55 protein-coding genes and 6 tRNA genes (2 of these 61 cut by a window edge) are annotated in these 57671 nt (G+C 25.0%); 25 read left to right on the forward strand and 36 right to left on the reverse strand.

Features of this window, described 5'->3' with window-relative positions:
* Both BAKON_RS02755 and BAKON_RS02760 read right to left on the reverse strand, forming a co-directional pair.
* On the reverse strand, nt 1-1123 hold the 5' portion of the coding sequence (locus BAKON_RS02755) for a phosphopentomutase (RefSeq protein ID WP_014499671.1). It extends 101 nt beyond the left edge of the window; the window shows 1123 of its 1224 coding nt (coding positions 1-1123); it begins with the start codon at nt 1121-1123; its stop codon lies beyond the left edge, outside the window.
* 52 nt (nt 1124-1175) lie between these two features.
* Nucleotides 1176-2759 carry a peptide chain release factor 3 gene (locus BAKON_RS02760; protein WP_014499672.1) on the reverse strand — a complete coding sequence of 528 codons (1584 nt, stop codon included), beginning with the start codon at nt 2757-2759 and terminating at the stop codon, nt 1176-1178.
* Nucleotides 2760-3027: 268 nt separating this feature from the next.
* Here BAKON_RS02760 and ansA point away from each other — a divergent pair, with 268 nt between their 5' ends.
* A complete protein-coding gene (gene ansA, locus BAKON_RS02765; RefSeq protein ID WP_014499673.1) occupies nt 3028-4044 on the forward strand; it encodes an asparaginase in 1017 nt (338 codons plus the stop codon).
* Between the two features lie 23 nt (nt 4045-4067).
* Here the strand turns inward: ansA and BAKON_RS02770 are convergent, their stop codons facing one another.
* Entirely contained in the window at nt 4068-4646 is a 579-nt protein-coding gene (locus tag BAKON_RS02770) for an NfuA family Fe-S biogenesis protein (protein ID WP_014499674.1), read from the reverse strand.
* A gap of 897 nt (nt 4647-5543) precedes the next feature.
* The gene (locus BAKON_RS02775) at nt 5544-6059 is read right to left on the reverse strand and encodes a single-stranded DNA-binding protein (protein ID WP_014499675.1); all 516 of its coding nucleotides are present in this window, start codon (nt 6057-6059) and stop codon (nt 5544-5546) included.
* 562 nt (nt 6060-6621) lie between these two features.
* On the opposite strand from BAKON_RS02775, the gene dnaB reads away from it, so the two are divergent.
* The 5 genes from dnaB (at nt 6622) to hemW (ending at nt 11606) form a co-directional block, all read left to right on the forward strand.
* On the forward strand, nt 6622-8019 hold the full coding sequence (dnaB, locus tag BAKON_RS02780; RefSeq protein ID WP_014499676.1) for a replicative DNA helicase: 1398 nt from the start codon (nt 6622-6624) through the stop codon (nt 8017-8019).
* 307 nt (nt 8020-8326) lie between these two features.
* Nucleotides 8327-9286, forward strand: coding sequence for a glutathione synthase (gene gshB / locus BAKON_RS02785; protein ID WP_044005645.1), 960 nt, complete (start codon nt 8327-8329; stop codon nt 9284-9286).
* A 13-nt stretch (nt 9287-9299) separates the two neighbouring features.
* Nucleotides 9300-9710 carry a Holliday junction resolvase RuvX gene (gene ruvX / locus BAKON_RS02790; RefSeq protein ID WP_014499678.1) on the forward strand — a complete coding sequence of 137 codons (411 nt, stop codon included), beginning with the start codon at nt 9300-9302 and terminating at the stop codon, nt 9708-9710.
* A 67-nt stretch (nt 9711-9777) separates the two neighbouring features.
* Nucleotides 9778-10431: a YggS family pyridoxal phosphate-dependent enzyme gene (locus BAKON_RS02795; protein WP_014499679.1), complete on the forward strand. Its 654-nt coding sequence runs from the start codon at nt 9778-9780 to the stop codon at nt 10429-10431.
* 44 nt (nt 10432-10475) lie between these two features.
* A complete protein-coding gene (gene hemW, locus BAKON_RS02800) occupies nt 10476-11606 on the forward strand; it encodes a radical SAM family heme chaperone HemW (protein WP_014499680.1) in 1131 nt (376 codons plus the stop codon).
* 10 nt (nt 11607-11616) lie between these two features.
* Here the strand turns inward: hemW and trmB are convergent, their stop codons facing one another.
* Nucleotides 11617-12336 (reverse strand): tRNA (guanosine(46)-N7)-methyltransferase TrmB, encoded by a 720-nt coding sequence (gene trmB / locus BAKON_RS02805; protein WP_014499681.1) that lies wholly within the window; start codon nt 12334-12336, stop codon nt 11617-11619.
* A gap of 114 nt (nt 12337-12450) precedes the next feature.
* Between trmB and mutY the strand changes: the two genes are divergently transcribed.
* From mutY to murI, 3 genes are all read left to right on the forward strand, one after another.
* On the forward strand, nt 12451-13503 hold the full coding sequence (gene mutY, locus BAKON_RS02810) for an A/G-specific adenine glycosylase (protein ID WP_014499682.1): 1053 nt from the start codon (nt 12451-12453) through the stop codon (nt 13501-13503).
* Between the two features lie 19 nt (nt 13504-13522).
* Nucleotides 13523-13756, forward strand: coding sequence for an oxidative damage protection protein (locus tag BAKON_RS02815; RefSeq protein WP_014499683.1), 234 nt, complete (start codon nt 13523-13525; stop codon nt 13754-13756).
* Nucleotides 13757-13834: 78 nt separating this feature from the next.
* Nucleotides 13835-14623 carry a glutamate racemase gene (gene murI / locus BAKON_RS02820; protein ID WP_014499684.1) on the forward strand — a complete coding sequence of 263 codons (789 nt, stop codon included), beginning with the start codon at nt 13835-13837 and terminating at the stop codon, nt 14621-14623.
* Here murI and sbcB read toward each other — a convergent pair.
* Nucleotides 14610-16055: an exodeoxyribonuclease I gene (gene sbcB, locus BAKON_RS02825; protein WP_014499685.1), complete on the reverse strand. Its 1446-nt coding sequence runs from the start codon at nt 16053-16055 to the stop codon at nt 14610-14612. The genes murI and sbcB overlap by 14 nt on opposite strands.
* A gap of 81 nt (nt 16056-16136) precedes the next feature.
* On the opposite strand from sbcB, the gene BAKON_RS02830 reads away from it, so the two are divergent.
* The gene (locus BAKON_RS02830) at nt 16137-16445 is read left to right on the forward strand and encodes a DUF496 family protein (RefSeq protein WP_014499686.1); all 309 of its coding nucleotides are present in this window, start codon (nt 16137-16139) and stop codon (nt 16443-16445) included.
* A gap of 11 nt (nt 16446-16456) precedes the next feature.
* Here BAKON_RS02830 and BAKON_RS02835 read toward each other — a convergent pair.
* Nucleotides 16457-16529 (reverse strand) — tRNA-Asn (locus BAKON_RS02835).
* Between the two features lie 133 nt (nt 16530-16662).
* On the opposite strand from BAKON_RS02835, the gene BAKON_RS02840 reads away from it, so the two are divergent.
* Nucleotides 16663-16735, forward strand: a tRNA-Ile gene (locus BAKON_RS02840).
* Nucleotides 16736-16866: 131 nt separating this feature from the next.
* Nucleotides 16867-17508: an orotate phosphoribosyltransferase gene (pyrE, locus tag BAKON_RS02845; protein WP_014499687.1), complete on the forward strand. Its 642-nt coding sequence runs from the start codon at nt 16867-16869 to the stop codon at nt 17506-17508.
* A 9-nt stretch (nt 17509-17517) separates the two neighbouring features.
* Here pyrE and dut read toward each other — a convergent pair whose 3' ends face one another.
* The 14 genes from dut to pgi form a co-directional block, all read right to left on the reverse strand.
* Nucleotides 17518-17976 carry a dUTP diphosphatase gene (gene dut, locus BAKON_RS02850; RefSeq protein WP_226989533.1) on the reverse strand — a complete coding sequence of 153 codons (459 nt, stop codon included), beginning with the start codon at nt 17974-17976 and terminating at the stop codon, nt 17518-17520.
* Between the two features lie 43 nt (nt 17977-18019).
* Nucleotides 18020-18766, reverse strand: a complete 747-nt coding sequence (cysQ, locus tag BAKON_RS02855; RefSeq protein ID WP_014499689.1) for a 3'(2'),5'-bisphosphate nucleotidase CysQ — start codon at nt 18764-18766, stop codon at nt 18020-18022.
* Between the two features lie 44 nt (nt 18767-18810).
* Nucleotides 18811-19263, reverse strand: a complete 453-nt coding sequence (gene rplI / locus BAKON_RS02860; RefSeq protein WP_014499690.1) for a 50S ribosomal protein L9 — start codon at nt 19261-19263, stop codon at nt 18811-18813.
* Between the two features lie 42 nt (nt 19264-19305).
* Nucleotides 19306-19533, reverse strand: coding sequence for a 30S ribosomal protein S18 (rpsR, locus tag BAKON_RS02865; RefSeq protein WP_014499691.1), 228 nt, complete (start codon nt 19531-19533; stop codon nt 19306-19308).
* Between the two features lie 123 nt (nt 19534-19656).
* Complete coding sequence (rpsF, locus tag BAKON_RS02870; protein ID WP_014499692.1) at nt 19657-19998, reverse strand: 30S ribosomal protein S6; 342 nt, start codon at nt 19996-19998, stop codon at nt 19657-19659.
* Nucleotides 19999-20157: 159 nt separating this feature from the next.
* Entirely contained in the window at nt 20158-22356 is a 2199-nt protein-coding gene (rnr, locus tag BAKON_RS02875; RefSeq protein ID WP_014499693.1) for a ribonuclease R, read from the reverse strand.
* Between the two features lie 141 nt (nt 22357-22497).
* A complete protein-coding gene (locus tag BAKON_RS02880) occupies nt 22498-23793 on the reverse strand; it encodes an adenylosuccinate synthase (RefSeq protein WP_014499694.1) in 1296 nt (431 codons plus the stop codon).
* A gap of 50 nt (nt 23794-23843) precedes the next feature.
* The gene (hflC, locus tag BAKON_RS02885; protein ID WP_014499695.1) at nt 23844-24944 is read right to left on the reverse strand and encodes a protease modulator HflC; all 1101 of its coding nucleotides are present in this window, start codon (nt 24942-24944) and stop codon (nt 23844-23846) included.
* Nucleotides 24945-24946: 2 nt separating this feature from the next.
* The gene (gene hflK, locus BAKON_RS02890; RefSeq protein ID WP_014499696.1) at nt 24947-26167 is read right to left on the reverse strand and encodes an FtsH protease activity modulator HflK; all 1221 of its coding nucleotides are present in this window, start codon (nt 26165-26167) and stop codon (nt 24947-24949) included.
* A gap of 158 nt (nt 26168-26325) precedes the next feature.
* Nucleotides 26326-27234: a tRNA (adenosine(37)-N6)-dimethylallyltransferase MiaA gene (miaA, locus tag BAKON_RS02895; RefSeq protein WP_044005669.1), complete on the reverse strand. Its 909-nt coding sequence runs from the start codon at nt 27232-27234 to the stop codon at nt 26326-26328.
* Nucleotides 27235-27269: 35 nt separating this feature from the next.
* Nucleotides 27270-29021: a DNA mismatch repair endonuclease MutL gene (mutL, locus tag BAKON_RS02900; RefSeq protein WP_014499698.1), complete on the reverse strand. Its 1752-nt coding sequence runs from the start codon at nt 29019-29021 to the stop codon at nt 27270-27272.
* Nucleotides 29022-29057: 36 nt separating this feature from the next.
* Entirely contained in the window at nt 29058-30215 is a 1158-nt protein-coding gene (locus BAKON_RS02905; protein WP_014499699.1) for a mannitol-1-phosphate 5-dehydrogenase, read from the reverse strand.
* 44 nt (nt 30216-30259) lie between these two features.
* Nucleotides 30260-32158: a PTS mannitol transporter subunit IICBA gene (locus BAKON_RS02910; protein ID WP_014499700.1), complete on the reverse strand. Its 1899-nt coding sequence runs from the start codon at nt 32156-32158 to the stop codon at nt 30260-30262.
* Nucleotides 32159-32348: 190 nt separating this feature from the next.
* Nucleotides 32349-34001 (reverse strand): glucose-6-phosphate isomerase, encoded by a 1653-nt coding sequence (pgi, locus tag BAKON_RS02915; protein WP_014499701.1) that lies wholly within the window; start codon nt 33999-34001, stop codon nt 32349-32351.
* Nucleotides 34002-34214: 213 nt separating this feature from the next.
* Between pgi and orn the strand changes: the two genes are divergently transcribed.
* From orn to BAKON_RS02930, 3 genes are all read left to right on the forward strand, one after another.
* Nucleotides 34215-34763, forward strand: a complete 549-nt coding sequence (orn, locus tag BAKON_RS02920) for an oligoribonuclease (RefSeq protein ID WP_014499702.1) — start codon at nt 34215-34217, stop codon at nt 34761-34763.
* 98 nt (nt 34764-34861) lie between these two features.
* Nucleotides 34862-34934, forward strand: a tRNA-Gly gene (locus tag BAKON_RS02925).
* 305 nt (nt 34935-35239) lie between these two features.
* Nucleotides 35240-35914: an N-acetylmuramoyl-L-alanine amidase gene (locus BAKON_RS02930; RefSeq protein WP_226989534.1), complete on the forward strand. Its 675-nt coding sequence runs from the start codon at nt 35240-35242 to the stop codon at nt 35912-35914.
* 86 nt (nt 35915-36000) lie between these two features.
* Here BAKON_RS02930 and rpmE read toward each other — a convergent pair whose 3' ends face one another.
* Nucleotides 36001-36219, reverse strand: coding sequence for a 50S ribosomal protein L31 (gene rpmE / locus BAKON_RS02935; protein ID WP_014499704.1), 219 nt, complete (start codon nt 36217-36219; stop codon nt 36001-36003).
* Nucleotides 36220-36689: 470 nt separating this feature from the next.
* Between rpmE and hslV the strand changes: the two genes are divergently transcribed.
* The 4 genes from hslV (at nt 36690) to BAKON_RS02955 (ending at nt 40095) form a co-directional block, all read left to right on the forward strand.
* Complete coding sequence (gene hslV / locus BAKON_RS02940) at nt 36690-37220, forward strand: ATP-dependent protease subunit HslV (RefSeq protein ID WP_014499705.1); 531 nt, start codon at nt 36690-36692, stop codon at nt 37218-37220.
* A gap of 12 nt (nt 37221-37232) precedes the next feature.
* The gene (gene hslU, locus BAKON_RS02945; protein ID WP_014499706.1) at nt 37233-38564 is read left to right on the forward strand and encodes an HslU--HslV peptidase ATPase subunit; all 1332 of its coding nucleotides are present in this window, start codon (nt 37233-37235) and stop codon (nt 38562-38564) included.
* Nucleotides 38565-38776: 212 nt separating this feature from the next.
* Nucleotides 38777-39259: an Hsp20 family protein gene (locus BAKON_RS02950; protein WP_014499707.1), complete on the forward strand. Its 483-nt coding sequence runs from the start codon at nt 38777-38779 to the stop codon at nt 39257-39259.
* A gap of 77 nt (nt 39260-39336) precedes the next feature.
* Nucleotides 39337-40095 carry a ferredoxin--NADP(+) reductase gene (locus BAKON_RS02955; protein ID WP_014499708.1) on the forward strand — a complete coding sequence of 253 codons (759 nt, stop codon included), beginning with the start codon at nt 39337-39339 and terminating at the stop codon, nt 40093-40095.
* 19 nt (nt 40096-40114) lie between these two features.
* Here the strand turns inward: BAKON_RS02955 and epmA are convergent, their stop codons facing one another.
* The gene (epmA, locus tag BAKON_RS02960; protein ID WP_014499709.1) at nt 40115-41089 is read right to left on the reverse strand and encodes an elongation factor P--(R)-beta-lysine ligase; all 975 of its coding nucleotides are present in this window, start codon (nt 41087-41089) and stop codon (nt 40115-40117) included.
* A 70-nt stretch (nt 41090-41159) separates the two neighbouring features.
* Here epmA and coaD point away from each other — a divergent pair, with 70 nt between their 5' ends.
* Complete coding sequence (coaD, locus tag BAKON_RS02965; protein WP_014499710.1) at nt 41160-41657, forward strand: pantetheine-phosphate adenylyltransferase; 498 nt, start codon at nt 41160-41162, stop codon at nt 41655-41657.
* A gap of 85 nt (nt 41658-41742) precedes the next feature.
* Here coaD and BAKON_RS03325 read toward each other — a convergent pair whose 3' ends face one another.
* Together BAKON_RS03325 and BAKON_RS02975 are read right to left on the reverse strand one after the other, a co-directional pair.
* Complete coding sequence (locus tag BAKON_RS03325) at nt 41743-42846, reverse strand: hypothetical protein (RefSeq protein WP_014499711.1); 1104 nt, start codon at nt 42844-42846, stop codon at nt 41743-41745.
* The gene (locus BAKON_RS02975) at nt 42825-43202 is read right to left on the reverse strand and encodes a hypothetical protein (protein ID WP_014499712.1); all 378 of its coding nucleotides are present in this window, start codon (nt 43200-43202) and stop codon (nt 42825-42827) included. Before BAKON_RS02975 ends, BAKON_RS03325 begins: the two co-directional genes overlap by 22 nt.
* Before the next feature lie 158 nt (nt 43203-43360).
* Between BAKON_RS02975 and BAKON_RS02980 the strand changes: the two genes are divergently transcribed.
* Nucleotides 43361-44101 carry a class I SAM-dependent methyltransferase gene (locus BAKON_RS02980; RefSeq protein ID WP_014499713.1) on the forward strand — a complete coding sequence of 247 codons (741 nt, stop codon included), beginning with the start codon at nt 43361-43363 and terminating at the stop codon, nt 44099-44101.
* Nucleotides 44102-44179: 78 nt separating this feature from the next.
* On the opposite strand, the gene BAKON_RS02985 is transcribed toward BAKON_RS02980, so the two are convergent.
* The 3 genes from BAKON_RS02985 to dapF form a co-directional block, all read right to left on the reverse strand.
* A complete protein-coding gene (locus BAKON_RS02985) occupies nt 44180-45616 on the reverse strand; it encodes an inorganic phosphate transporter (protein WP_014499714.1) in 1437 nt (478 codons plus the stop codon).
* Nucleotides 45617-45778: 162 nt separating this feature from the next.
* A complete protein-coding gene (locus tag BAKON_RS02990; protein WP_014499715.1) occupies nt 45779-46996 on the reverse strand; it encodes an MFS transporter in 1218 nt (405 codons plus the stop codon).
* Between the two features lie 33 nt (nt 46997-47029).
* Nucleotides 47030-47884 carry a diaminopimelate epimerase gene (gene dapF, locus BAKON_RS02995; protein ID WP_014499716.1) on the reverse strand — a complete coding sequence of 285 codons (855 nt, stop codon included), beginning with the start codon at nt 47882-47884 and terminating at the stop codon, nt 47030-47032.
* Nucleotides 47885-48023: 139 nt separating this feature from the next.
* On the opposite strand from dapF, the gene cyaY reads away from it, so the two are divergent.
* The 4 genes from cyaY (at nt 48024) to BAKON_RS03015 (ending at nt 50210) form a co-directional block, all read left to right on the forward strand.
* Nucleotides 48024-48374, forward strand: a complete 351-nt coding sequence (cyaY, locus tag BAKON_RS03000; protein ID WP_014499717.1) for an iron donor protein CyaY — start codon at nt 48024-48026, stop codon at nt 48372-48374.
* A gap of 137 nt (nt 48375-48511) precedes the next feature.
* Entirely contained in the window at nt 48512-49456 is a 945-nt protein-coding gene (gene hemC, locus BAKON_RS03005; RefSeq protein ID WP_044005670.1) for a hydroxymethylbilane synthase, read from the forward strand.
* A complete protein-coding gene (locus BAKON_RS03010; RefSeq protein WP_044005646.1) occupies nt 49453-49800 on the forward strand; it encodes a uroporphyrinogen-III synthase in 348 nt (115 codons plus the stop codon). Before hemC ends, BAKON_RS03010 begins: the two co-directional genes overlap by 4 nt.
* Nucleotides 49794-50210 (forward strand): uroporphyrinogen-III synthase, encoded by a 417-nt coding sequence (locus BAKON_RS03015; protein WP_044005647.1) that lies wholly within the window; start codon nt 49794-49796, stop codon nt 50208-50210. The genes BAKON_RS03010 and BAKON_RS03015 overlap by 7 nt, the downstream gene beginning before the upstream one ends.
* 5 nt (nt 50211-50215) lie before the next feature.
* Here BAKON_RS03015 and BAKON_RS03020 read toward each other — a convergent pair.
* From BAKON_RS03020 to ilvD, 8 genes are all read right to left on the reverse strand, one after another.
* Nucleotides 50216-50292: transfer RNA gene (locus BAKON_RS03020), tRNA-Pro, on the reverse strand.
* A gap of 30 nt (nt 50293-50322) precedes the next feature.
* Nucleotides 50323-50398: transfer RNA gene (locus BAKON_RS03025), tRNA-His, on the reverse strand.
* 30 nt (nt 50399-50428) lie between these two features.
* Nucleotides 50429-50502, reverse strand: a tRNA-Arg gene (locus tag BAKON_RS03030).
* 169 nt (nt 50503-50671) lie between these two features.
* The gene (rho, locus tag BAKON_RS03035) at nt 50672-51931 is read right to left on the reverse strand and encodes a transcription termination factor Rho (RefSeq protein WP_014499719.1); all 1260 of its coding nucleotides are present in this window, start codon (nt 51929-51931) and stop codon (nt 50672-50674) included.
* A gap of 128 nt (nt 51932-52059) precedes the next feature.
* The gene (gene trxA, locus BAKON_RS03040) at nt 52060-52386 is read right to left on the reverse strand and encodes a thioredoxin TrxA (protein WP_014499720.1); all 327 of its coding nucleotides are present in this window, start codon (nt 52384-52386) and stop codon (nt 52060-52062) included.
* A gap of 111 nt (nt 52387-52497) precedes the next feature.
* Nucleotides 52498-54513 carry a DNA helicase Rep gene (gene rep / locus BAKON_RS03045; protein WP_014499721.1) on the reverse strand — a complete coding sequence of 672 codons (2016 nt, stop codon included), beginning with the start codon at nt 54511-54513 and terminating at the stop codon, nt 52498-52500.
* Between the two features lie 41 nt (nt 54514-54554).
* Nucleotides 54555-56027 (reverse strand): ketol-acid reductoisomerase, encoded by a 1473-nt coding sequence (gene ilvC, locus BAKON_RS03050; protein WP_014499722.1) that lies wholly within the window; start codon nt 56025-56027, stop codon nt 54555-54557.
* A 32-nt stretch (nt 56028-56059) separates the two neighbouring features.
* A protein-coding gene (ilvD, locus tag BAKON_RS03055) for a dihydroxy-acid dehydratase (protein ID WP_014499723.1) crosses the window boundary here: on the reverse strand, nt 56060-57671 show its 3' portion. 242 nt of this gene lie beyond the right edge of the window; only the last 1612 of its 1854 coding nucleotides appear in the window; its start codon lies off the right edge, out of view; it ends in the stop codon at nt 56060-56062.

The raw sequence follows: 57671 nt of genomic DNA on the forward strand, positions 1-57671 counted from the left end.
TTTTCATGCCCGGCGAGTAAATTAATATAGGAATATTTTCTCGAGTATGATCGGTTCCTTTCCAAGTTGGATCACATCCATGATCCGCAGTTAAAATTAATAAATCGTTTTTTTGAACTAGTTTTATTATCTCAGATAACTTAGAATCAAAAAATTCTAAACCTCTAGCATATCCAGAAACATCACGACGATGACCCCAATTTGAATCAAAATCTACTAAATTAGTAAATACAATAGTATTATTCACAGCTGCTTTCATTTCATTAATAGTAGTATTGCATAACTCATCAAGACCAGTAGATTTAATTTTTTTAGTGATTCCTACTCCACCATAAATATCAGAAACTTTACCAATCGCAACTACTTGTCCATTTTTTTCGTCTATTAATTTTTTCATAACTGTTGCAGAAAAAGGTTTAATTGAAAAATCTCTTCTATTACCTGTACGTTGAAAATTTAATTTATTATTTCCAATAAAAGGTCTTGCAATAACTCTTGCAACTTTATATCTATGCTTATCTAAAATAAAACGAACAGTTTCACATAATTTATAAAGATTAGATAAACCAAAAAAAACTTCATGACATGCTATTTGAAAAACAGAATCTGATGAGGTGTATATAATAGGTTGTTTTGTTTTAATATGTTCTTCACCTAAATGATTAATAATATCAGTTCCTGATGCATGACAATTTCCAATAAAACCTGTTAAACCAGATGTTTTTATAATTTTGTCTAATAAAGTATCAGAAAAACTCTGTTTTTTTTTCTTAAAATAAAACCAATTATCTAGAACTGGTACTCCTGCTATTTCCCAATGTCCTGAAGTAGTATCTTTTCCAGAAGAAATCTCACTAGCAAAACCATAACTAGCAATAATATTTGAATTAGGATTAAATCCTAAAGGATATTTTCCTGTAGATTCTTTAGCGGCATTTATTATACCTAATTTTACTAAATTAGGAATGTGTAAAGGACCATTTCTTCCTTTATTAGCTTCTCCTAAAAAACATTTTTCAACTATATGTCCAAAGGTATCTGAACCAACATCATTAAATTTATCAGCATCAGGACTGAAACCTATTCCAAAAGAATCTAAAACAATTAAAAAAACTCGTTTCATAATTAAACTTCCAAAGTTTTATCAAAAAATATTTTTTTGATTTTTTCAAATACTACTGTTCTCGTGTTTTATCAAAAAAAATGTCAGAATTTTGAGTCATAACTATATTTAAATTAGCAATGCTAGGTGCTAAATATATCAAACTATTAGAAGTGTCATATGCTAAATAAGTACTGTATTTTTTTTTAAAATTATAAATGCTATGATGATTGTCAGATTTGATCCAACGAGCAAGAATAATATTAACTTTTTTATATACTGCATCTATACTATACTCTAGTCTTAAACGCTCAATAACAACATCAAATTGTAATATTCCAATAGCACCTAAAATCAAATTATTATTAAGAATCGGACGAAATACTTGAACAGTTCCCTCTTCAGATAATTGGACTAAACCTTTTTTTAATTGTTTTTGTTTAAGAGGATTTTTTAAGTAAATAAGACGAAAAATTTCTGGTGCAAAACTTGGTATTCCAATAAATTTAATTTCTTCACCTTGTGTAAAAGTATCTCCAATTTTAATAGTACCATGATTATGCAGTCCTATAACATCTCCAGGATAAGCTTTATTTATAGATATTCTATCGCCTGCTAAAAAAGTAAAAGCATCAGAAATATTTATATTCTTTTTTATTCGTACATGTTTTAATTTCATTCCTTTTGTATATTGTCCTGAAACAATTCTCATAAAAGCTATTCTATCGCGATGTTTCAAATCCATATTAGCTTGTATTTTAAATATAAAACCTGTAAATTTTTTTTCTTGAGGATTTACTTTGCGTTTATCACTTTGACGATATAAGGGGGAAGGAGCCCATTTGATCAAACTATCTAATACATGATTAATTCCAAAATTTCCAAGCGCACTACCAAAAAAAATGGGCGTGATAATACCTCTTAAAAATTTTTCCTTATTAAATTTTGGATATATATTAGTGATTAATTCTAATTCTTGACGAACATGTACAGCTAAATCTGTTCCGATATAATCATCTATCAGATTATCAGAACAACTATCTAAATTTAAAAAATTTTTTTTAAAAAATTTATATTTATATAAATCAACAATTTTATCATAAATATGATAAACTCCTTTAAAATTTTTTCCGCAGCTCATAGGCCAACTAACAGGAATACAATTTAATTTTAACTCTTTTTCAATTTCATCTAAGATTTCTATTGGTTCTCGACTATCACGATCTAACTTATTAATAAAAGTAATAATAGGTGTATTATGAATACGTGTAACATCTATCAATTTTTTAGTTCGTTCTTCTACGCCTTTAGCTGCATCAATAATAACTAAACAACAATCTACAGCAGTGAGAATACGATATGTATCTTCGGAAAAATCTTGATGACCTGGAGTATCTAATAAATTCATTAAAATATTTTTATATGTGAATTGCATAACAGAAGTCGTTACAGAAATTCCACGTTCTTTTTCAATATTCATCCAATCAGATTTAGCATATTTTCCACTTCCTCTTCCTTTTATTGTTCCAGAAACATGAATTGCTTTTCCAAATAATAACATTTTTTCAGTAATAGTAGTTTTTCCAGCATCAGGATGAGAAATAATTGCAAAAGTTCTTCGTTTGCTTAGTTCCTGTTCGTGATTTACATCAAACATATATACACTCTTTTGAAAATACTTAATATTAAATGCTTATATAAAAATATAATACATAAAAAAACATTATCTATCTAATAAAATAGCAATTTAAATCTATTTAAAAAAAACTCTTATATCAAGTTGACTTGATTTATTTTAAAAAAAAAGTAAAATCATATAATCTTAAATTATATATCTATTTTATAGGTTAAATAAAATTTAATGGATATTTGAAATAAAATGCCAATACAATTATCTTAAATAGATTATAAAAAAGAGTTATAGAATGAAGAAAAAATTTATATATATTGCATATACAGGTGGAACTATCGGTATGCAAAAATCAAACAATGGATATATTCCTGTTTCTGGACATCTTGAAAAAAAACTTTTAAAAATGCCTGAATTTTATAGTAAAGAGATGCCGGATTTTATTATAAAAGAATATCAACCGTTAATTGATTCTTCTAATATGACACCAATACAATGGCAAATTATTGCCAATGACATAAAAAAAAACTATCATAAGTACCATGGATTTATTATTCTTCATGGAACTGATACAATGGCTTACACAGCTTCTGCCTTATCATTTATATTAGAAAATCTAGAAAAACCAGTAATTGTAACAGGATCTCAAATCCCTTTATCAGAAATACGTTCTGATGGTCGTCAAAACTTGTTAAACTCGCTTCTAATAGCTGCTAATTATCCTATTAATGAAGTTACTTTGTTTTTTCATCATAAACTATATAGAGGTAATAGAACAACGAAATCACGTACTGATAGCCTTGATGCATTTTCTTCTCCTAATTTAAAACCATTACTAGAAGTCGGAGTCAATATTCGTTACCTTTATAAAAAACAAATAAGAAAAAAACCAAAAAAATTAAAGGTATATCAAATAGAACCTCAACCTATTAGCATTATTACTATTTATCCAGGAATTTCTAGTAAAATCATTCAAAATTTTTTGTTATATCCAGTAAAAGCCTTAATTTTATGTACATATGGAGTAGGAAATGCACCTCAAAGTAGAAGTTTTTTAAAAGAATTACATCTTGCATATAAAAAACATATCATTATTGTAAATTTAACACAATGTACATCTGGAAGAGTAGATATGAATGGATATGCAACTGGTAGTTCACTTATAAAAGTTGGGGTGATTAGTGGTTATGATTTAACGATAGAATCAGCTTTAACTAAATTACATTTTTTATTAAGTCAAAACATCTCAAAAGAAAAAATACGTTTTCAAATGCAAAATAATTTACGTGGTGAATTAACACCGATAAAATAATTTTTTAAAATACTTACCTAAAATTAGTAAAATGAATGTTGTCCATGTAAATGCTCTGTTTTATCACATACTTTTTTTATTTCAGGAAAAGAAGATAATAATTTTCTTTCCACTATTTCTTTTAAAGTCGATCCAATCATCGAACATCCATTACAGCCTCCACTAAATTGTATTGTAGCAATTCCATTTTGATCAATTTTAATTAAATGTACTTGTCCTCCATGCATTGATAATTGAGGATTGATTTCTAAACTTAAAAAATATTCTATTTTTTCTTCTAGTGAAGAAAATGATTTTTTAGAAAAGTTATTTTTAGCATATGGAGCTTTTAATGTTAATTGAGAACCAAGTTTATCTACGATAAGATCAATTTGTGCATTTTTTAAATAAGAAAGAATATTCTTATTCACGTAAACAAAAAATTTATCATATTTTAACTGAACATCTGATTCTTCTATCTCATTCTTCGGACAAAATGCGACTCCACATTCAGCTTGAGGTGTACCTGGATTAACTATAAAAATACGTATTTGAGTATATTTAGGTTCATTTGATAAAAGCAATGTAAAATGTTCTTGTGCGTTTTTTGAAATAGTAATCATAAAAGTTATCGAAAAAAAATTTTTATTGGTAAATGATATTACTAATTTATTTAAGAAAATACAAGAATATTTGAATTTGATATAAATATTTTCTTTAAAAAAATAAAAATAATTATGATTCAGAATAAGAAAATATAAATTAAAAATTCTATTAAAATACTATGAGTAGAAGGAGAATAAATATTATTCTATTAAGAGAATAAGGGATAAATTTAAAAAATTAGTTTTTTAAATTTTATATAATTTAATTAACCCAATCTAGAATAAATAAAAATAGATAAAGTAATTTAAATATGAAAAAAATGTGCCTAAAAAAATTCATTTATCTGGAATAATCTATAAGAAAATTAATTACTATTTATTTTTAGTTGTCTTTTTTTAAAGATGCTTTATCTATCATTAGTACTAATTCTTACGTATGTTTTATAGAAAAAACATATAATACCATTCTAGATTGATTTAAATAAATAATATTATAAAATGATAAATTAATTTTTAAATTGGCAAAATATCAACTTAAAAAAATGTCTCCAAGACCTCATTATATTATATATAAAATATACTTATATTACATGTTTTAAAAATAATGTAAAACTATCAACAAAAAATTTAGCAACAATTTTCTTAATTAATTTACATAGAGAAGAAAATTTTATTAAAACTTTTGTTTAAAAATATAAAGTGCTATAGATAATTTAATTTTTAAAAAACAGAAAAAATAATTAATAAAAAATTGTCAAAAATTGATTTAATTTCTATAGAAAAATATATTCTTACTTCTTTTTCTCATACTAAAAAGTGAATTTTTTCGCTTCATTAAATTTTAGAAAATTATTTAAAAAATATATCGCCCCAAAAAATTGGGGCCTTTATTACATTAATCTTTAAAATAATTGATTAAAAAGGAATTTCATCATCAAAATCTATATCTGAAGAAGAATGAATTAAATCTTTACTTGATTTATTTATTTCTGTATTTTTATCAAAATCTACTTTGTCTATTTTTTTTATTTTCGTTTGAGTGTTATGGTTATCATTAGCGGGTATTGCTTGTAAGTTAGAATTACGATTACCGAGCATTTGCATTGTACCACCAATATTTACAATAATTTCTGTAGTATAACGCTCAAGTCCATTTTGATCTTGCCATTTTCTGGTTTGTAATGATCCTTCAATGTATACTTGAGAACCTTTTCGAAGATACTCGCCAGCAATTTCCGCTAATTTTCCAAACAAAACTATTCGATGCCATTCTGTTTTTTCTTTATTTTCGCCAGTATTCTTGTCTTTCCAGTTTTCTGAAGTAGCTAATGTCATGTTCACTACTGCATTACCATTAGGCATATAACGAACCTCAGGATCTTGACCTAAATGTCCAATAAGAATAACTTTATTTACACCTCTACTTGCCATGATAGAAACTCCATTTTTAAAACTTAATTTTAAAAAAATGCACTTCAATGAATAAATTTAAATTATACATGTTAAATATTTTATTTAGTATAATCAAATCTATAAAAATGCTATATTATTTTTCAAAACTTTTAAAATATATTAAATATTAATTTCTTGTTATTTCTTGTTATTAATCTAGAAATAAAAAAATATGATGATTTTTATATTATTTATTTTATAAAAAATATTTATAGATTCTATCTTTTAAGATGTAAGAAATTATCTATGAATGATTATTAAAAATGTATATTTTTAAAAATTAATAAGAACAATTAAAATTATTAAATATAATTTTAACTAATTTTCATATTAGATACCTTGATAAAGTAATATAAAAATATAAATAAAATATTTCTCAATATGAAAATTAAAAAATTCGGTATATTTTATACTTTTTCAGTTTCATAATATATAGAAATAAAAATAAAAAAATATTTTGCAAAATGACTCAAATAGATTAGTCCATAGATAGTGTATTATTGCAATATTACGATATAATTTCACACAGATTGACTAAAAAATGGTATATGCAATAAATATGGCTAAAAATAAATTATATTTAAATCAAATTAATAGATTAAAAATTCCACCACATTCTTTAGAAGCAGAACAGTCAGTATTAGGTGGATTAATGTTGGATAATGAACAATGGGATAATGTTTCAGAGCACGTAGTTGCCGATGATTTTTTCAGTAAACCTCATCGTTTAATTTTTCAAGAAATGCAAAAACTTCTTGATTTAGGATATCCAATAGATTTAATTACTCTATCAGAGTCTTTAGAACAAAAGGGAAAATTAGAAAGCGTAGGTAGATTTTCTTATTTAGCTGAACTATCAAAAAACACTCCTAGCACAGCGAACATTACTGCATATGCTGATATAGTTCGAGAACGTGCTATAGTAAGAGAAATGATATTAGTAGCCAATAAAATAGCTAATGCTGGATATGATACACAAGGTCGAAAAAGCGAAGAACTATTAGATTACGCAGAATCAAGTGTATTTAAAATTGCAGAAAAACGTTTCAAGAAGGACTCAGGACCAAAAAATATCGAACAAATTCTTGATGAAACTGTTGCTAGCATTGAAAAATTATTCTTATCTCCTCATGATGGTGTAACAGGAGTCAATACAGGATATCAAGATTTAAATAAAAAAACATCAGGCTTGCAACGTTCTGAACTCATTATTATTGCAGCAAGACCATCTATGGGAAAAACGACATTTGCTATGAATTTATGCGAAAATGCTGCTATGCTTTATGACAAACCAGTGTTAATATTTAGCCTGGAAATGCCTGGCGAACAAATTATGATGCGTATGTTAGCATCTTTATCTAGAGTTAATCAAGCACGAATTCGAACCGGACAATTAAATGATGAAGATTGGGCACGTATGTCTGGCACTATTAATATTCTTCTCAAAAAAAAGAATATTTATATTGATGATTCTTCAGCATTGACTCCTAGCGAAGTACGTTCAAGAGCACGTCGTATTTATCGTGAAAATAACGGATTAACTTTAATAATGGTAGATTATCTACAACTAATGCGAGTGCCTTCTCTATCTGAAAATCGCACTCTTGAAATTGCAGAAATATCTAGAACATTAAAAGCATTAGCAAAAGAACTACAGGTTCCAGTAATAGCTCTATCACAACTCAATCGATCTTTAGAACAAAGATCAGATAAAAGACCAGTCAATTCAGATTTACGTGAATCAGGATCTTTAGAACAAGATGCGGATTTAATAATGTTTATATACCGTGATGAAATCTATAATGAAAACAGTGATCTTAAAGGAATAGCAGAAATTATAATAGGAAAGCAAAGAAACGGACCAATTGGGACAGTATGTTTAACTTTTAATGGACATTGGTCTAGATTTGATAACTATTCGGGTCATAAATATGATTAAATATTAATGTATTCAAAAATTTTTGAATAATTTGAAAATAAAAATATAAATTATAATTATTAAAAAATATTTTTTTAATTATTTAACAAGAAAAAATTAATTCTTTTTTTAAATAAATTATTTAAAAATTAAAAATCATTAAATTTTATAAAATTATAAATTTTTATGAAAATAAGTTTATCAATATATTTTAAAAAAATAATTAAAATAATATTATTTTAGATTTGAATATATCAATAAATCACTAATTTAATTTCACTAAAAAATATCTACTTAAAAAAATTATTCAATTACTAAGATGAAATATATGTGTAAAAAAACAAATTTAAAAATTGGAATATTAATGGATTCTATTGAATCAATTAATATAAAAAAAGATTCAAGTTTTGCTATTTTATTGGAAGCTCAAAAAAGAAACCATATCATTCATTATATGGAAATGAATGATCTGTATTTAAGAAAAGGACATCCATATGCAAGAACTCGTTTAATAAAACTAAAAAAAAATATAGAAAAATGGCATAGCTTCACTAAAGAACAAAATATTTCTTTAAGCGAATTAGATGCTATTTTCATGCGAAAAGATCCTCCGTTTAACACTGAATTTATTTATTCAACATATATTCTAGAACGTGCAGAAGAAATGGGTGTGTTAATAATTAATAAACCTCAAAGCTTACGTGATTGTAACGAAAAAATGTTTATATCATGGTTTGCTAATCTAACTACCGATACTTTAGTAACAAGAAACTTTATTCAAATACGTCAATTCTGGGAAAAAAATCAAGATATTATAATCAAACCATTAGATGAAATGGGAGGATCTAATATCTTTCGAATCAAAAAAAATGATCCTAATTTTTCAGTTATTATTGAAACAATGACAAATCATGAAAAAAAATACTGTATGGTTCAAAATTATTTGCCAGAAATTAAGCTTGGTGATAAAAGAATTTTAATTGTTAATGGAAAACCAATCCCTTGGTGTGTAGCTAGAATTCCATTAAGTGGAGAAACAAGAGCTAATTTAGCAGTTGGAGGAAAAGGAAAAATACAGTCACTAAGTAAAAGCGACTGGAAAATAGCAAATTATTTATCTCCTATTTTGAAAAAAAAAGGTTTAATTTTTGTTGGATTAGATGTGATTGGTGATAAACTAACAGAAATAAACGTGACAAGTCCAACATGTATTTGTGAAATCGAATCAGAAAAAAATATTTCTATTACTGGAATGTTATTAGATTACATTGAAAAAAAAATCTTATGATAGAGAAAATGAAATGATAGTCATTGCGTTTGATTTTGGTATAAAAAAAATTGGAGTAGCTGTAGGAGAAAACATAACTAAAAAAGGAAGACCTTTAAATGTCTTAAATGCTCATCATGGAAAGCCCAATTGGAACAATATAAAAAATTTAATACAATATTGGCAACCTAAATTTATTATTGTAGGTCTTCCATTAAATATAAATGGTACAAAACAGAACATGACTAATAAATCAGAGAAATTTGCTAATTTATTGAAATGTAAATTTAATACTATTGTAAAAATGCATGATGAACGCTTAACAACTGTAGAAGCTAAATCAATAATTTTCAAAAAAAATGGTTTTAAAGCATTAAAACAAGAAAAAATTCACTCTTGCGCCGCTGTAATTATATTAGAGAGTTGGTTTAATCAATATTTTTAAAGATGCAATTATTGAAAAATCATTTAAAAAAAGAGAATAATATGAACAATATAAAGTTTAATTTAAAATGTATAAAAAAAAAATACAAAATATTATAAAAGACAATAATCTTTCTTTAAAAAAAATAAAAATTATAGCAGTTAGTAAAAAACAAAATGCTAACGTTATTGAACAAGCAATATTATCAGGCATTAATAATTTTGGAGAAAATTATGTACAAGAAAGTATTATTAAAATAAAAAAATTAAAAAAATATCAAGATGTTAAATGGCATTTCATCGGTAAAATACAATCCAATAAAACTAAAAAAATCGCTCATTATTTTTCTTGGTGTCAAACAGTTGACAGAAAAAAAATCGCTATTTTGTTAAATAAATTTAGACCTGTGTATTTACCACCAATAAATGTATTAATACAAGTGGATGGTTTCAAAGAAATTAAAAATAATAAGAATTATATAGAAAAATATCAATCACTAGCAACATCAATTTCTTTAATGCCCAATCTAAATTTAAGAGGAATTATGGCAATGCCTTTAATAAAAAAAAATATTACTGAAAGTAACATTCAATATGAAAACATAAAAAATATATTCTTCCAATTAAAAAAACAACACGCATCAATAGATACTTTATCATTAGGTACAAGTTTTGATATAAAGGAATCATTACTTGCTACAAGTAATATGTTGAGAATTGGACGTGATATTTTTAATAAATAAAAAATTATTTTATAAAAGCCAATCTAAAAAATGAAAATTTTATCATGTTTATATTACCCCCTATTAGTTTATATATTCACATTCCTTGGTGTTTAAAAAAATGTGGATATTGTGATTTTTATTCATATGTTAGTCAAGAAATTATTCCTGAAGAAAAATACATTGAAAATTTATTAAAAGATCTTGAAAAAGATCTATCTCTAATTAACAATAGAAAAATAAATACTATTTTCATTGGTGGTGGTACACCTAGTTTATTAAAAAGCAAATCCATAAAAAAACTACTTCAAGGTGTACAAAAAAGGATTATGATTTCTAAAAATTCAGAAATTACTATAGAAGCTAATCCTAAAACATTAGAATATCAGCGTTTTATTCATTATAAAAAGTCTGGCATTAATCGTTTTTCATTAGGTATACAAACGTTTAATTCAAATTTATTAAAAAAAATAGAACGTACATATAATTCAAAAGAAGCAATAAATGCTATTTTAGAATCAAAAAAAATTAGTGATAATTTAAATTTAGATTTAATGTATGGTTTACCTGGTCAATCAATAGAAGATGCATTATTGGATTTACAGATTGCCATTAAATACAATCCATCTCATATATCATGGTATCAACTCACTATAGAAACTAATACTCTATTTTATGCGAAAAAAATAAAACTACCTAATGAAGATATCGTATTCAATATGTTTATTGAAGGAAATAGATTATTAAAAAAAGCAGGATACAAAAAATATGAAATATCTTCATATTCTAAACTTAATTATCAATGTCAACATAATCTTAATTACTGGAATTTTGGTGATTATATAGGAATAGGTTGTGGTGCTCATGGTAAAATCACTCAAAAAAATGGTAAAATCATCCGAACTATTAAAAATAAAAATATAAATTATTTTTTAAGTGGTAATTATCTCAATTCTATACATACAGTATCTGAAAAAGACAAAATATTTGAATATTTTATGAATGTTTTTAGGTTATATCAACCTATTCTAAAAAAACATTTTCGAGAGAAAACTAATATAAACGAAAGTTTTATAGAAAAAAAAATTCACATAGCGATACAAAAAGGATTTTTAATTAATGAATTAAATTATTGGCGTACAACAGAAAAAGGGAAGAATTTTTTAAATTTACTATTAGAAATTTTTTTAAAATAAAATTAAAGTACTATTTTTTTAACTGAAACATTAAATCAAAAATATTGTTGCCTCGAAGACGCCCTCTCTTTTCAAATTTAGTTATCATACGAGAGGTCGGACGTTTAATAAAATTATTTTTTTTAGACAAATTTTTATAATTTTTAATATCTTGTATTTCATCTAATATATAAAAAGCATATGATTCTGAATCAGTAGCAATATGTAATGTACCATTAATTATTAATTTTTTTGAAATGATTTTTAAAAAATTATTATTTAACAATCTTCTCTTATTATGGCGTTTTTTATCCCAAGGATCTGGAAAAAAAATTTGTATAGTTGACAGAGTATGATCGGAAATCATCTTATGTATAACTTCAATTGCATCATGATAAATCACTTTTAAGTTTTGAACTTTATAAGTATAAGCAGAATATAAACAAGATCCTATGCCTGATTTATATACTTCTATTCCTATAAAATCTTTATCTGGAAAATTAATAGCAGTTTTGACTAAAGATTCTCCTGAACCAAAACCAATTTCTAATATAACTGGAGCAGTACGATTAAATACAGATAATAAATTTAATGGTTTTAATTGAAAATCAATACCAATTAAAGACCAATATTTTTGAATTGCACTTAACTGAGATGCAGTAATACGACCTTTTCTACATACAAAACTACGAATTTGACGCAAAAAAATGCCATTATGGTTATATATTGGAGTTATAATATTATTCTTCATATTTTTACTTAAAATGTTATTTTAAATTAATTAAAATAATTTATTTAAATCATATTTTATCAATTTTTTTAAAAAACATATCTATAATTTTTTATAAAAATGGTTCGTATTATAATGACAAAATATATTTTTTCACAATTTATTTTAAACTGGTACCACAAAAATGGTAGAAAAGATTTACCATGGCAAAAAAATAAAACATTGTATACAGTTTGGATATCTGAAATAATGTTACAACAAACAACAGTAAAATCCGTCATTCCTTATTTTAAAAAATTCATATTAAATTTCCCAAACATAAAATCTTTAAATGATAGTACATTAGATGATGTGTTGCATTTATGGAGTGGTCTTGGATATTATAATAGAGCTAAAAACATTTATAAATCAGCACAAATAATCAAGAAAGACTTCCAAGGAATATTTCCTGATCAATTTTTAAAAATCATTAAATTACCTGGAATAGGAAAAACTACAGCAGGAGCTATTTTATCTTTATCATTAAATTTTTTTTATCCTATTTTAGATGGTAATGTAAAAAGAATTTTAATGCGTTATTATGGAATATCAGCATTTTTAAAAGATAAAAAAACAGAAAAAAAATTATGGAAAATTATTGAATCGATTACGCCAATATATAATACAGGTAAATTTAATCAGGGTATGATGGATATAGGATCGTCTATTTGTACACCTGTAAAGCCAAAATGTAAAATTTGTCCATTAAATAAAGAGTGCATTGCTAAAATAGAAGAAAAATGGGAACAATACCCTTTAAAAAATATAAAAAAAATATATCCTAAAAAAACATCTTGGTTTATTATAATTAAACATAACAATTACTTTTGGTTAATAAAAAATACGGAAGAAAATATCTGGAAAAATTTATTTTGTTTCCCAAAATTCAATAGTAAAAAAATAGCTTTAAAATGGTTAGAAAACAAGAAAATAAATATAAATTCTCATGAAAAAATGACATCATTTGTTCATAAATTTAGTCATTTTTCTTTACATATTCATCTAATTTTAATCAAAATATCTTGTATTTCAAATTTTTTACAAAAAAAAAATTCAAGTATTTGGTATAATTTAAAAAATCCTCAACACATAGGATTACCCCAACCAGTACAGAAAATACTTAAAAATTTTAAAAAAGACGTTTTTTAAAAAAAGGAGTATTCAAATAATGAAACGTATTATTTTTTGCACATTTTTAAAAAAACAATCTGAAGGTCAAGATTTTCAATTTTATCCAGGTGAATTAGGAGAAAAAATATACAATCAAATCTCAAAAAAAGCATGGGAAAAATGGATAGCAAAGCAAACTATTTTAATCAATGAAAAAAAATTAAATATGTTTAACCTTGAAGACCGTAAAAAAATTGAAGAACATATGAAATTATTTTTATTTGAAAAATAACATATTTTTATATAAAATTTTTTAGAATATTTTTCTAACACACACTACTTAATATCACTTACTTTAAAAAATAATACAGTGCTTATATTTGATTCTGGTGTCGGTGGGTTGTCTATATTGAAAAATATAAAAAAAATTTTACCAAAAATTCATTATATTTATATATTAGACAACGAAGCATTTCCTTACGGAAATAAAACGGAATTTTTCATTATTGAAAGAAGTATAAAAATAATTAATACAATAAAAAAAATTCATCCTATTACTATAGTTGTAATCGCATGCAATACAGTAAGTACTGTAGCCTTGTCTATTTTAAGAAATAAATTTAAATTTCCTATTATTGGCATATTTCCTGATATAAAAACTGCTTCTAAAATAACTAAAAATAAAATTATTGGTTTAATAGCGACTAAAACTACAATTAATTCTTATTATACAAAAAAAATAATCTATAAAAATTCTTTTTCTAATACCATACAAGTAATAGGTACAAATAAATTAGCTCTAATAGCTGAAAAAAAAGTTCGAGGTATTACAGTTCCAGAAATAAAATTAAAAGATATTTTTCAACCATGGACTAGTCTTTTATCATATCCTGATACTATTATATTGGGCTGCACTCATTTTTCATTATTAGAAGAAGAAATCAAGAAAATTTTATATAAAAAATCATCTCTTTTTTTTATTGATTCTATACAAAAAGTTGCATTTCAAATTAAAAATTATTTTTATAAATCAAAAAATAATCAAAATATAAAAAAAAACATTCTTTTATATTCAAAAAATACTAAAGACTTGCAAAATTTATTATGTTATTTAAAAAGATATCAATTTGCAAAAATTGAATATTTTAATTTAAATTAGCGCTTTCAAATAATAATTTTTTATATTTTTGAAAAACGTATTCTAATAATTCTTTTAATAATATTACTTTTTCTATATTTTTAGAATATTTTTGCAGTAAAAATTTAATTTTATTTTCATATTCTTTTAAAAATATTGGATTAAAAGTCTTCATGCAATATTTTAACCATATTTTTTTTTCATTTTCATTCAATGTATGAAAAAAATTACGAGCACGATAACGAAAAAGTAGATTTTTTAAGCGAGAATCATGAAAATTAAAATTCATATTTTTCAAAAAAACTGGTTTAGTATTTCTGATAATTTTTATAATTTTTTTATCATATAAGTTAAAAAAAGAATTATATATTTCTAAATCAACATTATCAGAATCATGTATTTTCTTTTCTTGAGAAAAAATAATTTGAATATTTTTAATAAAAAAATTGTTTTTTTTTATTAAATTGATTTTTTCATCAAATGAAGATCTATGAAAATTTAAACGATTATAGTCTTCTTTTTGCATTATTTTTATTGGTGCTAGCATAGGACATCGATTCAAATATAATAATACTACTCCTAAATCAAATAAGTTTTTAATAAAAACATCATCAAAATATATTTTTTTACATACGTGTATCAATTCGTTAATATTTTTAAATAAATCAATAGCAATTAATATGTTGCTATTATTTTTATGCCATGCTATAGGAAGTATGCAACTCATATTATGACGCACAGCACCAAAATAACTAGAAATATAAATTACTGGTTCAAACTTTTTTAAATCAATCAATTTATATAATTCGTTTTTTTTTCTTATTTTCAAAAAAAAATTAAAAAGTCTAGGCTGTTTTTGCTTAACAAGTTTTGCCATTTCAATAGTTGCGTATACATCCGAAACCGCATCATGTGCATTTAAATGTACAATATTATTTATTTTTGTTAAATCTGATAATTTAAAACTTGGCAATCCTAATTCATTTTTAGGCCATTTTATACCACTGGGTCTCAATGCATAACATGCTCGTAATAAATTCAATATGTCCCAGCGAGAGTTCCCATTCTTCCAGCTCCATTCGTAAGGATCAAAAAAATTTCTATAAAAAATATTTCTAGTAATTTCATCATCAAAATTAATATTATTATAACCAACAATACAAGTATTAGACTCTGTTAAAATATTATGTATCTTCTTAGAAAAATTATATTCATTACTTCCATTTTTTTCTGTATATTGAGGAGTAATATGAGTGATTAAAACAGAACAGGGATCAGGTAAATAATCATCTGATGGAAAACAGTAAAAATAATATGGATTATCTATTATATTTAAATTTGTATCCGTTCTGATACATGCAAATTGAGCAGGTTTATCTAAACATGCATTTATGCCAAAAGTTTCATAATCATAAAACAAAAAAGTAGATGTATTTTTTTTAAATTGTATCATTTTTTGATTTTAATAAAATAATTTAATAAACTATTAAACTCCTAAAAAATTAATTAACTTAATAAAAAAAGGCTTTTTAGTATGTCAGAGACAAAAAAATCATTTAAAAATGTATTAGAATTCGTTCATAAATTTAGAAGAAAAAATAAAATTAAAAGAGAAATAAGCGATATTGAAAAAAAAATACGAGATAACCAAAAAAGAATACTACTATTAGATAATCTTAGCCAATATATTACATTAGATATGAATTATGAGGAAATTAAAAAGATAATTTGTATGATGAAAAATGATTATGAAGATCGAGTAGATGATTATATTGTTAAAAGTGCAGAGTTATCAAAAGAGAAAAGAAATTTGTCAAAAGAATTAAAGTCAATTGTTAAATAATGTATTTTTTTCTCCTCCGACTGGATTCGAACCAGTGACATACGGATTAACAGTCCGCCGTTCTACCAACTGAACTACAGAGGAATATAAATATATATATCAAAATTTTTTATATGTGTCAAATATATATATATAAATTGTTTAAAAATATAAAATTTTTAAAAGAGTTCTAGATTATTAGAAAAAATTGCTTTATAGTAGAAGGGTAAAAAAATATGGCCCTTTAGCTCAGTGGTAAGAGCAGGCGACTCATAATCGCTTGGTCGCTGGTTCAAATCCAGCAGGGGCCATCAATAAAAAATTAAATTTTTTTATATGTTATCTAATAAAAATAAAATCATGCTAATTTTTAATATTAATTTAAATTATTAATATACAGAATTCTATTGTAAATTTTTACATTAATTAGGATTTAATTTTTATGGACTGGAAAAAAAAATTTATCGATTTTTCTTTTAAAAAAAAAGCATTACAATTTGGATCTTTTAAATTGAAATCAGGACGTACCAGTCCTTATTTTTTTAATTCAGGATTATTGTCTACAGGTACAAATATTATCGAAATCGGTTTATTTTATGCTCGTTCTATAGTAGATTCAAAGATGAAATTCGATGTTTTATTTGGTCCAGCATATAAAGGTATTCCTATAACTGTAACTACTTCAATAGCATTAAAAAATTATTATGATTTAAATATTCCATATGCTTTTAATAGAAAAGAATATAAAAAACATGGAGAAAAAGGCGATTTAATTGGTGCTACGATATATAAAAAAAGAATTATTATTCTAGATGATGTAGTTACATCAGGTAAAGCAATACATCATTCTATTAAAATTATTGAAGAACAAGGAGCAGAAATTTCTGCCGTATTCGTTCTTTTAGATCGTAAAGAAAAAGGAGAAAGAGATTTATGTACTATTAATCATCAGAAAAATAAAAAAAAATACGAAATTATTTCTATTATTACAATTGAAGATTTAATATCTTATTTATTAGAAGATAAAAAACTAAAAAAACATATACCTAAATTAATAAAATACCGTGAAAAGTATGGAATTTAAAAATTTTTATTATATTATACCAGAATGACCAAAACCTTTATTTGAACGTAAAGTTTTTTTAAATTCTTTTACTAAAGAAAAAGACGGTCTAATAATCGGCACAAAGATTATTTGCGCTACTCTATCATCTGGATTAATATCAAAATCTTTTTTACTACGATTCCAGAGAGATATCATTAATTGACCTTGATAATCAGAATCAATTAAACCAACTAAATTGCCTAAAACAATACCTTTTTTATGACCTAGACCGGATCTAGGTAAGATTAATGCAGTAATATTAGGATTTGCAATGTATATTGCTATCCCGGTAGGTACTAAAATAGTTTGCTGAGATTTCAATTTAATTTTTCTTTCTAAACAAGCTCTAAGATCGAGACCAGATGATCCTAAAGTCGCATATGAAGGCAAAGAAAAATTTTTTTTTATACGCGAATCTAGTATCTTTATTTCAATATTATTCATAATAAAATTACATCCTTCTCAAAAAATAAATGTTTTTAGAAAATAATTATGCAGATGCATAAAAACTAGCATTAACAAAAGAATAACGAGAAGATAACGAATAATTTAAATCTTTACCTGACCATGTTTTTACTTCTCCTCCAGCCGCAATAATAATAGCATGACCGGCTGCCGTATCCCATATATGAGTATTACCAAAACGCGGGTAAATTTGAGCAGTACCTTCAGCTATCAAACAGAATTTCAATGAAGAACCTAACTTTTTAAGTTTATAATTTTTTATTTTTTCCAAATAATTTTTTAATTCTTTATCGGGATGTGAACGACTAGTAACTAACAACGGTACATCTGCTTGAGCAACATTAATTTTTTCTTTTATACCTAAATTGTTTTCTTTCCAAGCATTTTGATGAAATGAAGAATACAAAGTATTAAAAAAAGGAGCGTATATTACTCCTAGAATAGGTACTCCATTCTTAATTAAACTAATATTTACTGTAAACTCACCATTTTTTTTTAAAAATTCTTTAGTTCCATCTAATGGATCGATTAACCAATAATTATTCCAATGGCGATTGTTTATAAAATTATGTGATTCTTCTTCAGAAATAATTGGAATGTCAGGAGTAATTAATAAAAGTCCATTTTTAATTATATTATTAGCTTCATAATCAGCATTAGTTATAGGAGTATTATCTGACTTATAAGAAATATTGACAAGTTTTTGATTATTATAAAATTTCATAATACAACTACCTGCATTTCGTGCTAACTGACAAATTTGATCTAACATTTTATGCCGTATATTTAATAGGATTAAAAAAAAATTTAATAAGATTAATTTTTTGAAATTATATTAACTATAAAATCAATAGAAACCTTGCTATGTGGCTGAAAGATAACTTTGTGTTCGCCTACTTTCCGCAGTAAACCATTAGGTAATCGGATTTCTTTTTTATTAATTTTTATGCCTAATAATGTTATTTCTTTAATAATATTTCTAATTCCTACAGAACCGAATATCTTGCCTTCTTTTCCGACTTTCGAAAAAATGTTTATAGAACTTATTTTTTTTAATTTTTCAGCTCTTGATTGTGCTATAAGAAATTTACTAATATTTTCCTGTTCTAAGGCAATACGCTGAGCTTCAAAAGATTCAATATTTTTTTTATTTGCTAAGATAGCTTTTCCTTTTGGAATTAAAAAATTTCTTGCATAACCAGACTTAACATTTATAACTGTACCTGAATCACCTAATTTATGGATTTTAGATAAAAGAATAACTTCCATGGTCTTTTTTCTCTTTTTTATATATAATAAATTTAAATTATCTTATCGATGTTGATCAGTATACGGTAACAAGGCGAGATAGCGTGCTCGTTTAATAGCTCTAGATAATTGTCTTTGATATTTTGCTCTGGTGCCAGTGATGCGACTGGGAACAATTTTACCACTTTCTGTTATATAATTTTTTAAAACAACAACATCTTTATAATCTATTTCTTGAACACCTTCAGCAGTAAAACGACAAAATTTTCTACGACGAAAGTAACGTGCCATTTATTTTTCTCCAAAAGAATTATTATGAATAATAAATTGTTGTATTATTTTTCATAATATACATTTTAAGATTTAAATATTAATTTATATTTTGTTTGATAAAAAAAATATACATATATCAAATTATTTTTTTTCTTTTTTATCATCTTTTAATTTTAAAATAGGTGACAACTCTATAACTGCTTTCTTCATAGACATGATAAGATTACGAAGGATTATATTATTAAAACGAAATTCTGTTTCTAAAAGAGTAATAGTCTTAGGAAAAACTTCTATATTCATTAAAATATAATGTGCTTTATGCAGCTTGTTAATTGAATAAGATAGTTGGCGTCTACCCCAATCTTCTAGACGATGTACCATTCCGCCATTATCGTTAATAATGTTTTTATATTTTTCAATCAATAATGGTATTTTTTCACTTTGATCAGGATGAACCATAAATATTATTTCATAATGACGCATTAAAGTGCTCCTTTTGGTTTATTGAGCTTCCTCATAAGATGATTTTATAGATATTTTTCAAGGAAGCAAGGAACTTTTTTAAATATTATAGATAATTATTTTATAATATTTTAATTTTTTTAAAAAATCAACACTGTTTTATATTTTTAAAAATAAAAGTTAGTTAGATTTATATAATGATAGTTCTATTTTTCTTTCATTTAAATTAACTGAGACTACTTTAACTTTTAAAGTATCACCGAGACAATAAGTATTTTTACTAGACTTACCAATTAATTTTAATCCTAAAGAATCAAAATAATAGTAATCATCATGCAAAGAAGCTATATGAACTAAACCATCAATAAAAAATTGATTTAAACGGACAAAAAAACCAAATGAAGTCACGTTAGAAATAACGCCATCTAATATACAACCGATCTTTTTATACATAAAATCACATTTTAACCAATCGATCACATCTCTACTTGCTTCGTCTGCACGTCTTTCAGTTATAGAACAATGTACTCCTATTTTTTTCATTTCATTTGTAGTATATAAATGAGAATCACACAAATTATAATTGTTTGAAGATGTATTCTTATTTTTTTTTGATATTAAATGTTTAATAACTCTATGCAAAATAAGATCGGGATAACGTCTAATAGGTGAAGTAAAATGAACATAACTAGATAAAGATAAACCAAAATGACCCCGATTATCTGGAGAATATACAGCTTGTTTCATTGAACGTAATAATATCGTTTGAATCATTTCATATTCAGGAAGATTAGAAACATTTTTTAATAAATTTGAATAATGAGTAGATTCAGGAATATCTCCTCCTGATAATGTAAGTCCTAATTCATTTAGAAACAAACGAAAACTAAGAACATTTTCTTTTTTAGGACGATCATGGTTGCGAAACAAAACAGGATGTTTATGTTTTTCAACAAAATAAGCTGAAGCTATATTTGCTAAAATCATACATGATTCAATTAGTTTATGTGCATCATTTCTGATATTTTGATAAATATCTTCAATACGAGCATTAGAATCTAAAATAAATTTAGGCTCTATATTTTCAAAATAAATACCTTTTTTAGAAATATTATCCTTGTTTAATATTTTCTGCAAACACGACAAATTCTCAATATCTTGTAAAAATTCTTTGTATTTAGAGCGTAAAAAAATATCACCATTCCAAATTTTAAAAATCTCATTATATGTAAATCGTCCATGAGAACATATAATTGCTTCATAATGCTTATAATCAATAAGTTCTCCTTGATTTGATAAACTCATTTCACATATCAAACATAAACGTTCTACATTAGGATTTAAAGAACATAAATCAGTAGAAATTTTTTCTGGTAACATAGGAATAACTGATGAAGGAAAATATATAGATGTACCTCTCTCTAGTGCTTCTTTATCTAGAGGAGTATCTGGTTGAATATAAAAACTTACATCGGCAATAGCAACCCACAGATTCCAACCCGCTTCTGAGTTTGATTTTTTTTTACAAAAAACGGCATCATCAAAATCACGAGCATCTTCATCATCAATTGTAAAAAAAGGGAAATGTCTTAAATCTACACGGTTTTTAAAATCATGTTGATTTGTTTTATTGCTAATTTTACATATTTGTTTTTCAATTTCTTCTGACCATAAAGACGGGATAGAATATGTTCGTAATGCTATATCTATAGCTAAATTAGTACCCATTTCTTTTCCAAGAATTTCTACTATAAATCCTATCATTTTATTATTTCTTATAGGATGTTTTTTTAATTTTACGACTACAATAGATTCTATAGGAATATCTTCTTTAATTGCTGAAGAAATAAAAATCTTAAAACTAAAACGCGTATCATCTGGAATCACAAATCTAATTTTATTCTGAACGTAATATCTACCGACAATTAATACATTATTGCGTTGTAATATTTTTAAAAATCTTGCTGAACTTCTTCTTTTTCTATGAGTATTAATAATGTGAGCAAGAATAATATCACCATGAATACAAAATTTCATTTGTTCTGATGAAAGCCAAAGATCGTCTTTTAATGTTTCTGTTCTAAGAAAACCATAACCATCTTTATGTCCTATAACTGTGCCTTTAATCACTTTGAGACTTTCAGAAGCAATGTAACAACGATTTTTAGTATATATAACTTGGCCATCTCGTTCCATTGCTCTTAATCTTCGACGTAACGCTTTTTTTTCTTCTTGATTATAAATGCTAAATTTTTTTTCTATTTTTTTTTGACTTATTAAATCTGAATATTTTTTAAGCCATGATGAAATATATTCTCGACTAGGAATGGGATTTTTATATTTACTAGCTTCTCTTTTTTGGTAGGGATCTACTACCATATTTACTTCTCCAAGTATATTATTTTATAATATAATTATATATTAATAAATTTTAATCTGTTTAATTTATTAAGACTGTAACTGAAGCGGAAATTAATATTTAATTATTATTTAGTTCTTCATGATAAAAAAATTTATTTTTTAACAAAAAAAGACATCTCTAATTAAAATAATATCGGAACGATCAGGACCCGTAGAAATAACGTCAACAGGAGTTTGTGTTATTTCTTCTATACGATTTATATAATTACGCGCCTCATAAGGCAGATCTTTTAGTTTTCTGATACCTAATGTTTTTTTGGTCCATCCAGAATAGGTTTCATATACTGGTATTATATTTTCCCACTCATCTATATTAGGAAATGATACAATTTCTGAAGTATTAATATTTTTATAAGCAGTGCAGATTTTTATTTCATTCAATCCATCTAAAACATCTAATTTTGTTATACACAGACCAGATAAAGAATTGATATGTACTGATCGACATAAAGATACTGCATCTAACCAACCAGTACGTCTTTTACGGCCGGTTGTTGAACCAAATTCGCAACCTTTTTGTGAAAAATGTTTATCTACATCATCAAATAATTCAGTAGGAAAAGGTCCATGACCAACTCTCGTAGAATATGCTTTTGTTACGCCCAGTATATAATGTAAATGTTTAGGACCCACTCCTGTACCTGTAATAACACCGCCGATCGTACTATTAGAAGAAGTTACATAAGGATATGTGCCATGATCAATATCTAAAAAACTACCTTGTGCTCCTTCAAAAACTATTTTTTTCCTGTCTTGGATAGCGTTATGTAAAATACTAGTAGTATCCTGTATCATATCATAAATTAAATCTATTGTTGGCAACAAATCTCTTAAAATAATTTTATAATCAACAGGTTTATGTTTATAAAAAGATACTAATTGGTGATTATAATAACTGACTATTTTTTCCAAACGCGTTGATAAAGTTTTTTCATTTTTTAAATCTCCAATACGTAAAGCTCTTCGTGCAATTTTATCTTCATAAGCTGGTCCAATACCTCTTCCTGTTGTACCTAATGCACTAATGCCTAGTTTTTTTTCACGTGCTATATCCATTTCGATATGATATTGTAAAATTAAAGGAGAAGCACTAGAAATAAATAAACGTTTATCAATAAAAACATTATTGGTTTCTAACATTTTTATTTCTTTTATCAATTCTAAAGGAGACACTACTACACCATTGGCAATAATTCCAATTACATTATCATGTAATAATCCCGATGGAATTAAATGCAAGATAATTTTTTTTCCATTGATAACTAAGGTGTGACCTGCGTTATGTCCTCCTTGATATCTTACAACATAGGCACTATTTGAAGTTAAACAATCTACTATTTTTCCTTTTCCTTCATCACCCCATTGCGTTCCTAATATTACGATATTTTTATTCATTTCTATATAATACCTATTTTGTTAAATATTTTGAACGGTTATATTGACAATTATCGGCTTTCGATATCAATCATTTTATTCATATATTGAAAAAAATCATTATCTGAGTCGATTAATATAATATTTCCATTATTTTTAAAACTGTTTTCATATGCACGTAAACTGCGAATAAAAAAATAAAAATCAGGTTCTTTGCTAAAATTTTCTGCAAATAATTTTGTAACTTCAGCTTCTCCTTGACTTTTAATGATTAAAGCTTTTTTTTGTGCTTCTGCTAGTATTATAGATACTTTATAATCTGCAGTTGCACGTAATTTTTCAGCTTGTTCTTGTCCTTGAGAACGTTGACTTCTAGCTACTGCTTCTCTTTCGGCTCTCATTCGATTATATATAGCTTCAGAAATCTCAATAGGCAGATTAATTTGCTTAATACGAACGTCTACTACTTGAATTCCTAATGCATTCATGCTATTAATATTCATCGTTAGAGAGTTTTTTTCAAGAGATTTTTTTTCAAGAGAGTTTTTTTCAAGAGAGTTTTTTTCAAGAGAGTTTTTTTCAAGAGATTTTTTTTCAAGAGAGTTTTTTTCAAGAGAGTTTTTTTCAAGAGAGTTTTTTTCAAGAGAGTTTTTTTCAAGAGAGTTTTTTTCAAGAGAGTTTTTTTCAAGATTAACAGTTCCTTTATTTAATGAATGCAAAACATCAGTTGTTAATTTTCCTCTTGAATCAGTGATAATTTCTTTAACATCAAGACAACCTATTTCAGAACGTAATCGATCATTAAATTTTCTCTTTAATAATACTTCAGCTTGAAAAACATCTCCTCCTCCAGTAGCAAGATAATAACGACTAAAATCATTGATGCGCCATTTTATATAAGAGTCAATAATAAGATCTTTTTTTTCTTTCGTAACAAAACGATCTGCTTGATTATCCATAGTATGAATTCTTCTGTCTAACATTTTAACAGTTTCTAAAAACGGTAATTTAAAATGTAATCCAGGATTATATACTACTATTTTTTGTTCGTTATTACGTAAGACTTTACCAAATTGCAAAACAATACCACATTCTCCTTCTTTGACGATAAAAAAAGAAGAAGATAAAAAAAGAAAAAAGATACTTGACATAAAAATAAAAATTTTGTTCATATTCATTCTCTCTCTATATTTTTAAATTCACTTCGAATAGAATCAATATGACGTTGTTCTAAAATATCATTAGAAGGCAATGAAGAAAGAAAATTAACATTTTTTTGTTTCTTGTCAAAAAAAGAACTATTTTTATTAAACTCAATGTTATTTTTAATGTTTTTATTAAGCAGTTTTGCATGAGAAAAAAAATTATCCAATGATAAAAAAAACATAGTATTACTTTTCTTGTTAATAAATATTTTTTTATTTTTACTTAATAATCTTTCCATAGATTCTATATAAAGACGTTTTAAAGTAATATTTTTAGCTGTTCTATACTCAGGTAAAATTTTAGAAAAACGGGTAACTTCTCCTTGAGCATTTAGAATCATACGTGAAGAATATGCTCGAGCTTCTTCTAAAATTCTTTGTGCTCGACCATTAGCTCTGGGCTGTACTTCATTAGAATAAGCTTCCGCTTCACGTACATACTGTTCACGATTTTCACGTGCTGCAATTGCATCATCAAAAGCGGCTTTAACTTCTTCAGGAGGTCTAGCTGTTTGAAAATTAACATCTAATATTGTAATTCCCATTTTATATGGTTTAATTATTTCTTCGATTTCTTTTTGAGTGTCACTTTTGACTAAAGTACGCCCCTCTGTTAGTATTCGATCCATAGTTGAACGTCCAATAACACCTCTTAATGCACTGTCTGTTGCTTGACGCAAACTATCATCTGGATAACAGACAGAAAAAAGATAATCAGTAGGTTCAGTTATTTTATATTGTACATTCATCTCTACGCGCACTAAATTTTCATCTGAAGTTAACATGATACCTGAAGTTGCTAATTCACGGACAGTTTCAACATTTACAGCTTTAACTTGATTAAAAAAAATAGGTTTCCAGTTTAATCCTGGCTGAACTAAATGACTAAATTTACCAAAACTAGTAACTACTCCGCGTTCAGCTTCTTTAATGGTATAAAAACCACTAATACACCAAATAAAAAAACTTATAAATATCATTATTAAAAAAGGATGAATTATTTTTTTTGATGAACCTGAAGAATTATTTCTTTTAATAATAATGTTTCTAAGACTATATAAAAAATTTTTTATATCTAATACAGTATTTTTTTTTTCATGTTTATTATTTGAACAGTTTTTATTATTTCTGTTCTTATTCCCCCATGGATCAAATTCAGATTTATTATCATTTGGTTTGTTCCAAACCATCTTATACCTCATTTTTTAGTTTTTTGCCAAAATAAATTTTAAAAATAATTTAAGCAATTGTATTCTTTTTGATAATAAGATATAAAAAAGATATTATTAAAATAACACATCTTCTATTTTTAAAAATAAAAAATCCAATTTTTATAAAATAAATAAAATTATTCAGATAATTTAGTTTTTTGAAGCACATCTAATATTTTTTTAACTAAAACATTAGGAATCGAATTATATAATATTTTATTAAGATTTTCCCATTTTTTCAACCATGTTAATTGATGTTTAGCAAGTTTTCTCGTAGCATATATCATCTTATTTAACATTTCTTTATAACTGTTTTTGTATTCAAGATACTCCCACATTTGACGATATCCTATACATCGAATAGATGGCAAATTTACATGTAAATCTCCTCTTAAAAAAAGATGTTCTACTTCTTTTTGAAAACCTAAAATCAACATTTTTTTTATACGTAATTCAATTCTATTATTTAACCATTCTTTATTCGGGGGTATAATAGCGAATTGAAAAATATTATATGGTAATTTATAGTAATTATTTTTTTTTAGTTCTGTTACACTTTTTCCAGAAAGATAAAACACTTCTAAAGCTCTGAGTAATCTTTGAAAATCATTTTTATGAATTCGAGCAGCTGAAACAGGATCTATCAATTCTAATTTTTTATGTAAGAAATTTTTTTCATTTTTTTTGTCTAGTAAATATTCACGAACTTTAATATTAGATGATGGCAAAATAGATAATCCATTTAGTAATATATTATAATAAAACATTGTTCCACCAACGAGACAAGGTATTTTCTCTAATTTAATGATATCATTGATTTCTTTCAAAACATCTTTTTGAAATTCTCCAGCTGAATAATTTTCAATAGGATCTTTGATATTTAATAAACGATGAGGATGACTAGATAGATCAGAAGCACTCGGCTTGTCTGTTCCAATATCCATTCCACGATAAATTAACGCAGAATCTACACTAATTAATTCTATTGGCAAGTATCTTCTAAGACATATAGCAAGCTTACTCTTACCACATGCCGTAGGTCCCATTAAAAAAATAACAACAGGTTTTTTTTTATAAAAAATCATATTTTTAAAATACATAAGGCTGCATTAATATTTATTTTTTGTAATAATTTTTGTGGAGGATTTATTAGTAATAAAGGACAATAATGTTCTATTTCTAAAAGTACTTTAATTCCATTAACAAGAGTCCAGTTTTTTGATTCTACAAAAATATTTATATAAAACCAATTTACTATTTCCGAAATTAAGACTTGTTGTTTAAGAAATAAAAAAGCGAAAAAATTTGATATTATTAGATCAAGGTTTCGTTTTTTTAAAAAATTAGGAACAGAAGATAAAATAACATAGTTTTTTTTAAAAATTAAATTAAATCCAATTTTTAATAAAATTTCTTTATTATTAAATAAAATTATATATTCTTCAGACGTAAGATTAACTTTAATATTACTTAAAGAACATTCAGGTATAATTTTTTCTTCAATATTGTTTTGTAATATTTTTTTTCTGACTATTGCGTTAGCTAAAGGCAATGAAATTAATGAAAAATTATTACGATAATAAATTAAACCATAATATTTACGTACAATTATTAATAATTTTCCAATAGAACATTTATATTTTTCTAAATAAGTATCAGAAAGAAGATTATTGTATTTTTTTTTTATAATTATATTTTTAGTAATATTTTTTTTTTTAAAAGACAGTAAAGAGACTAATCTTAAAAAAATAAAATTTAAGGAAGTTAAATTAGATTCTTTTTTTTCATATACGTTATTTTTTTTGTATAAAGAATTATTTAATAAAAAAATTTTTTTAATTTTTTCTAAATTATACAAAACAGTTTCATAAATAAATGTATAAATTATATTAGGTCTATGAAATCTAATTTCATTTTTAGTAGGATGGATATTAACATCAATATTATGAGATGCGATTTTTAAATACAAAACAAATGATATGTTTGTTTTTCCTATTACTTTATGATAAGCAGAATGAACAGCATTAATAAAAATATTATTATAAACATATCGCTTATTAACATAGCAATATTGAATATTTTTTAATACTTTAAAATCGTAAGGATTAGATATCCATCCAAATAAAAGCATATTATATCTTTTTTCTTTTATTTCTATAAACTGATTTTTATCAACTATGTTCAATATATCTTTTAATCTGTTAATTTTATTTTTTTTGTTATTTATAGCATTGTATTTTATAATTAATTTTTTATTATGTTTAAGAGAAAAATTTATATAGAAATAAGATAAAGCTATTTTTTTTATTACTTGACAAATCCTTGAAAATTCTAATTTTTTATTTTTTAAAAATTTTAGACGTACTGGCATGTTATAAAATAAATTTTCTACTATAATAGTAGTGCCTTGAGGATGTCCTGTAGGTTGTAAATCAACACTATTACTAATAAATCCTTCTAAGTATATTTTCCAAGCCACTTCATCAAATTCAGTACAAGAAATTAAAGTTAATCTTGAAACAGCTCTGATGCTAGCTAACGCTTCTCCTCGAAACCCAAAAGTAGTCAGTGTATCTAAATCTGATAATGAATTGATTTTACTAGTAGCATGATGAGAAGCCGCAAGTAATAAATCGTTTTTATGAATACCGCAACCGTCATCTTTTAAGATGATGGATTGAAAACCGTTTTTTTCTACTAAAATATCAATATTTTTTGAACCAGCATCTATGCTGTTCTCGATAATTTCTTTAATAACTGACGCTGGACATTCAATGATTTCTCCAGCAGAAATTTGACTTGATAAATCAGATGGTAATATACGAATAGGCATTACCTTGTTCTCTAAATTTTTTTAATTAATCTTAATTTATTGAATTGTTTTCAAAATTGAATTGTATTCTAAAATAATAGCATCTACTTCTTTACTATTGACAGGTAAATTAGAAATTTGAATTAAAGTATTTTTTAAACCTTGTTTTTTTATTAAAGATGCAATTCGTATTGATTCTGCATCTTTTGAATTCTGATAATAAAATGCTGCTGCAATACCTTTTACTAAATTAGAATAAGGTAGTTGATATTTAATAGCTCCTAACAAAGGTTTTATTAAACGTTCTTCTCTTCCTAATTTTTGTAATGGATTTCTTGCTATACGTGTAAGGTTATCTGATAAAAAAGGATTTTCAAGACGCAAGAAAATTTTTTTAATATAAGATAAATGATCATTTTTATTAAATTTATAACGTTTGATTAATACTGATCCGCTTTCCTCCATAGCAAATCTTACAATACTGCGTATTTTTTTATCTGAAATAGCTTCCTTCATAGTTTTATATTTTTTTATCAAACCCAGGTAAGCTGCTACAGCATGTCCGGTATTTAATGTAAATAATTTACGCTCTATAAAAGCAATTAAATTATCACTTAACTTCATATCAATTATTTTTGGTATTGTTCCTTTAAATTGAGTGATATTAACAATCCATTCTTTAAATTCTTCGGCAATTAAAGATAAATCATTATTGTTTTTAAAAAAGGGTATGATTGTATCAATACTACAATCTACAAAACCAATATATTTTTTTAGATATTCTTGATATTTCATAGGTATTTTCTTGAGAATTTCTTGTTTTAGAAAAGAACTTGCTCTAATTTTATTTTCACAAGCAATAATATTAAGTGGTTGTATAGATTGATTTTGAATTTTTAAGATTATTCCATACATAATAATTGAAGCAATTTTATCTAATGCCCGAGGGCCTACTGCAGTAGTAATTAGATTAACTGAAGCAACTATTTTTATAATGTTTGGATCATTAGAATTTACAGCACTTACTTTTTTAACATCAACAATCTTATCTTGATTAGCACCAACTATTTTTACTGAATATTTTTTTTTACAATTAATAGCATCTACTATATCTTGATTAACATCAGAAAAAATAACATTAAAACCAGATTCTGATAACGTTTTACCAATAAAACCACGCCCAATATTTCCGGCTCCAAAATGCAGTGCTTTCATAATTAAGTCCAGTAAAATTTTATATTAAAATTAATAGCAGCACATTAAATTTTTTCAATAGTCAAAAGTGACAAGGCCTCTTTTGTGCTAGTAGTATTAGATAATATTTTAATTGTATCTTTATTATCTAATGCATTAGTAATGCTACTTACTACCATGATATGCTCGTTATTCTTGGCAGCAATACCAATTACAAGATAAGCAATATCATCGATATCTTCTCCAAAAAGAACACCTTGTGGAAATTGACAAAAAATTATCCCAGTTCTTAATATAGAATCTTTTGCCTCGATAGTTCCATGTGGTAAAGCTATTGATTCTCCTAACCAAGTAGAAGCTATTTTTTCTCTTTCTAACATGGAATTAATATAATCAGATTTGACATAACCTTGCTTTACTAAGTGCTTCCCGACAATATTGATCGCTTCTTCTTTATTATTTGCATACTGGTTAAGAATAATATCATGTTCACTTAACTGAAATAAATTATGTGATGTTTTTATATTATTTATTTTTAAAGAATTACTAGGATTATTTTTTAAATCACGTGTACTTTTTATTAATTGTTTTACTAAATTATCATAAAAATTATTGTTAAGAAAGTTTTTTAAAGATATATGCTGAGCATCTGGTGCGTATTCTTGAGCCCTATGAGTTAAATTTTTATGTGTAATTACTAAATCTGCATTTTTAGGTAATACATTGATTGCCATATTTAAAATAGAAATATGGTTTAAATTGGCACTTTTTATTTTTTTACGAAGAATGCTTGCACCCATAGCACTAGATCCCATTCCCGCATCACAAGCAACGATAATAGTTTTAATTTCACTAAATTTAATAGTATCAAAATTATCTTGTAATATTTCTATATTTAAATGATTTTTATGTTTATTGATATTTTTTCTACTATCTTGATTAAAAGTATAAAAATTAAATTTTAATAGTATAATAGAACTAATAAAAGAAATTATAAAAGAACAAAAAATAGAAGTAATATTAGCAAAGTAAAGATGTTTAGGTGTCAAGGCTAAAATAGATAAAATAGAACCTGGTGACGCTGCTGAAATTAAACCGCCATGTAATAAAACGAGCATAAAAATACCGCTCATACCACCTAAAATAAGAGAAATGATTAATTTTGGTTTAATTAAAACATAAGGAAAATAAATTTCATGTACTCCTCCTAAAAATTCAATTAATGCTGCTCCTCCAGAAGATCTAGATAATTCACCTTTTCCAAAAAAAAACCATGCCATTAAGACACCCAATCCTGGACCTGGATTAGATTCGATCAAAAAAAATATAGAGCTGTGTTTATCTAATGCATCTTGAATACCTAAAGGAGAAAAAATGCCATGATTTATAACATTATTTAAAAAAAATATCTTAGCCGGTTCTATAACAATAGCGGTAAGAGGCAATAAATTATAAGATACAATAATTTTAATTAATTCTCCTAAAATAAGAGAAATCCATTCAATAAATGGACCTATTGTAAAAAATGAAATTATTGCTAATAATATTCCAAATATAGCAAGAGAAAAATTATTAACTAACATTTCAAAGCCATTTTTTATCTTATTTTCTATTTTTTTATCAAAATATTTTATTACCCAACCACCTAAGGGTCCTACAATCATTCCACCTAATAACATTGGTATATTAGTACTGGTAATAACTCCTATAGTAGTTATACTGCCAACTAAACCTCCTCTAGAACCGGAAATTAAACTACCTCCAGTATATCCAATTAAAATAGGTAAAAGATAGAAAATTATAGGAGATATTAGTTGTTCTAAATTCTTATTAGGTTGCCATCCTAAGGGCATGAATAAAGCAGTCATTATTCCCCATGCAATAAAAATACTTATATTAGGCATTATCATATTACTTAAAAATCGACCAAAATTTTGTATTTTTAATTTAATTAATATCAACATAATAACCACTCGTATTCTTAAAAACTAAAATTTTTAAAATAATTTTAAAGTAAAGAATTAATAATTGAATTATTAATTAAGTTTTTTAAAAGATAAATATTTGTCTGATGTATACATATAGTATTTAAAAAAAATTTTAATCTACTAAATCTACTATTTAATTTTAACATTCTTTTTAAGAATAACATTTTTATATCATAAAAGATTTATAAAAATTTATAAGACCTTTAGTTGAAGAATCATAACACTTATCTTTGATATTATTATTAGTTAAATAATCATAAATATTTTGAGATAATTCTTTTCCTATTTCCACACCCCATTGATCAAAACTAAAAATATTTAATATATAACCTTGAACAAAAATTTTATGTTCATATAAAGCAATTAACGCTCCTAAATTATAAGGAGTAATTTTTCGGATTAAAATTGAATTACTAGGTTGATTACCTTCACATATTTTGAAAGGTAAAATTTTATTTATATTATTATGATTTTTTTCAGAAAGCATTAATTCGTTTAAAACAGACTCTTTAGAATTACCAAAAGCTAGTGCTCGTGTTTGAGCAAAAAAATTAGATACTAATTTTATATGATGATTATCTAAATCATTATGAGAAAAAACTGAAGCAATAAAATCACAAGGAATTAATTTAGTTCCTTGATGTATTAGTTGATAAAATGCATGTTGACCATTAGTGCCCGGTTCACCCCAAATAATAGGACCAGTTTGATAGTCTATTCTTTCTCCATTTCTATTAATTGATTTACCATTAGATTCCATATTAGATTGTTGAAAATATGCAGCAAAACGATGCATATATTGATCATACGGTAATATTGCTTCTGTTTCAGAATTAAAAAAATTAGTATACCAAATACTAATTAAAGCCAACAATACCGGAATATTTTCATGATAACTGGCACTGTAAAAGTGATTGTCCATAGCATGAGCACCGTCTAAAAACTTTTCAAAATTATCAAATCCTATAGATAATATTATAGACAATCCAGCTGAAGACCATAATGAAAAACGTCCGCCTACCCAATCCCAAAATTTAAAAATATTATTAATGTTGATTCCAAAATGTAAAACATTTTTTATGTTAGCTGATAAAGCAAAAAAATGCTTATCTAAAGTATTTTTACTTTTTGAATAACGTAAAAACCATTTTTTTGCACTATATGCATTAGTTATAGTTTCATCTGTTGTAAATGTTTTTGATGCAATTAAAAAAATAGTCTTTTCAGGATTAATTTTTTTTAAAACTTCAGATAAATGAGTGCCATCTATATTTGATACATAGTGCACGTTTAAATGATTTTTATAAGGACGTAATGCTTCACTTACCATATATGGTCCTAAATCAGATCCACCGATACCAATATTTACAATATCAGAAATTGATTTTCCGGTATAACCTTTCCACTGTCCATTAATAACCATTTTTGAAAAATCTTTCATTTTTTTAAGTACAGCATTAATTTCTAACATAATATTACAATTATTTACAATAATAGGACGATTAGCTCTATTACGTAATGCTATGTGTAATACAGAACGATCCTCTGTTTTATTAATCTTAGCACCAGAAAACATTAATTTTATTCCAGATTTTACATCAGTTTCTTTAGCTAAATTTAATAAATACATTAAAGTTTCATCACTAATGCGATTTTTTGAAAAATCAATTAACATTTCATTTTTAAATAAAATTGAAAATTTTTTAAATCGATTTAAATCAGATGAAAAAAGATCACTTAAGTGAATATTTTTTATTTTTTTAAAATGATTTTTTAAATCATAATAAGATTGAGTATTATTGAAATTGATATTTTTCATAAAAGAATGGATCTCTCTCAAAATGTATAATAAATTATTTAATTTTTTTATATAAAAATATTTTATATTATTCAAAATAATATATTTCTAATCAAAAAAATTTTATATATAATATAATTAGCACATATAATATAAAAATTAAATATTTCTATTATTCTTGCCTGAAATTAAATCTAATGTTAAATATAATATATTTCATAATCATAAAAAAATATGCAAATTAATAAAAAAAATTTAATCTGGATAGATTTAGAAATGACTGGACTTAATCCTAAAATACATCGTATTATTGAAATTGCTACATTAATTACAGATACTAATTTAAATATTATTTCAGAAGGTCCAGTTATTCCTATACATCAAAAAAAAGAACAGATTCTACTAATGGATCAGTGGAATAAAAAAGTTCACACAAAAAATGGATTAATAAAACGCGTTGAAAAAAGTATATATAATGAAAAAAGAGCAGAATTTGAAACTATACTTTTTTTAAAAAAATGGGTCCCTATTCAATCGTCTCCAATTTGTGGAAATAGTATTGCACAAGATCGAAGATTTTTATTTCGATATATGCCAAAATTGGAAAATTATTTTCATTATCGATATATAGATGTTAGTACTCTTAAAGAATTAGCTTATCGTTGGAATCCAAAAATATGTGATAAATTTAAAAAAAATAGTAATCATAGAGCATTAGAAGATATTCATGAATCTGTTATAGAATTAGATTTTTATAAAAAAAATTTTTTGAAATTACAATAAAAATAATTTTTTAGCAAAGAAAGCTTGAAAAATATATTTTATATATATAAAATATACTTATATTTAAAAGATATTAAATTTTATACGTGTTTATTATTGCGGGAATAGCTCAGTTGGTAGAGCACAACCTTGCCAAGGTTGGGGTCACGAGTTCGAGTCTCGTTTCCCGCTTAAATTTCTATTAAAAATAATAATTAAATAGTTACTGTAATAAAAATATACACTTTAAAATTTAAAAAATATTTTTCTTGTAGATTAGACATAAAAAATTTAGGAAAATTTATGATTTTTTATTCTTATAAATGGATAATATTTTTTATATTTTTATTTGCATTTCAAACTGAAGCCAATAATAAAAATAATATTTTTTTAAAAACAATTATTCAAAAAAAAAAATAAATTTTTATACTGCAAAACAACCATCTAAAAAATACAAAAATAACAATATAATTTTATCAAAAAAAATCATAATAGTCATAGATGCAGGACATGGCGGACACGATCCCGGAGCAGTTAATGTTAAGGGAACACAAGAAAAAAAGATAAACATTGAAATAGCGCTTCGATTAAAAAAATTACTAAACAATGATAGTATATTTTATACAATTCTAACTCGTAATAATGATTCTTTTCTGTCATTAAAAAAAAGAAAACAATTTCTCAAAAAACATCACGTAAATTTATTGATATCTATTCACGCTGATTCTTCTAAAAAACAATATGTATCAGGAGCATCTATTTGGATGGTCTCAAGGACTAGAATAAATCGTGAAATTAATAATTACTTAAAAAAAAAATCGACGATGTTTTTATCTAAAAATATCGAATATATATTTAACGAAAATAAATACGATTTTTTTTTAAAAAAAACTATTCTAGATTTGCAATTTAATAATTGTCAAAAAATAGCATTAGATTTATCTAAAGAAATATTAAAACAACTTAAGAAAAATATAAAATTAAACAAAATATATCCAAATTATGGTAGTTTAGGTATATTAAGTTCTATTAACACACCTTCTATATTAATAGAAACCGGCTTTATTACAAATTTTCTAGAAGAAAAAAAGTTAAGAACTGCTGATCACCAAAATAAAATTGCTAATTCTATTTATTTAGCTCTTAAAAATTATTTTAATAATTCGTTTTGATTTCAAAAAATAAACATATTTAAAGGTGTTATCTTTATTATTAAGCATCTAAACATTTAATTTAAGATGCTTAAATTTTTTAAGTATTAGTTTAACTCTTTCTTAGTAAATTTAAAGCGTTTTTTAAATCTTTCAACACGACCTCCAGTATCAATAACCCTTTGTTTTCCTGTATAGAATGGATGACATTTTGCACATATATCTAAATTCAGATTATGATTAATAGTAGAAAAAACTTCAATTATGTTTCCACAAGAACAAGTAGCTGTTATCTTAGAATAACAAGGATGGATTTTTTTTTTCATATAGAACATTCCTAAATTCATTTTAAATATCTATATTTATTAGACAATTATTAATATATTAATACTAAAAAATTAAATTCATTTATATATATTTAATTTTAATATCTGTATCATTTATTTTTTTTATTTTTTTAGATATAAATTTGAAAAAATTTCCTCAAATAAAACATAAAAAAATTGTAAGAAATAAAAAAAATAATGAATTACTTCCTAAAGTAAAACAGAAATGGAAATATATTCACAAACTAAAAAATTTATAAAATCTATATTTTTTAAAATTAATAAAATTTAATTATTAGTCTTTTATATAATTGAACAAATTATTTAAAAAAATATTTTAAAAAAATAATATAACCAGAAAATCATACGTTATTTTAAAAAAAATAGCTAATTACATCTTATATAAAATATTTTATATTAATAGAAAATTATATAAGAAACAAAAATATTATTTTGAAGAGGTTTTTCTTGTGACCACAATATTAAGCGTAAGGTTAAAAAATAAAGTAGTAATTGGAGGTGATGGACAAGCAACTTTAGGCAATACAATTATGAAAAGTAATGTAAAAAAAATTAGATCTTTGTATCATGAAAAAGTAATTGCTGGTTTTGCAGGAGGAACTGCAGATGCATTTACTTTATTTGAAATGTTTGAAAAAAAATTATCTATGTATCAGGGTCAATTACAACGTGCAGCTATTGAATTAGCAAAAGATTGGCGATCTGATAGAATGCTACGAAAACTTGAAGCTCTATTAGCAGTTGCTGATAAAGAAACTTCATTAATAATTACAGGAAACGGAGATGTAATACAACCTGAAGATGATTTAATAGCAATAGGATCAGGAGGTTCTTATGCTCAATCTTCTGCTCGAGCATTAATAGATAATACTAATTTAGACGCAAATGAAATTGTAAAAAAATCATTAAATATCGCTGCTAATATTTGCATATATACAAATCATACCTTCACTATAAAAGAACTATTTTCAGAAAAATAAGGACTATTCTCTATGTCTGAAATGACTCCTCCTCAAATTGTTTCTGAACTTGATAAATTTATTATTGGTCAAGAAAAAGCAAAAAGAGCTGTCTCTATTGCATTAAGAAATCGTTGGCGCCGTATGCAGTTAAATAGTGAGCTTCGTCATGAAATCACACCTAAAAACATTTTAATGATTGGTCCTACAGGCGTAGGTAAAACAGAAATTGCAAGACGTTTAGCTAAATTAGCAAATTCTCCTTTTATTAAAGTAGAAGCAACTAAATTTACTGAAGTAGGGTATGTTGGAAAAGAGGTGGATTCAATTATTCGCGACTTAACTGATGCTGCGATAAAAATGATTCGAATTAAAAAAATTGAAACAAATAAAATTCGAGTAGAAGAAATAGTAGAGGAGAAAATATTAGATGTTCTTGTTCCTAGACCTAAAAAAAATTGGACAGAAAATGAAAAAAATGAAAGTCTTTTAAAAACAATTCAGATATTTCGAAAAAAACTACGCGAAGGTGTGTTAGATGAAAAAGAAATAGAAATAAATGTATTAGCAACTACTATGGGGGTCGAAATAATGGCACCTCCAGGAATGGAAGAGTTAACTAGTCAATTACAATCTTTATTCCAAAATTTAGGGGGACATAAAAAAAATAGCAGACGTCTTAAAATTAAAGATGCCATCATACTATTAAAAGAAGAAGAAGCAGCTAAATTAATTAATCAAGAAGAAATTAAAAAAGAAGCAATTAATGCAGTTGAACAACATGGCATAGTTTTTATTGATGAGATTGATAAAATATGTAAACGAGGTGATTCTTCTGGTCCAGATATCTCTCGAGAGGGAGTACAAAGAGATTTGCTTCCTTTAGTTGAGGGATGTACTGTCTCTACTAAATATGGCATGGTTAAAACGGATCATATTTTATTTATTGCATCTGGAGCATTTCAAACATCTACACCATCTGATTTAATTCCTGAATTACAAGGACGTCTTCCAATTAAAGTTGAATTACAAGCACTTACAATTGATGATTTTGAAAAAATTTTAACTGAACCTACAGCATCTATTACGACCCAATATAAAGCGCTGATGGAAACAGAAGGTGTTTGTATTAATTTTACGAAAGAAGGAATACGTAATATTGCAGAAGCAGCTTGGAAAGTCAATGAATCTATGGAAAATATTGGAGCTCGTCGATTGCATACTATATTAGAAAAGTTAATGGAAGATATATCATTTAATGCTAGCGACAATAAAGGCAATACGATTGAAATTAATTCAAGTTATGTGGGAGAACATTTAGATCAATTAATATCTAATGAAGATCTTAGCCGTTTTATTTTATAGTTTTATTTAAAATATTTGTCCATTATTATTTTTTTATAAAATGGATGAATATTTTTTGATATTATAAAAAATAAATCTAAATTAATTTAAAATTACTATTGAAAAAAAGAAATAAGACCCTACTATGAAATAAAACGTTTTTTGATTTTTTATAAGTCAATATTTAAAATATAAATATTCTATAACAAAAAAATATTAAAGAGGAACTGTCTATGTCTTATCGTTCTCTTTCATTTATACCAAATTTTAATGATCATGATATTTTTTCAAATAGATTTAATCAAATTGATAAAATGTTTAGTACTTTAACAGGAGAGAAACCGATATCTGACACACCAAAATATAATCTATGTCAAATAAACGATATTGAATATCAATTAACACTTAGTATTCCCGGATATAAAGAAAAAGAACTAGATATATCTGTACATAACAACCAATTGTCTATTCAAGGAAAAAAAGAAGATAAACAAAAAGTTAATAATGAAGAAAATTATAAATGGTTACATAAAGGGATAATGTTTAATAATTTTTCTTTAAATTTTAATTTAGAACACAAAATCAAAGTAAAAACAGCAGAGTTATCTTTAGGTTTATTAAAATTGAATTTTGAATGTAATATTCCAGAAGAAGAAAAACCTAAAAAAATATTGATTAATATTCCTAATGATACTAAAAAAATTGATAAAAAATAAAACTAAAAAAATAAAAAATCATTGTACTTATAAAAATAAGTACAATGATTTAACTAATATATTATTGAGAATAAATAATGAATCCATGGATTAACGCAGATGTTTTAACAGTAAAGAGATGGACTAAAAATTTATTCAGTCTTATTTTAAATGCTCCTATAGAACCTTTCTATGCAGGACAATTTACTAAATTAGCTTTATATAATAATCATACTTTAAATAAAAATAAAATCCAAAGAGCATATTCATATGTAAATGCTCCTAATGAAAAAATATTGGAAATTTACATTGTTCGTGTGCTTAATGGACAACTTAGTAATCTATTATATAATCTCAACACTGGTGATAAAGTTTTTATCAAAAAAAAATCATTTGGTTTTTTTATTATAGATGAAATACCAGATTGCGAAATATTGTGGATGTTTGCAACAGGTACTGGTATAGGTCCTTATTTTTCAATTTTAAAAGAAGGTAAAAATATGGATCGATTTAATCATATCGTTTTAACGCATGCAGTGCGATATCAAAATGAATTAACTTATCTGCCTCTCATGAAAGAATTAGATCAAAAATATAATGGAAAACTAAAAATTCAAACAATTACTAGTAGAGAAAAAAATAAAAACTCTTTATTTGGTAGAATACCTTCTTTATTAAAAAGTGAAATATTAGAAAAAAATATTGGTCTGTCAATAAATCCTGAAACCTCACATGTTATGTTGTGCGGAAATCCTTCTATGGTAAAAGATACATTTTTATTTTTAAAAAACAATAGAAAAATGGAAAAACATTTACGTCGAAAAAAAGGAAATATTACAATGGAAAATTATTGGTAAAATATTTTTTCTGTTAGTTTTAACAACGATCTAATGGAAAAGAAATAACTTCATTGATATTTTTTTTATTTAAAATCAACATAATCAATCGATCTAAACCAATAGCTACTCCAGAACAAGGAGGTAAACCATAAGATAAAGCATCTAAAAAAAAACTATCTATTTTTCGCTCAGGAAGATTGATAGAACAACGTTCTTTATTATCTTTGATAAAACGTTTTTTTTGTTCATTTGCATCTGTAAGTTCATAAAAACCATTCCCTATTTCTACTCCTTTGAAAAAAATTTCAAATCTTTCTGATATACGAGGATCTTTTGAATTAATAGCAGCAAGAGAAGCCTGTTCTGCAGGGAAATGATAAACAAATAAAGGTTTTTCTTTTGCTAGATTAGGCTCTATTTTTAATGTGAATAATAATTGTATGAATTTGCTTAAATTATTTTCAAGATGAGTCAAATGTTCTAATTTTAATTTTTTAGATAATTGATGTAATTCTAATAAATTAGTAGAAAGAGGATCGATATTAAAAAATTCTATAAATAAATCTTGATAAGAAATTTTATCTGATTTGTTACATCTTAATATAATTTTAAGAAATTCATCTATTTCTTTTATAAATTCTTTCATTGAATAAAATGGTTGATACCATTCTAACATAGTAAATTCTGGGTTATGATATCGACCTAATTCATTATTTCTAAAACTATGACAAATTTGATATATAGGTCCACTTTTAGATGCTAATAAACGTTTCATATGGTATTCTGGACTAGTAATTAACCATAATTTTAACTTATCAATATAATTTAATGAAAAATAATTAGTTTCAAATGATACTAAATTTACATCAGTAACTGTTGAACGTGACAAAATCGGTGTTTCTACTTCAAGAATATTTTTTTGTGAAAAAAACAAACGAATATTAGAGATAATTTTTGATCTCTTGATTAGATTTTTAATAGAAATACTAGGTTTCCAATTTTTTTTTTTCATTTTAATTTTCTTTAAAAATTTATTAAGGTTTAGAAAAATTACTTACCAATAGAATACAAAAATAAAAAATATGAATAAAAATGCAATATATCCAGGTACATTTGATCCAATTACATACGGACATTTAGATATTATAACACGTGCAACAAAAATATTTGATAATATAACTATTGCTATTTCCAATAATTTTAAAAAAAAACCCATTTTTAATTTAAAAGAACGAATAGAATTGACTAGAAAGGTCACACTTCATCTAAAAAATGTAAAAAAAATACTTGGATTTGATGATTTACTTGCTAATTTAGCAAAAAAAGAAAAAGCTAATATTTTAATTAGAGGAGTTCGAACAATATTTGATTTTGATTATGAAATAAAATTAGCGGCTATAAATAAACAAATTTATCCAGATTTAGATAGTATATTTTTACTTTCTTCTAAAGAAGTTTCTTTTATATCCTCATCTTTTGTTAAAGAAATAGCAAAATATAAAGGTGATGTAAAACCCTATCTTCCTGAAGAAGTTCATTCGGCATTATTAAGAAAGCTTAATCATTTTTCTATAAAATAAAAACGTATTTGTTAAAATAGTAGGGTAGACAATACCCTACTATTTTACTAAAAATCAAATATTCATATATATAAATATACAATTTTTATTTTAAAAAATATGAGTATTTCATTATTGGCAAATTATCTGGAGGAAGAATTATAGTTGCACGTATTCCAAAAGATTTATATTTTTGAATATAATTATTATTATTTATATCTAAATCAGATAAATTAGTAGCAATTAATTTAATAGAACCATCATCTAGAAAATCTATTTTATAAATATTTCGTGAATGTTTCATATTATATTGATTGATTTCTGGATGTTCAGAAACTAATTGAAGATAAGATTGCTGTAAAAATTTTTGATTTGCATATGTTGAAATTAATTTTTGAGATTCAATATTTGGTATTATTTTCTTGAACTCTTCTAACATTTTATTTCGATCATTAATAGTAATTAAATTATTATTTATAATAAAAAGAAATGGATTAAAATCAGCCATAAAAGTTTTATCTAAATTATTAGATGATTTTAAAGATTGGTAGTTTTTTTCAAATTGTTCAATGGTAGATCGAATATTATGAAATGAATTTAATTGATCTGCAACTGTCCATGTACCATCACTTTTAAAATCATTAGAATAAGATTCTTGAATATTTTTATTCATTCTTTTTCTGAAATTGCTATCCATTTTCAATATACTTTTTCTTCCTTCTAAATCAAAATTTTCATCGAATTTTTTAAATGGATAAAAGTCATCTTCATTATGAATTTTAGGTGTTATAGCTAGAAGATCAGGGAAAGAACTTTGATATTCAGGATGAAGTGGATTACCATTTAATTTGCTAATAATTTTAATTTTTCCTTGATATCTAATTTTTTCAATGATAGCTCTAATATAAACCTTAGAAGATTCAATAGTTCTTTTAAGTTGTTCAATATATTCAGATAAAGTAGTAATGGATGAAGTACTGGAATCGGATTTTACATCATCATCATTTGATGAGAAAAATATTCTCTTAAATGTAGTTCCATTAAATATATTAATAGTTTCTGTTTTAACAGTCTCATAAGTTGTTGTAACTGTGTTGGTTATTGTATCAAGAATATCTTCAGCTATTTTAAAAATATTAAAATCTAAATATTTTTTATTGGAAAATGTTGTTTTATCATCGAGGAAATTTAGGTGAGATTGTTCAGGAATTTTTTTTTCATCAGTATATTTTGAGTGGCTTCGTGATGATTACTTCTAATTGCTTCTTCATTATTTGTTTCTATATTATATTTTTGAAGCATCGCTTTATCTATTTTTTTTTGTATCATATCTAATAGAATTAAAGAATTTTTATATGATTCTTCTAAATTTGTAAAATTTTTTTTATCTTGAAAAAAAAATAGTTCATTAGAGTTTATTTTTTTATTATTAGTATTATTTTTTTGAAACTCACTTGTATTTTTTTTCGCTTTAAACATTTGTTTAATAGTGTCTTCATAAAGATCTAATTTGTTTGGATGTTTTGTTTTTACTATATCCACATTGAATAAAATATTGGATGACATAATATTTTTGTCCTTTTTTATGAATTATTTTTATATATATTTTTTTAGATATTTCTTTTAAAATTTAAAATATACAAAAAAAATTATTAATTTATATTCTAATTAATTTTTTTTAAAAGTCAATTATTAATTTTAAAAAATAAAAAAAGATGGGATGTATGAAAATATACTTAGAATTTAAATTTTATAATAAAAGAATATATGAATTAATTGATTCGCTTGAATTGAAACATGATGAAAATTGTTCTATAGGTTTGTTAATAAATAAAGATTCATTAGAGTTATATAATCGTGAAAATCTAAAGCAAAAATCTATAAAAGTTGATTTTGTTTCTAAGAAAAATAACTATCGTTGTTTTCATTTTAGAAAAAAAAATGAAGTTTTATCTAGAGTTATCGGAATAAAAAATTCTTATTTTCCTCATATAATAGATGCAACAGCAGGTTTAGGTAATGATGCTTTTATTTTTTCTTTTTTAGGATGCAAAGTGACAATGATAGAACGTCATCCAATAGCTGCAGCTTTATTAAAAGATGGTTTACAAAGAGGATATGAAGATAAAAAAATAGGTTATTGGTTAAAAAAAAGATTACATTTAATAATAAATGATAGTTTTGATATATTAAAAATGTCGATTTTAAAACCAGATGTAATTTATTTAGATCCTATGTATCCTTTTCATAATAAAAAATCTTTACCTAAAAAAGATATGCAACTTTTTAGGAAATTGATAGGACAGAATTATGATTCTGAAAGATTATTGAATATTTCTAGAAAATTAGCAAAAAATAGAATTATTGTAAAACGTCCTTGTTATGCAAAACCTTTATCTGAAGAGAAGGTGAATTTTATCATTACTACAAAAAATCATCGTTTTGATATATATCAACCTTGTTGAAAAAAAATAGGAGTATATATTTTTTACACATACCCCTATTTGACTAGTAAATATCATTTATATATAAAAATTTATATTTTATATTAAAAATAATGCAATCCAATATAAAAAACCAGATAATAAAATTGAAACGGGTAAAGTTAATATCCATGCTAAAGCGATATTTTTAATAGTTTTTATTTGAATTCCGTCACCATCAATTAACATAGTACCCGCTACGGAAGATGAAAGAATATGTGTAGTAGAAACTGGTATACCTGTATAACTTGCTATTCCAATAGAAAAAGAAGCTGTTATTTGAGCGGACATAGCTTGTGCATATGTCATTCTTTTTTTTCCTATTTTTTCGCCAATAGTAACAACAATACGTCTCCAACCTATCATTGTTCCTATAGATAAAGATAAAGCAACTATTAATATAATCCACATGGGTGCATATTCAATTGTTTGTAACATCGTTTTTTTACTATGTATTAAAAAATGTTTATCTTTAAAATTAATATTAGAAGAATCTACTGTTTTATCAATTAAATCTGAGATACACAGTAAAAAATGACGCAATTGAAATCTTTTTTTAATGCTTAAAGAATTATAATTATATATATTTTTTAGTAATAATTTAGTTTTTTTAATATTTTTTAAAGCTTCATAATGTTTGTAATTTATAACTGAATTATTAATTTTATTTTTTGAATAGTATTTTTCTAAATTATTCAATGTATTTTTTGTATGATTGATTTCATATTTATTAGCATTTAAATTCACCAAAAAAGAAGAAGGTACAATTCCTATAAGTACAAGCATTATTAATCCGATACCTTTTTGTCCATCGTTTGCACCATGAGCATAACTAACTCCAATAGATGATAAGATAAGAGCTATTCTAATTAAAAATGGTGGTGTTTTTCTACCATCTATTTTTTCGCGTTCTACTGGAGTCATATGAATACGATAAAATATTTTATTATCATTTAAATAATATCGTAGTAAAAAAATTAAACCTCCAGCTATTATTAATCCAATAACAGGAGAAAAAACAAGCGATAAAAAAATACTAGTCATTTTAGAGAGATTAAGTGCATCTACTAAAGAGGAATCTGTAACTATTGCATTTGTTAACCCTATCCCAATAATCGCTCCAATCAGAGAATGCGAACTTGATGCAGGTAAACAAAAATACCATGTAGATAAATTCCAAATTATAGCTGCTAATAACATTGAAAAAACCATAGCAAGAGCATTTTTCGAACTAGCATTTAATAATAAATCATTGGGTAATAAATGAACGATAGCATAAGCTACAGTCAAACCTCCTAGTAAAACACCTAAAAAATTAAATACTCCAGACATTATAACTGCAATATGTGCAGACATTGCTCGAGTATATATTAAAGTTGATACTGCATTGGCTGTATCATGAAAACCATTTATAGCCTCATAAAATAAAACAAAAAATAAAGCTAAAAAAACCAATAAACTATGATTCAAATCAGAATAAGAAAATAAATATAGCATAATCTTTAAGCCATTTTGATGAATTGAACTACGTTTATTATCTGTGAGAAACTATGTTTGAGGAAAGTAAAATATAAATTTTATTTTACAAAAGATTTTGCAAGGCAAAGAATATATTTTATATTATAATAATATTTTCATAAAAATATTAAAATTTTTATTTTAAAAATTTTTTTTCTTTAATTTAAAAGATAAAAAAACTGCAAAAAATAACATTATTATAATAAAGGTAGAAATTCCAGGCCATTTCATATGAAACCAAAAAAAACCACCAAATGTACCAAAAACACTAGAACCTAAATAATAAAAAAATAAATATAAAGACGTTGCTTGAATTTTAGCAATATTAGTATATGAACCAACCCAACTACTAGCAGTAGAATGTGATGCGAAAAACCCACCAGAAAAAATAATTAAACCTAAAAGAACCATTAATAATTGATTATACTGTGTAATAAACACACCTATTATCATTAATAATAATGATACAATAAGAATATTATTTCGATGATATTTATTGATTAAAATACCAGCTTTAGGAGAACTATATACGCCAGTTAAATAAATAATAGACAATAATCCCACGCTAGATTGACAAAGAAAAAATGGTTCTAATATCAAACGGTAACCTATGTAATTAAAAATAGTAACAAAACTACCCATTAATATAAAACCTATTATAAATAGTATAAATAATGCTGGATTTTTTAATTGCAGATAAAAACGATTTAAAAATTTATGAAAATTAGTAGAAATAGATAAAAAATTTTTAGAGGGAGGTAAAAAATATAAAAAAAAACAAGACGATATAAAAGAGAATAAACCAATTATCATTAATGAAATATTCCAAGAAAACTTTTCTGCTAAAACACTACTTAAAAGCCTCCCCGAAAAACCACCTATGGTATTTCCACTAATATATAGACCCATACAAAAAGATAAAGAATTAGGATGTATTTCTTCACTAATATATGTCATGGCGATAGCAACAACGCCGCTTAGTGCTAAACCCGTTAATGAACGTAACAAAACAATACTTGTCCAACTCGTCATCATTGAACATATAATAGTTAATATTGCCGCCATAAATAAAGAAATAGACATAATTGATTTTCTGCCAATTACATCAGATAATGGTCCAGTAAAAAGCATTCCTAAAGCCATAGTCATAGTTGCAGCGGAGAGAGATAAACTACTTTCGGCTGGAGTCAAATAAAATTGTTTAGAAAATATTGGTAAAATTGATTGTACACAATATAAAATAGAAAAAGTAGCAAAACCACCAGAAAAAAGAGCTAAAATAACTTGATTAAATTTTTTTGTATTTTTTTTTATATATTGTTTTTTTAATGGTTCTTTTTTATTTTTTAATAAAATCAAAATATAGCCTCTTTGTTAGTAAAAAATATTTTTTTATATATATATAAAACCATCGTAAACATGTGTTGCAGGTCCTATCATATAAAGAGGATTTCCAAAACCCTTCCAGATTATAGTTAATTTTCCACCTAATAATTCAACTTCAACAACATCAGAAAGTAATTTTTGTGCTATACCCATTGCAACTGCAGCACAAGCAGCACTTCCACAAGCTTTTGTTTCACCTACATCACGCTCATACACTCTTAATTTTATAGAATTTTTATTTATAATTTCCACAAAACTTACATTTATTCCTTCTGGAAATATAGGATTTTTTCCTATATTTTCACCAATAATTTTTACAGGAGCATTTTTGATACATTGCACTTTAATAATACAATGAGGATTTCCAATAGATACTAAACTACAAATTAGATTCCCGCGAAAAAGTTTTATTGAAAAATTCTTGTATAAAATATTTTTTAATGAAGATAAATTATGAAAAGTAAAATCAGGTTCATTCATATCAACTTTAATTATATTTTTGGGTAAAAACTCAATAATTAAAGGTTTTTTTTTAGTACTAACTAAAATTTTTTTTTTATTAGTTAAACCTTTCAGTAAAAGGAAAAGACCAAAACATCGAGCACCATTCCCGCATTGTTCAACTTCATTTCCATTAGCATTAAAAATTCGGTAATTAAAATCAAATAGAGCATTATTTGATTTTTCTATAAGTAACAATTGATCAAAACCAATTCCGGTATATCGATCAGATAACTGTTTTATTATACACGATGATAAAATAAAATTTTCTTCAATACAATTAATAACCATAAAATCGTTACTTAATCCATGCATTTTAGAAAAATTTATTTTTTTTTTATCTTTATAGTATAAATCCATTTTGTCCTCTTAGTGTTTTTTACAATATTATTTATTAATAATATTAATCTTTCAATATTTGAGTATCAAATTATATAAATTTGATTATTTTTATTTTTTATAATTTGTTATAATTAAAATTAAATTAAGGACTATTTTTATGAAAAAAAAAATAATATCTCAGAAAGAGAATAACAATTTTTATATATTAGTAAATGATTTGTTTTTAAAAATCGAAGATAATTTAAATTTATATGAGAATGAAATAGATTTTGATTATGAGATTCAAGATTATGTCATGAGTATCATTTTTAATGATAAAAGTTTAATAATTATTAATAAACAAGAATCTCTAAAACAAATTTGGTTAGCTACAAAAGTAAATGGATATCATTTTAACTATAAAAATAATCAATGGATCTGTAATCGAAGTAATAAAAATTTTTGGGAAATATTTGAAAAAGCATGTTCTATTCAATCAAAAAAAAATTTAATTTTTTATAAAAAATAATATGAGTTTAATCTAAAAATTTTTATATATAAATATAAAAAAATGATAATTTCTTTTATATATTTAAAATAAAGAAGAACATTTTTTCGATTTCAAAAAATTATAAAAAATACATCTATATTAATATGAATCCTAATATCTACGATAAAACATTGAGAATTGCTACTAGAAAAAGTCCGTTAGCTTTAGAGCAAACCAACTATGTTAAAAAAAAAATACTATCTTTATATCCAGATTTAAATATAAAATTAGTACCTATTGTTACTCATGGAGATAATATCTTAAATAAATCTCTTTCCAAAATTAGTGGAAAGGGATTATTTATTAAAGAATTAGAACATGCTCTGCTTGAAAATAAAGCAGATATTGCAATTCATTCCATGAAAGATCTTCCAGTAAATATTACAAAAGAATTATGTTTAGTTAGTATTTGTAAAAGAGGAAATGCTTTAGATTCACTAGTATCTAATGATTATCAATCGATAAATCAATTACCGAAAGGTGCTATTATTGGGACATCTAGTTTAAGAAGACAGTGTCAATTAATTACTTATCGACCAGATTTAGTTTTTTCTCCTTTAAGAGGTAATATAGAAACTAGAATAGCTAAATTAGACCAAGGTAAATATGATGCAATCATTCTTGCTACTGAAGGATTAAATAGGTTAAATTTAAAAAATAGAATTACTCAGATTATACCAGCTGAGTTATCTCTTCCTTCATGTGGTCAAGGTGCTATTGGTATTCAATCGCGAATACATGACAAAAAAGTTCTATTTTTTTTATCTCGTCTTAATCATTTAAAGACTTTTATTGAAATAAATGCGGAAAGAGCTTTTTGCAGAAAATTAGAATCAGGATGTCAGATTCCCATTGGAAGTTATGCTATTTTAAAAAAAAATAAACTTTGGTTAAGAGGATTAGTTGGTTCTCCTGATGGAAAAATAATATTAAAAGGAGAAAGAAGAGGTTGGTATAATACAGGAGAAAAAATGGGATATTCACTTGCTAATGAATTACTTAATAACGGAGCTAAAAATATTCTTAATAATCTTCATATTAAAAAATTTTATTATATATGAAAGTATTAGTAACACGACCGTCTCCTGAAGGAGAAGAATTAGTAAATAATCTTAATAAAATAGGTATTCCTGCTTGGCATTTTCCCTTGTTTGATTTTTATCCAAGTGTTAGTTCAATAAGTTTATCAAAAAAAATTAATGAACTGTATCAATCAAAAATTATTCTTGTTTTTTCTAAAAAATCTATTTATTTTACTAATTTGTATTTAATAAAAAACAATCTAGAATGGCCGTCTAATGTAAAATATTATGCTATTGGTAAAAGTACCGCTTTTTTTCTTAATAATTATATTAAAAAAAAATTTTTTTTCCTAAAAAAAAAGAAAATAGTGAAGAGTTGTTAAAAATTTTATATAAAGATAAAATAAAAAATGATAAAATAATTTTATTACAAGGAGAAAATGGACGAACATTAATAGAAAAAAATTTAAAAAAAGAAGGTTTTAAAATTTGTTTGATTCAATGTTATAAAAGAGTTTTTAAAATTTTAGATGGTAAGATGGAAATAAAAAAATGGCGTTCATATAAAATAGATACTTTAATAGTAACAAGTGGTGAATCTTTATACGCATTAAAAAATATTTTTTCTAATACTAATCAGACTAAATGGCTATTTAGATGTAAAATATTTGTTGTGGGTAGAAGATTATCTCAGATAGCAAAAAATTTAGGATGGAAAGATATAATAGTATCAAATTATGCTAATAATGAATTTTTTCTTGAAATTATCAAAAAATTTTATTTTAAAATTTAATTTTTTGGTCGGCGAAAGAGGATTTGAACCTCTGACCTACTGGTCCCAAACCAGTTGCGCTACCAAACTGCGCTATTCGCCGTACCGTATCGAACAAAATATTTTATTTTTTTGGGGTGGCTAATGGGATTTGAACCCATGACCACTGGAATCACAATCCAGAACTCTACCAACTGAGCTATAGCCACCAATTTAAAAATTCTTCTTTATAAAAAAAGTGCGCTCGACAGGATTTGAACCTGACACCTCTACCTTCGGAGGGTAGCGCTCTATCCAAATGAGCTACGAGCGCATTGTGCAGAAACAAATTAGATTTTAAGATTAATAATCTTGATTGTCCAGCTTTTTTTTTGAAAAATTTATATATAATATTTATTATATATAATTTTATTGTATAATGTTGGTTAAAAATAAAATATTTTTTAATATAATTATTGTGATGTTTATGTAAATATTAAAATTTACGAACGTTTCATCATATCAAAAAATTCATCGTTTGTTTTCGTCATAGAAAGTTTGTTTAATAAAAATTCCATTGCATCTATTTCACTCATAGGATGAATAATCTTTCTTAAAATCCACATTTTTTGCAGTTCATCTGGCAAAGTTAATAATTCTTCTTTTCTAGTTCCAGATCGATTATAATCGATAGCTGGAAAGACACGTTTTTCTGCAATTTTTCTTGATAATGGCAGCTCCATGTTACCTGTTCCTTTAAATTCTTCATAAATTACTTCGTCCATTTTAGAGCCAGTATCGACTAGTGCAGTTGCAATAATCGTTAAACTTCCTCCTTCTTCTACATTGCGTGCAGCCCCGAAAAATCTTTTAGGTCTGTGTAGAGCATTGGCATCAACCCCCCCTGTCAAAACCTTTCCAGATGCTGGTACTACAGTATTATAAGCTCTTGCTAAACGAGTAATAGAATCAAGTAAAATAATTACATCTTTTTTGTGTTCTACTAATCTTTTTGCTTTTTCAATAACCATTTCAGCAACTTGAACATGTCTTGATGCAGGTTCATCAAAAGTAGATGCAACGACTTCACCTTTTACTAATCTTTGCATTTCAGTTACTTCTTCTGGTCTTTCATCAATTAATAAGACCATTAAAACACAATCGGGATGATTATAAGCAATACTTTGTGCTATATTTTGAAGTAATATTGTTTTTCCAGCTTTTGGTGGAGCTACAATTAAGCCTCGTTGTCCTCGTCCAATGGGTGATGCTAAATCTAATACTCTTGCTGTTAAATCTTCAGTAGATCCATTTCCACGTTCCATTCGTAATCTGGAGTTAGCATGCAATGGTGTTAGGTTTTCAAATAATATTTTGCTTCTTGCATTTTCAGGTTTATCATAATTAACTTCATTTACTTTAAGTAGAGCAAAATATCTTTCTCCTTCTTTAGGAGGTCTAATTTTCCCAGCGATAGTATCACCAGTGCGTAGATTAAATCTACGAATTTGACTAGGAGAAACATAAATATCATCAGGACCAGCTAAATAAGAACTATCTGCAGAACGTAGAAAACCAAATCCATCTTGTAATATTTCTAAAACACCGTCTCCAAAAATATCTTCTCCACTTTTTGCATGTTGTTTAAGGATGGCAAAAATAATATCTTGTTTACGCATACGCGCTAAATTTTCCAACCCCATTTTTTCACCAAGAATAATTAGTTCAGAAACTGGCATATTTTTAAGTGCGGTAAGATTCATAATGGTGGGTTCTTAGTAAAATCGGGGTATATTTCGAAAAAAATCATGACATAAATGTAAAATTTAATGATAAATTTTAAATTGAATTAAATTTTTAATGTGTTTAATTAACTTTCTTTTCAATATTTTTAATTCATGTTTTCATTTAAAAATTCTTTAAGTTCTAGTTTAGAAGCTGCTCCAACTTTAGTAGCAAGAACTTCGCCATTATGAAAAAGCAATAATGTAGGAATGCTTCTAATAGAATACATGGGAGCAGTTTTTGGATTTTCTTCAATATTTAATTTACAAATAATAATTTTATTAGAGTATTCTTGTGATATTTCTTCTAAAATAGGTGCTAAAATTTTACAAGGATTACACCATTGAGCCCAAAAATCTACTAAAGTAAGACTCTTTGACTTTAGAACTTTTTCCTCAAAATTTTCATCAGTTAGTTCAATTATTTTATTCATTTTAATGTGTGTTCTCAGTAGTAAAAGATTTCAAATAAGTTTGAATTTTTATAATTTAAAATTACATAATATCATTTTTAAAAATTTTTTAAAACTAAATTTAAAAAAATTTTATTTAAAATTATTTTTATTTTTTTTTGAATTACATATTTTTGATTTAATTTCTTCTATTTTTTTGATAGAGCTATCTAAAGTAATGTTTTTATCCCATTCTAAATCCTCTTGAGGTAATTCAAATAAAAATCTACTAGGAAGCATATCTAATATTTGTCCATATTGAATACGTTTGCAACAATAAGTGAAAAATAATTGTTTTTTTGCTCGAGTTATACCAACGTAAGTTAATCTTCGCTCTTCTTCTATATTATTATTATTGATGCTTTTTTGATTAGGTAAGATTCCTTCACACATGCCAATTATAAATACTGAGGAAAACTCTAATCCCTTAGAAGCATGTAGAGTCATTAATTGGACTCGATCTTCTTGTTCTTCTGTTATATTATTTTTGGAAATATCACGAATTGTCATTCGTGTAATAATTTGAGATAGAGTCATTGGTGGTTCAAAATCATCGCCTTTAAGCATATTTTTAAACCATTTTGATAAAGTATAAATATTATTTATACTATTTTTGATTTTTTTAGATTCTTTTAAAACTTTAGATAACCATGTTTCATATTTTATATCACAAATAATATCATCTAAAATACTAGATGGTTTTAAATGAGATAATTTGGTGAATTTTTCTATTTTAGAAGTAAATTTTTTTATTCTATTTATAGTTTTTTCATTTAAAAAATTTTTAATCTCTTTATCATTACTTATTCGAAAAAGACTTTTATTTTTTTTAATTGCCCATTCTTCTAATTTTTTTAATGTAATTTTACCTATTTGACGAGAAGGGATATTTATGATTCTTGTAAATGCATGATTATCATCTGGATTAATAATTACTCGAAGATAACTCAGTAAATCTTTAATTTCAGGACGGGAAAAAAAGGATGATTTTTCAGATATATTATATGGTATATTTTCTTTTATTAAAGCTTTTTCAAGAATTCTAGATTGATAATTACCACGGTATAAAATAGCATGATCTTGATATTTTATTCTTTTTATAGCACATTGGGAAACGATTTTTTTAACTATTTTTTCAGCTTCATTTTCTTCATCTTTACCTATTAAAACTTTTATAAGATTTCCGTATTCAAGTTTAGAGAACAGTTTTTTTTTTAAATAATGTATATTGTTAGAAATGAGAGTATTAGCTGCTTTTAATATTCTTCCTGAAGATCGATAATTATGTTCCATTGTTATAATTTTTAAATTAGGAAAATCTTTTTTCAGTAAAAAAATATTCTGAGGATTTGCCCCTCTCCATGAATAAATCGATTGATCATCATCTCCAACTAATGTAAAATTTGAATCTCTATGAGTAAGCATTTTAATAAGTTCGTATTGACTATTATTTGTATCTTGATATTCATCGACTAATAAATATGATATTTTTTTTTGCCAATATTTTTTTATTTTTTTATTATTTTTTAATAATAGTGTTGGTATACAAATCAAATCATCAAAATCTAATATATTAGCGTGATAAAGATAATTGTTATATTTTTTATAAATTAATGCTAAATCTTTTTCTTCAGTTGATTTTGCTAGTAATTGAACTTGTAAAGGAGTAAGAAACTTATTTTTCCAGTAAGAAATCATAAAGTTTAATTTTTTTAATGAGTGAATATTATTTTTTATTTCTTTTTTACATATTTTTTTTAATAAAACAATTTGATCTTTTTCATCTAATAAAGTGAAGTTATTGTTGAATTCTAACGTATCAATTTCTTTCTTAATGATTTCCATTCCCAATGAGTGAAAAGTAGAAATAATTATTTTCTTAATTTTTGGAATATTTAGATATTTTGATAGACGAATCCTCATTTCATAAGCAGCTTTATTAGTAAAAGTTACGGCGACAATGTTATCAGGTTCATATTGACAATGTTTAATCAAATAAATAATTTTATTAATAATTACTTTTGTTTTTCCAGAACCAGCCCCTGCTAATATTAGACAGGGACCATTAGTAAATTCAACAGCATTTTTTTGAGCAATATTTAGAGACATAAAATATTAATATTTAATTGATGAGTTATATTGTTTAAATTTTATTTTGCAACTGCAATGGTTTTCATTTTTTTCATATAACTTCTTAGTTTACGTCCTACAATTTCTATAGGATGATTTTGAATTGTTTCATTTATTTTATGTAATTCAATATTATCTACTAATTGGTGTGGTAATGAACAACCAAGATCACTTTTCTCAAGAGTTAAGATGAATTTTTTTAAAATAGGATACGCAGATTCAGAGAAAAGATAACTACCATATTCAGCAGTATCTGAAATAACTTTATTCATTTCATATAATTTTTTTCTTGCAATAGTATTTGCAATTAATGGTAGTTCATGCAATGATTCATAGTAAGCGGATTCTTCTATAATACCTGTTTTAATCATTTTTTCAAAAGATAATTCAATGCCGGATTTTAATATTGCAATCATTAATATACCATGATCGTAATATTCTTGTTCTATTATTTTATCATTATAAATAGGAGCTTTTTCAAAAGATGTATTTTTTGTATTATTTCGCCAATTTAATAATCTTTCATCATTATTTTCCCAATCTTTCATCATTTCAGTAGAAAATTTTCCAGAAATAATATCGTCCATATGTTTTTGGAAAAGCGGTGATAATATTTTTTTAATTTTTTCGCAAAGTTTATAAGCTCTTATTTTTGACGTATTAGATAATCGATTCATCATTAAAGTAATACCACCATGTTTGAGAGACTCTGTAATAGTTTCCCATCCATATTGTATTAATTTTGCAGCATATGCTGGATCATGTTTTTCTGTAATTAATTTTTCATAACATAATAATGAAGCTGTTTGAAGGATTCCACATAAAATTGTTTGTTCACCCATTAGGTCTGATTTAACTTCAGCTACAAACGATGATTCAAGAACTCCTGCACGATGCCCTCCAGTAGAAAAAGCCCATGCTTTTGCTATTTCTAAACCCATTTTATTGATATCATTTTCGTGATGCACGGCAATTAAGGTAGGAACTCCAAAACCTCTTTTATATTCTTCTCGAACTTCTGTTCCAGGACATTTTGGAGCAACCATAATAACAGTAATATCTTTTCTTATTTTTTCTCCAAATTCTACAATATTAAAACCATGTGAATAGCCTAAAAAAGAATTTTTTTTCATTAATTTTTGTAGATCTTTTATGACATTGTGATGTTGTTTGTCAGGAGTTAAATTAATGACTAAATCTGCACTTGGTATTAAAGATTCATAACTATCTACTTTAAAGTTATTTTGAATAGCATTAATCCAAGATTGATTTTTTTGTAAAATACTATTTTTTTTTAATGCATAAGAAATATTTAATCCTGATTCTCTCATATTCAATCCTTGATTTAAACCTTGAGAACCACAACCAACAATTACTATATTCTTGTTTTTTAAAATATCATTTTTTTTATTAAATTCTTCTTTTTTCATAAAACGACATTTATTGATTTGATTAATTTTTTGACTAAAATTTAACGTGTTAAAATAATTCATAATATTCCTGTATTCTAATTTAGCAATGTTATTTAAATATCAGATATTTTTTTATAATCTCTAACTGCTCCTTTATCAGCACTGGTACAAAAAAAAGCATATGCTTTTAAAGCAGAAGAAATATATCTTTTACGATTATAGGGTTTATAAGCTAAAGAACCTTTTTTTTCTTCATCAAAAATACGATTAGATAGTTCTTTTTCTGTGATGTTTAAGTGAATAACTCTTTGCGGAATGTTAATATCAATAATATCACCATTTTTTACTAAAGCAATAATACCTTTATTTGCAGCTTCAGGTGAAACATGTCCTATAGAAATTCCTGATGTGCCTCCCGAAAATCTACCATCAGTAATTAATGCACACGTTTTATCTAAATTCATAGATTTTAAATATGTAGTTGGATATAACATTTCTTGCATTCCTGGTCCTCCCTTAGGACCCTCATAACGGATAACAACAATATCACCGGGATTTATTTTTTTATTTAAAATCGCATTGACTGCTTCTTCCTGACTTTCATATACTTTAGCAATACCAGAAAAAATGTAGTTCTTTTTATCTATTCCAGCAGTTTTTATTATACAACCATTTTTTGCTAAATTTCCATATAAAACAGCTAATCCTCCATCTTGACTATAAGCATATTTACAAGAACGAATACAGCCATTTTTACGATCATAATCTAACGTTGGCCATCTAAAATCTTGAGAATATGCTTTTTGTGTATGAATACCTCCGGGGCCTGCTCGAAACATTTGTATTACACTAGGATTTTTTGTAGAAGAAATATCATATTCATTTAATGTTTCTTCTAAATTAAGCTGTAAGATGTTTCTTGTTTCTTTATGTAATAAATTAGAGCGATTTAATTCTCCTAAAATACTTGCAACACCACCTGCGCGATGAATATCTTCTACATGATATAATGAACTGCTTGGTGCTACTTTGCAGATATGAGGTACTTTTTTAGATAATTTGTTAATATGAGACATTTTAAAATCAACTTTTGCTTCTTGAGCCGCTGCTAACAAATGCAAAATAGTATTGGTTGATCCTCCCATTGCAATATCTAGTATCATCGCGTTTTCGAAAGATTTTTTATTAGCTATATTTCTTGGTAAAACATTTATATTATTGTTTTTGTAGTATTCTTCAGTAATTTTAACTATAGTTTGAGCTGATTTTAAAAATAAATTTTTACGATCAATATGAGTTGCTAATAGTGTACCATTTCCAGGTAAAGATAAACCTATCACTTCTGTCAAACAATTCATAGAATTAGCTGTGAACATACCTGAACAGGAACCACATGTAGGGCAAGCTGAAAGTTCAATTTCTTTAAGAAAGTCATCAGATTTATTCGATTGGCCTCCATGAACAATAGCATCGACTAGATCAATTTTTATTATTTGATTATTTTTTTGTATCTTTCCTGCCTCCATCGGTCCACCAGAAACAAAAACTGATGGTATATTTAAACGTAAAGATGCCATAAGCATGCCTGGAGTGATTTTATCACAATTTGAAATACAAATCATAGCATCAGCACAATGTGCATTAATTACATATTCTATAGAATCAGAAATGAGTTCACGTGAAGGCAATGAATAAAGCATTCCAGAATGTCCCATAGCTATTCCA

Origin of the sequence: Buchnera aphidicola str. Ak (Acyrthosiphon kondoi), from assembly GCF_000225445.1 — a bacterium.
GTDB lineage: Bacteria > Pseudomonadota > Gammaproteobacteria > Enterobacterales > Enterobacteriaceae > Buchnera > Buchnera aphidicola_A.

What these genes read in the sequence shown, in the direction of transcription:
- BAKON_RS02880 (WP_014499694.1), bottom strand. Translation starts at nt 23,793, where the DNA reads ATGAATAAAAATATCGTAATATTAGGAACGCAATGGGGTGATGAAGGA.
- ansA (WP_014499673.1), top strand. Translation starts at nt 3,028, where the DNA reads ATGAAGAAAAAATTTATATATATTGCATATACAGGTGGAACTATCGGT.
- BAKON_RS02830 (WP_014499686.1), top strand. Translation starts at nt 16,137, where the DNA reads ATGTCAGAGACAAAAAAATCATTTAAAAATGTATTAGAATTCGTTCAT.
- rho (WP_014499719.1), bottom strand. Translation starts at nt 51,931, where the DNA reads ATGAATCTTACCGCACTTAAAAATATGCCAGTTTCTGAACTAATTATT.
- cysQ (WP_014499689.1), bottom strand. Translation starts at nt 18,766, where the DNA reads ATGTTAGATCAAATTTGTCAGTTAGCACGAAATGCAGGTAGTTGTATT.
- coaD (WP_014499710.1), top strand. Translation starts at nt 41,160, where the DNA reads ATGAATAAAAATGCAATATATCCAGGTACATTTGATCCAATTACATAC.
- BAKON_RS02950 (WP_014499707.1), top strand. Translation starts at nt 38,777, where the DNA reads ATGTCTTATCGTTCTCTTTCATTTATACCAAATTTTAATGATCATGAT.
- trxA (WP_014499720.1), bottom strand. Translation starts at nt 52,386, where the DNA reads ATGAATAAAATAATTGAACTAACTGATGAAAATTTTGAGGAAAAAGTT.
- mutY (WP_014499682.1), top strand. Translation starts at nt 12,451, where the DNA reads ATGACAAAATATATTTTTTCACAATTTATTTTAAACTGGTACCACAAA.
- orn (WP_014499702.1), top strand. Translation starts at nt 34,215, where the DNA reads ATGCAAATTAATAAAAAAAATTTAATCTGGATAGATTTAGAAATGACT.
- rplI (WP_014499690.1), bottom strand. Translation starts at nt 19,263, where the DNA reads ATGGAAGTTATTCTTTTATCTAAAATCCATAAATTAGGTGATTCAGGT.
- BAKON_RS03010 (WP_044005646.1), top strand. Translation starts at nt 49,453, where the DNA reads ATGAAAGTATTAGTAACACGACCGTCTCCTGAAGGAGAAGAATTAGTA.
- dnaB (WP_014499676.1), top strand. Translation starts at nt 6,622, where the DNA reads ATGGTATATGCAATAAATATGGCTAAAAATAAATTATATTTAAATCAA.
- rpsR (WP_014499691.1), bottom strand. Translation starts at nt 19,533, where the DNA reads ATGGCACGTTACTTTCGTCGTAGAAAATTTTGTCGTTTTACTGCTGAA.
- BAKON_RS02760 (WP_014499672.1), bottom strand. Translation starts at nt 2,759, where the DNA reads ATGTTTGATGTAAATCACGAACAGGAACTAAGCAAACGAAGAACTTTT.
- hflC (WP_014499695.1), bottom strand. Translation starts at nt 24,944, where the DNA reads ATGAACAAAATTTTTATTTTTATGTCAAGTATCTTTTTTCTTTTTTTA.
- BAKON_RS02905 (WP_014499699.1), bottom strand. Translation starts at nt 30,215, where the DNA reads ATGAAAGCACTGCATTTTGGAGCCGGAAATATTGGGCGTGGTTTTATT.
- BAKON_RS02955 (WP_014499708.1), top strand. Translation starts at nt 39,337, where the DNA reads ATGAATCCATGGATTAACGCAGATGTTTTAACAGTAAAGAGATGGACT.
- BAKON_RS02975 (WP_014499712.1), bottom strand. Translation starts at nt 43,202, where the DNA reads ATGTCATCCAATATTTTATTCAATGTGGATATAGTAAAAACAAAACAT.
- rnr (WP_014499693.1), bottom strand. Translation starts at nt 22,356, where the DNA reads ATGGTAGTAGATCCCTACCAAAAAAGAGAAGCTAGTAAATATAAAAAT.
- ruvX (WP_014499678.1), top strand. Translation starts at nt 9,300, where the DNA reads ATGATAGTCATTGCGTTTGATTTTGGTATAAAAAAAATTGGAGTAGCT.
- BAKON_RS02770 (WP_014499674.1), bottom strand. Translation starts at nt 4,646, where the DNA reads ATGATTACTATTTCAAAAAACGCACAAGAACATTTTACATTGCTTTTA.
- mutL (WP_014499698.1), bottom strand. Translation starts at nt 29,021, where the DNA reads ATGCCTATTCGTATATTACCATCTGATTTATCAAGTCAAATTTCTGCT.
- ilvC (WP_014499722.1), bottom strand. Translation starts at nt 56,027, where the DNA reads ATGAATTATTTTAACACGTTAAATTTTAGTCAAAAAATTAATCAAATC.
- BAKON_RS02910 (WP_014499700.1), bottom strand. Translation starts at nt 32,158, where the DNA reads ATGTTGATATTAATTAAATTAAAAATACAAAATTTTGGTCGATTTTTA.
- rep (WP_014499721.1), bottom strand. Translation starts at nt 54,513, where the DNA reads ATGTCTCTAAATATTGCTCAAAAAAATGCTGTTGAATTTACTAATGGT.
- rpsF (WP_014499692.1), bottom strand. Translation starts at nt 19,998, where the DNA reads ATGCGTCATTATGAAATAATATTTATGGTTCATCCTGATCAAAGTGAA.
- cyaY (WP_014499717.1), top strand. Translation starts at nt 48,024, where the DNA reads ATGAAAAAAAAAATAATATCTCAGAAAGAGAATAACAATTTTTATATA.
- trmB (WP_014499681.1), bottom strand. Translation starts at nt 12,336, where the DNA reads ATGAAGAATAATATTATAACTCCAATATATAACCATAATGGCATTTTT.
- BAKON_RS02815 (WP_014499683.1), top strand. Translation starts at nt 13,523, where the DNA reads ATGAAACGTATTATTTTTTGCACATTTTTAAAAAAACAATCTGAAGGT.
- hflK (WP_014499696.1), bottom strand. Translation starts at nt 26,167, where the DNA reads ATGGTTTGGAACAAACCAAATGATAATAAATCTGAATTTGATCCATGG.
- pgi (WP_014499701.1), bottom strand. Translation starts at nt 34,001, where the DNA reads ATGAAAAATATCAATTTCAATAATACTCAATCTTATTATGATTTAAAA.
- epmA (WP_014499709.1), bottom strand. Translation starts at nt 41,089, where the DNA reads ATGAAAAAAAAAAATTGGAAACCTAGTATTTCTATTAAAAATCTAATC.
- rpmE (WP_014499704.1), bottom strand. Translation starts at nt 36,219, where the DNA reads ATGAAAAAAAAAATCCATCCTTGTTATTCTAAGATAACAGCTACTTGT.
- BAKON_RS02775 (WP_014499675.1), bottom strand. Translation starts at nt 6,059, where the DNA reads ATGGCAAGTAGAGGTGTAAATAAAGTTATTCTTATTGGACATTTAGGT.
- gshB (WP_044005645.1), top strand. Translation starts at nt 8,327, where the DNA reads ATGTGTAAAAAAACAAATTTAAAAATTGGAATATTAATGGATTCTATT.
- sbcB (WP_014499685.1), bottom strand. Translation starts at nt 16,055, where the DNA reads ATGATACAATTTAAAAAAAATACATCTACTTTTTTGTTTTATGATTAT.
- BAKON_RS02985 (WP_014499714.1), bottom strand. Translation starts at nt 45,616, where the DNA reads ATGCTATATTTATTTTCTTATTCTGATTTGAATCATAGTTTATTGGTT.
- BAKON_RS02795 (WP_014499679.1), top strand. Translation starts at nt 9,778, where the DNA reads ATGTATAAAAAAAAAATACAAAATATTATAAAAGACAATAATCTTTCT.
- miaA (WP_044005669.1), bottom strand. Translation starts at nt 27,234, where the DNA reads ATGGGACCTACGGCATGTGGTAAGAGTAAGCTTGCTATATGTCTTAGA.
- hemW (WP_014499680.1), top strand. Translation starts at nt 10,476, where the DNA reads ATGTTTATATTACCCCCTATTAGTTTATATATTCACATTCCTTGGTGT.
- dapF (WP_014499716.1), bottom strand. Translation starts at nt 47,884, where the DNA reads ATGGATTTATACTATAAAGATAAAAAAAAAATAAATTTTTCTAAAATG.
- hslU (WP_014499706.1), top strand. Translation starts at nt 37,233, where the DNA reads ATGTCTGAAATGACTCCTCCTCAAATTGTTTCTGAACTTGATAAATTT.
- BAKON_RS02980 (WP_014499713.1), top strand. Translation starts at nt 43,361, where the DNA reads ATGAAAATATACTTAGAATTTAAATTTTATAATAAAAGAATATATGAA.
- pyrE (WP_014499687.1), top strand. Translation starts at nt 16,867, where the DNA reads ATGGACTGGAAAAAAAAATTTATCGATTTTTCTTTTAAAAAAAAAGCA.